General features: G+C 34.7%; 57 protein-coding genes and 1 riboswitch (1 of these 58 only partly in view). Of the genes, 25 read left to right on the top strand and 32 right to left on the bottom strand.

Translation table 11 applies throughout. The annotated features are described in order from the left end of the window. Positions 1-166: 166 nt before the first annotated feature. The 15 genes from NLM59_RS08225 to NLM59_RS08155 all read left to right on the top strand — a co-directional run bounded on the left by NLM59_RS08225 (position 167) and on the right by NLM59_RS08155 (position 15,221). Positions 167-409: a hypothetical protein gene (locus NLM59_RS08225; protein WP_304417291.1), complete on the top strand. Its 243-nt coding sequence runs from the start codon at positions 167-169 to the stop codon at positions 407-409. Positions 410-411: 2 nt separating this feature from the next. Further along, complete coding sequence (locus tag NLM59_RS08220) at positions 412-801, top strand: (deoxy)nucleoside triphosphate pyrophosphohydrolase (protein ID WP_304417290.1); 390 nt, start codon at positions 412-414, stop codon at positions 799-801. After that, positions 798-3,932: a DUF3427 domain-containing protein gene (locus NLM59_RS08215; protein WP_304417289.1), complete on the top strand. Its 3,135-nt coding sequence runs from the start codon at positions 798-800 to the stop codon at positions 3,930-3,932. The genes NLM59_RS08220 and NLM59_RS08215 overlap by 4 nt, the downstream gene beginning before the upstream one ends. A gap of 385 nt (positions 3,933-4,317) precedes the next feature. Next, entirely contained in the window at positions 4,318-4,725 is a 408-nt protein-coding gene (locus tag NLM59_RS08210; RefSeq protein WP_304417288.1) for a hypothetical protein, read from the top strand. Between the two features lie 229 nt (positions 4,726-4,954). Continuing rightward, on the top strand, positions 4,955-5,341 hold the full coding sequence (locus NLM59_RS08205; RefSeq protein ID WP_304417287.1) for a hypothetical protein: 387 nt from the start codon (positions 4,955-4,957) through the stop codon (positions 5,339-5,341). Between the two features lie 75 nt (positions 5,342-5,416). Further along, a complete protein-coding gene (locus tag NLM59_RS08200) occupies positions 5,417-5,977 on the top strand; it encodes a Crp/Fnr family transcriptional regulator (protein ID WP_304417286.1) in 561 nt (186 codons plus the stop codon). Positions 5,978-6,066: 89 nt separating this feature from the next. Then, entirely contained in the window at positions 6,067-7,440 is a 1,374-nt protein-coding gene (locus NLM59_RS08195) for a TolC family protein (RefSeq protein WP_304417285.1), read from the top strand. 30 nt (positions 7,441-7,470) lie between these two features. After that, a complete protein-coding gene (locus NLM59_RS08190) occupies positions 7,471-8,433 on the top strand; it encodes an HlyD family secretion protein (RefSeq protein WP_304417284.1) in 963 nt (320 codons plus the stop codon). Positions 8,434-8,436: 3 nt separating this feature from the next. Then, positions 8,437-9,612: an ABC transporter permease gene (locus NLM59_RS08185; protein ID WP_304417283.1), complete on the top strand. Its 1,176-nt coding sequence runs from the start codon at positions 8,437-8,439 to the stop codon at positions 9,610-9,612. Positions 9,613-9,714: 102 nt separating this feature from the next. Beyond that, on the top strand, positions 9,715-10,824 hold the full coding sequence (locus NLM59_RS08180; protein ID WP_304417282.1) for a serine hydrolase domain-containing protein: 1,110 nt from the start codon (positions 9,715-9,717) through the stop codon (positions 10,822-10,824). A gap of 70 nt (positions 10,825-10,894) precedes the next feature. Beyond that, positions 10,895-11,560: a MarR family winged helix-turn-helix transcriptional regulator gene (locus NLM59_RS08175; RefSeq protein WP_304417281.1), complete on the top strand. Its 666-nt coding sequence runs from the start codon at positions 10,895-10,897 to the stop codon at positions 11,558-11,560. Positions 11,561-11,696: 136 nt separating this feature from the next. Continuing rightward, positions 11,697-11,909 (top strand): heavy-metal-associated domain-containing protein, encoded by a 213-nt coding sequence (locus NLM59_RS08170; protein ID WP_304417280.1) that lies wholly within the window; start codon positions 11,697-11,699, stop codon positions 11,907-11,909. A 177-nt stretch (positions 11,910-12,086) separates the two neighbouring features. Next, the gene (locus tag NLM59_RS08165; RefSeq protein ID WP_304417279.1) at positions 12,087-14,684 is read left to right on the top strand and encodes a heavy metal translocating P-type ATPase; all 2,598 of its coding nucleotides are present in this window, start codon (positions 12,087-12,089) and stop codon (positions 14,682-14,684) included. Positions 14,685-14,809: 125 nt separating this feature from the next. Continuing rightward, a complete protein-coding gene (locus NLM59_RS08160; protein ID WP_304417278.1) occupies positions 14,810-14,989 on the top strand; it encodes a hypothetical protein in 180 nt (59 codons plus the stop codon). Positions 14,990-14,999: 10 nt separating this feature from the next. Beyond that, positions 15,000-15,221, top strand: coding sequence for a hypothetical protein (locus tag NLM59_RS08155; protein WP_304417277.1), 222 nt, complete (start codon positions 15,000-15,002; stop codon positions 15,219-15,221). A 63-nt stretch (positions 15,222-15,284) separates the two neighbouring features. Here NLM59_RS08155 and NLM59_RS08150 read toward each other — a convergent pair whose 3' ends face one another. From NLM59_RS08150 to NLM59_RS08140, 3 genes are all read right to left on the bottom strand, one after another. Next, a complete protein-coding gene (locus NLM59_RS08150; protein WP_304417276.1) occupies positions 15,285-15,599 on the bottom strand; it encodes an RNA recognition motif domain-containing protein in 315 nt (104 codons plus the stop codon). A gap of 298 nt (positions 15,600-15,897) precedes the next feature. Then, positions 15,898-16,539, bottom strand: a complete 642-nt coding sequence (locus tag NLM59_RS08145; protein ID WP_304417275.1) for an SOS response-associated peptidase — start codon at positions 16,537-16,539, stop codon at positions 15,898-15,900. A 13-nt stretch (positions 16,540-16,552) separates the two neighbouring features. Then, positions 16,553-17,860: an NAD(P)/FAD-dependent oxidoreductase gene (locus NLM59_RS08140; RefSeq protein WP_304417274.1), complete on the bottom strand. Its 1,308-nt coding sequence runs from the start codon at positions 17,858-17,860 to the stop codon at positions 16,553-16,555. 299 nt (positions 17,861-18,159) lie between these two features. Between NLM59_RS08140 and NLM59_RS08135 the strand changes: the two genes are divergently transcribed. The 3 genes from NLM59_RS08135 to NLM59_RS08125 all read left to right on the top strand — a co-directional run bounded on the left by NLM59_RS08135 (position 18,160) and on the right by NLM59_RS08125 (position 21,827). After that, positions 18,160-18,309: a hypothetical protein gene (locus tag NLM59_RS08135; RefSeq protein ID WP_304417273.1), complete on the top strand. Its 150-nt coding sequence runs from the start codon at positions 18,160-18,162 to the stop codon at positions 18,307-18,309. Between the two features lie 98 nt (positions 18,310-18,407). Beyond that, entirely contained in the window at positions 18,408-20,549 is a 2,142-nt protein-coding gene (locus NLM59_RS08130; RefSeq protein WP_304417272.1) for a M3 family metallopeptidase, read from the top strand. 87 nt (positions 20,550-20,636) lie between these two features. Then, positions 20,637-21,827 carry a hypothetical protein gene (locus NLM59_RS08125; protein WP_304417271.1) on the top strand — a complete coding sequence of 397 codons (1,191 nt, stop codon included), beginning with the start codon at positions 20,637-20,639 and terminating at the stop codon, positions 21,825-21,827. A 75-nt stretch (positions 21,828-21,902) separates the two neighbouring features. Here the strand turns inward: NLM59_RS08125 and NLM59_RS08120 are convergent, their stop codons facing one another. The 5 genes from NLM59_RS08120 to NLM59_RS08100 form a co-directional block, all read right to left on the bottom strand. Then, positions 21,903-23,162, bottom strand: coding sequence for an aminotransferase class I/II-fold pyridoxal phosphate-dependent enzyme (locus tag NLM59_RS08120; RefSeq protein ID WP_304417270.1), 1,260 nt, complete (start codon positions 23,160-23,162; stop codon positions 21,903-21,905). Positions 23,163-23,167: 5 nt separating this feature from the next. Beyond that, positions 23,168-24,013, bottom strand: coding sequence for an SDR family oxidoreductase (locus tag NLM59_RS08115; RefSeq protein ID WP_304417269.1), 846 nt, complete (start codon positions 24,011-24,013; stop codon positions 23,168-23,170). 114 nt (positions 24,014-24,127) lie between these two features. Then, positions 24,128-25,168 carry a PLP-dependent cysteine synthase family protein gene (locus NLM59_RS08110; protein WP_304417268.1) on the bottom strand — a complete coding sequence of 347 codons (1,041 nt, stop codon included), beginning with the start codon at positions 25,166-25,168 and terminating at the stop codon, positions 24,128-24,130. Between the two features lie 276 nt (positions 25,169-25,444). Next, positions 25,445-26,602, bottom strand: a complete 1,158-nt coding sequence (locus NLM59_RS08105; protein ID WP_304417267.1) for a GlmU family protein — start codon at positions 26,600-26,602, stop codon at positions 25,445-25,447. Positions 26,603-26,696: 94 nt separating this feature from the next. Then, positions 26,697-26,948 carry a type B 50S ribosomal protein L31 gene (locus tag NLM59_RS08100; protein WP_304417266.1) on the bottom strand — a complete coding sequence of 84 codons (252 nt, stop codon included), beginning with the start codon at positions 26,946-26,948 and terminating at the stop codon, positions 26,697-26,699. Positions 26,949-27,042: 94 nt separating this feature from the next. Between NLM59_RS08100 and NLM59_RS08095 the strand changes: the two genes are divergently transcribed. After that, positions 27,043-28,455: a hypothetical protein gene (locus NLM59_RS08095; RefSeq protein WP_304417265.1), complete on the top strand. Its 1,413-nt coding sequence runs from the start codon at positions 27,043-27,045 to the stop codon at positions 28,453-28,455. Between the two features lie 388 nt (positions 28,456-28,843). Here NLM59_RS08095 and NLM59_RS08090 read toward each other — a convergent pair whose 3' ends face one another. Both NLM59_RS08090 and NLM59_RS08085 read right to left on the bottom strand, forming a co-directional pair. Next, positions 28,844-29,887, bottom strand: a complete 1,044-nt coding sequence (locus NLM59_RS08090; RefSeq protein WP_304417264.1) for an RluA family pseudouridine synthase — start codon at positions 29,885-29,887, stop codon at positions 28,844-28,846. Continuing rightward, entirely contained in the window at positions 29,887-30,894 is a 1,008-nt protein-coding gene (locus NLM59_RS08085) for a PASTA domain-containing protein (RefSeq protein WP_304417263.1), read from the bottom strand. Before NLM59_RS08085 ends, NLM59_RS08090 begins: the two co-directional genes overlap by 1 nt. Positions 30,895-30,994: 100 nt before the next feature. Here NLM59_RS08085 and NLM59_RS08080 point away from each other — a divergent pair, with 100 nt between their 5' ends. The 4 genes from NLM59_RS08080 (at position 30,995) to NLM59_RS08065 (ending at position 34,396) form a co-directional block, all read left to right on the top strand. Next, a complete protein-coding gene (locus NLM59_RS08080) occupies positions 30,995-31,963 on the top strand; it encodes a D-alanine--D-alanine ligase (RefSeq protein ID WP_304417262.1) in 969 nt (322 codons plus the stop codon). A 120-nt stretch (positions 31,964-32,083) separates the two neighbouring features. Continuing rightward, positions 32,084-33,424: a signal recognition particle protein gene (gene ffh / locus NLM59_RS08075; protein WP_304417261.1), complete on the top strand. Its 1,341-nt coding sequence runs from the start codon at positions 32,084-32,086 to the stop codon at positions 33,422-33,424. Positions 33,425-33,434: 10 nt separating this feature from the next. Next, positions 33,435-33,917: a porin family protein gene (locus tag NLM59_RS08070; protein ID WP_304417260.1), complete on the top strand. Its 483-nt coding sequence runs from the start codon at positions 33,435-33,437 to the stop codon at positions 33,915-33,917. Positions 33,918-34,009: 92 nt separating this feature from the next. Next, a complete protein-coding gene (locus NLM59_RS08065) occupies positions 34,010-34,396 on the top strand; it encodes a DUF423 domain-containing protein (protein WP_304417259.1) in 387 nt (128 codons plus the stop codon). 23 nt (positions 34,397-34,419) lie between these two features. Here the strand turns inward: NLM59_RS08065 and NLM59_RS08060 are convergent, their stop codons facing one another. The 8 genes from NLM59_RS08060 to NLM59_RS08025 form a co-directional block, all read right to left on the bottom strand. After that, positions 34,420-35,097 carry a ZIP family metal transporter gene (locus NLM59_RS08060; RefSeq protein ID WP_304417258.1) on the bottom strand — a complete coding sequence of 226 codons (678 nt, stop codon included), beginning with the start codon at positions 35,095-35,097 and terminating at the stop codon, positions 34,420-34,422. A 234-nt stretch (positions 35,098-35,331) separates the two neighbouring features. Further along, positions 35,332-36,627, bottom strand: a complete 1,296-nt coding sequence (argH, locus tag NLM59_RS08055) for an argininosuccinate lyase (protein WP_304417257.1) — start codon at positions 36,625-36,627, stop codon at positions 35,332-35,334. A gap of 180 nt (positions 36,628-36,807) precedes the next feature. Then, positions 36,808-39,882, bottom strand: coding sequence for a UvrD-helicase domain-containing protein (locus NLM59_RS08050; protein WP_304417256.1), 3,075 nt, complete (start codon positions 39,880-39,882; stop codon positions 36,808-36,810). An 85-nt stretch (positions 39,883-39,967) separates the two neighbouring features. Continuing rightward, complete coding sequence (locus NLM59_RS08045; RefSeq protein WP_304417255.1) at positions 39,968-40,909, bottom strand: YeiH family protein; 942 nt, start codon at positions 40,907-40,909, stop codon at positions 39,968-39,970. Positions 40,910-41,017: 108 nt separating this feature from the next. Next, entirely contained in the window at positions 41,018-41,413 is a 396-nt protein-coding gene (locus NLM59_RS08040; protein WP_304417254.1) for a thiol-disulfide oxidoreductase DCC family protein, read from the bottom strand. A gap of 24 nt (positions 41,414-41,437) precedes the next feature. Next, on the bottom strand, positions 41,438-42,454 hold the full coding sequence (gene mltG / locus NLM59_RS08035; RefSeq protein ID WP_304417253.1) for an endolytic transglycosylase MltG: 1,017 nt from the start codon (positions 42,452-42,454) through the stop codon (positions 41,438-41,440). Between the two features lie 9 nt (positions 42,455-42,463). Further along, positions 42,464-43,234 carry a diaminopimelate epimerase gene (gene dapF / locus NLM59_RS08030; RefSeq protein WP_304417399.1) on the bottom strand — a complete coding sequence of 257 codons (771 nt, stop codon included), beginning with the start codon at positions 43,232-43,234 and terminating at the stop codon, positions 42,464-42,466. 18 nt (positions 43,235-43,252) lie between these two features. Further along, positions 43,253-43,750: a hypothetical protein gene (locus tag NLM59_RS08025; protein ID WP_304417252.1), complete on the bottom strand. Its 498-nt coding sequence runs from the start codon at positions 43,748-43,750 to the stop codon at positions 43,253-43,255. Between the two features lie 178 nt (positions 43,751-43,928). On the opposite strand from NLM59_RS08025, the gene NLM59_RS08020 reads away from it, so the two are divergent. Both NLM59_RS08020 and NLM59_RS08015 read left to right on the top strand, forming a co-directional pair. Then, positions 43,929-44,489, top strand: coding sequence for a TlpA family protein disulfide reductase (locus NLM59_RS08020; protein ID WP_304417251.1), 561 nt, complete (start codon positions 43,929-43,931; stop codon positions 44,487-44,489). 3 nt (positions 44,490-44,492) lie between these two features. Further along, positions 44,493-45,437: a 2-hydroxyacid dehydrogenase gene (locus NLM59_RS08015; protein WP_304417250.1), complete on the top strand. Its 945-nt coding sequence runs from the start codon at positions 44,493-44,495 to the stop codon at positions 45,435-45,437. Here the strand turns inward: NLM59_RS08015 and NLM59_RS08010 are convergent. The 14 genes from NLM59_RS08010 to dnaB all read right to left on the bottom strand — a co-directional run. Beyond that, on the bottom strand, positions 45,409-46,491 hold the full coding sequence (locus tag NLM59_RS08010; protein ID WP_304417249.1) for a ThiF family adenylyltransferase: 1,083 nt from the start codon (positions 46,489-46,491) through the stop codon (positions 45,409-45,411). The two genes, NLM59_RS08015 and NLM59_RS08010, sit on opposite strands and share 29 nt — an antisense overlap. 12 nt (positions 46,492-46,503) lie before the next feature. Beyond that, positions 46,504-47,613: a 2-iminoacetate synthase ThiH gene (gene thiH / locus NLM59_RS08005; protein ID WP_304417248.1), complete on the bottom strand. Its 1,110-nt coding sequence runs from the start codon at positions 47,611-47,613 to the stop codon at positions 46,504-46,506. Continuing rightward, positions 47,606-48,388: a thiazole synthase gene (locus tag NLM59_RS08000; RefSeq protein WP_304417247.1), complete on the bottom strand. Its 783-nt coding sequence runs from the start codon at positions 48,386-48,388 to the stop codon at positions 47,606-47,608. The genes thiH and NLM59_RS08000 overlap by 8 nt, the downstream gene beginning before the upstream one ends. Continuing rightward, positions 48,381-49,028 (bottom strand): thiamine phosphate synthase, encoded by a 648-nt coding sequence (gene thiE / locus NLM59_RS07995; protein WP_304417246.1) that lies wholly within the window; start codon positions 49,026-49,028, stop codon positions 48,381-48,383. The genes NLM59_RS08000 and thiE overlap by 8 nt, the downstream gene beginning before the upstream one ends. Continuing rightward, a complete protein-coding gene (locus NLM59_RS07990; RefSeq protein ID WP_304417245.1) occupies positions 49,018-49,788 on the bottom strand; it encodes a hydroxymethylpyrimidine/phosphomethylpyrimidine kinase in 771 nt (256 codons plus the stop codon). The genes thiE and NLM59_RS07990 overlap by 11 nt, the downstream gene beginning before the upstream one ends. Then, a complete protein-coding gene (locus NLM59_RS07985; RefSeq protein ID WP_304417244.1) occupies positions 49,781-50,368 on the bottom strand; it encodes a thiamine phosphate synthase in 588 nt (195 codons plus the stop codon). The genes NLM59_RS07990 and NLM59_RS07985 overlap by 8 nt, the downstream gene beginning before the upstream one ends. 3 nt (positions 50,369-50,371) lie before the next feature. Then, positions 50,372-52,231, bottom strand: a complete 1,860-nt coding sequence (gene thiC / locus NLM59_RS07980) for a phosphomethylpyrimidine synthase ThiC (RefSeq protein ID WP_304417243.1) — start codon at positions 52,229-52,231, stop codon at positions 50,372-50,374. 36 nt (positions 52,232-52,267) lie between these two features. Then, the gene (gene thiS / locus NLM59_RS07975) at positions 52,268-52,471 is read right to left on the bottom strand and encodes a sulfur carrier protein ThiS (protein WP_304417242.1); all 204 of its coding nucleotides are present in this window, start codon (positions 52,469-52,471) and stop codon (positions 52,268-52,270) included. Between the two features lie 107 nt (positions 52,472-52,578). Next, positions 52,579-52,677, bottom strand: a riboswitch (TPP riboswitch). Positions 52,678-52,828: 151 nt separating this feature from the next. Further along, positions 52,829-54,628, bottom strand: a complete 1,800-nt coding sequence (uvrC, locus tag NLM59_RS07970) for an excinuclease ABC subunit UvrC (protein ID WP_304417241.1) — start codon at positions 54,626-54,628, stop codon at positions 52,829-52,831. 258 nt (positions 54,629-54,886) lie between these two features. Next, a complete protein-coding gene (locus NLM59_RS07965) occupies positions 54,887-55,081 on the bottom strand; it encodes a hypothetical protein (protein ID WP_304417240.1) in 195 nt (64 codons plus the stop codon). Between the two features lie 441 nt (positions 55,082-55,522). Beyond that, positions 55,523-56,005 carry a hypothetical protein gene (locus tag NLM59_RS07960; protein ID WP_304417239.1) on the bottom strand — a complete coding sequence of 161 codons (483 nt, stop codon included), beginning with the start codon at positions 56,003-56,005 and terminating at the stop codon, positions 55,523-55,525. A gap of 296 nt (positions 56,006-56,301) precedes the next feature. Then, positions 56,302-56,724: an Mpo1 family 2-hydroxy fatty acid dioxygenase gene (locus NLM59_RS07955; RefSeq protein WP_304417238.1), complete on the bottom strand. Its 423-nt coding sequence runs from the start codon at positions 56,722-56,724 to the stop codon at positions 56,302-56,304. A gap of 25 nt (positions 56,725-56,749) precedes the next feature. Next, entirely contained in the window at positions 56,750-57,448 is a 699-nt protein-coding gene (locus NLM59_RS07950; protein WP_304417237.1) for an SIMPL domain-containing protein, read from the bottom strand. Positions 57,449-57,612: 164 nt separating this feature from the next. After that, positions 57,613-57,671 carry the 3' end of a replicative DNA helicase gene (gene dnaB / locus NLM59_RS07945; RefSeq protein WP_304417236.1) on the bottom strand. Its footprint extends 1,513 nt past the window's final position, so 59 of the gene's 1,572 nt are visible here — the last part of the coding sequence; the start codon falls outside the window, past its right edge; it ends in the stop codon at positions 57,613-57,615.

The raw sequence follows: 57,671 nt of genomic DNA, 5'->3' as shown, positions 1-57,671 counted from the left end.
ATTTTAAATACAAACAATTAATAGATTATCAACCTTATTTTATAAACCTAAAAAACTTAAGTTAAATTTTGTAACTTTCAAGTTGATCTATAAACCAAAAATTGATTGGATTTACACTCAACAATTCGAAAAACTGGTCAACCAATTTATTGCCTTAAACTACCTCATGAATATTATAAATAATTCTAGGATTAAATATCTGAGAGCTAACAGAAGCATAGAAATCATCAGTTTTAAAAATACTGATGCGCTGATGTATGTGTATAATTATCAGGGGCAACACTTTCGTGTATTTGACAATATATTAGATTTAGTTCAATTCTTTGAATTCGGCAAAGAATCTCAATATTCTTTTGAAAATGATTTAGAATTGGATAAATTCATCAAAACTTATAAATTTTCTGAATAACTATGATTCCACATTATAGAGTTGTTTGTGCGATTATTCACCAACAAGACAAGATTTTAGCTGTTCAACGAAGTGAGAACATGAAGCTACCGCTTAAGTGGGAGTTTCCAGGCGGAAAGATTGAGCCGAATGAATCTGAGCAGCAATGTATTCAACGTGAAATTAAAGAAGAATTGGATATCGATATCGAGGTGCTACAGCGACTCAACCCTGTATTGCATGATTATCCTGACTTTAGTATTGAGTTGATTCCCTACACTGCCAAATATGTTGGAGGAGAATTAAAGCTTAAAGAACACGCACAGCATCGCCTACTCGATAAACACGAATTACAAGAACTCGACTGGGCCGAGGCAGATGTGCCGATAGTTAATGAATTCATTACTTTATGAAAAATGGCATTTATGAAGAGTTAATTACTCAAATAGTTTCTCAAAAGATTGAGGAACTAGGGAAAAAGGACTTTTATATTAATAAAACTTCGATTGACAAAGCTGAGGCTTCAAAACTTCTGTCTCAACATCTACACAACACTATCAAAAGGGCTTTTGATTTGTTGAAGAAAAAGAATTTAATTGAACAGCAAATTGCTATAGCTAATAAAATAATTACTTTATTAAAGGATGAGATTGAAAGTGAGAACTTTGAAGATGACTTAGTAGTCGTAGAGGGAGAAATCCTGAATGCAGTCTTCTCAAAAGCTGATAGTCATTTTGTAAACTTTGATTTAAAGCTAAAGGAGATTATGCCATCGACACGTCTAACGCATAGTGAATTATTCACTGGTGGTAATGTCGGTATCTCACTTGAAAGTGAATTAAAGAAAGAAATTTTATCAGCTGACAGAGTTGACTTACTAGTTTCTTTTATAAAATGGAAAGCCATTGTGATTCTACGAGAAGCTTTTAAGGAATTTACTTCTCGAGGTGGCAAATTACGTGTTATTACTACCACTTATATGGGCGCAACAGATGCAAAAGCCATCGAAGAACTAAACAAACTTCCAAATACTGAAATAAAAATTTCTTACAACAATTCAAACGAGCGCTTACACGCTAAGGCTTATTTGTTTTATAGAAATTCCGGTTTTCATACAGGTTACATTGGTTCATCGAACTTTTCGAGATCTGCTCTTACAGATGGACTGGAATGGAATGTAAAAGTTACGACCAAAGAAATTCCACATATAATTGATAAGTTTAAAAAGACATTTGAGAGTTATTGGAATGATGCGGAGTTTGAATTATATGATTCTAGCAAATTTGATGATTTAGGAAAATCCCTTTTGCAAAGTAAATTTGGAAAATCAACCCAAGAGATTGTCAATTTCTTTGATTTAAAACCCTACCATTATCAATCAGAAATTCTAGAAAAACTAAAAATCGAACGAGAGGTTCATAATTCGTGGAGAAACCTAGTTGTCGCTGCTACAGGAACTGGTAAAACCATGATCTCAGCCTTTGATTTTAAAAATTATAGACAAAATAATCCTACAGCAAAGTTTTTATTTATTGCTCATCGGATTGAAATTTTACGACAATCATTACATACATTCAGAAATGTATTGAAAGATCAAAATTTCGGTGAACTTTTCGGAGATGGGTATATGCCAACTCAGAAAAATGCAATTTTCGCAACTATTCAAACGCTAACAAATCAATTAGAATCATTCTCCAGTCCAAATTATTACGATTACATTATTCTAGACGAGGTACACCATTCATCTGCAAAAACCTACCAAAAAGTAATTGATTACTTTCAACCAAAGATTTTGCTTGGATTAACAGCTACTCCAGAAAGAATGGATGGGAAAGATATTCTAAAAGATTTCAATTATAGAACGGCAGCTGAAATTCGCCTTCCGGATGCTCTTAATCATAAAATCTTGTGTCCTTTTCAATACTTTGGAATTTCAGATTCAATTGATTATTCAAAAATAAAATGGAATAACGGGAGATATGACACACAAGAGTTAACCAAAGTTTTAACTGCAAATGATATAAGAGTAGGAAACATAATTGACAATTTAAATAAATACACCAAAGACATAAGAGAAGTTAAAGCCATAGGGTTCTGCGCCAGTATAGAACATGCTAAATTCATGAAGAAAAAGTTTGAGAAGAATGGTTTAAAAGCGGAATATCTTACTTCTGAAAATAGTCAAGATCGAATGGATATCATTCATAACTTTAAAGCTGGCGAGATAAACTATTTGTTTGTTGTTGATATATTTAATGAAGGAATAGATATTCCTGAAATTGATACAGTTTTATTTTTACGACCAACTGAAAGTTTGACTATTTTTCTTCAACAACTTGGGCGTGGCTTAAGATTACAGGAAGGAAAAGATGTGCTTACAGTTTTGGATTTTGTTGGTCATGCTCGCAAAGAATATGATTATGAAAATAAATTTAGAGCACTTATTGGAAAAACGAACACCACGGTTAAGCACGAAATTGAAAAAGACTTCCCTCACCTTCCATTAGGTAGTTCAATTGTATTAGAAAAACAAGCTAAAGAACATATTCTTAACAATATTCGTCAAGCGACTGATATGAATAAGAGAAGGTTAATAAGATTAATGAATAACTTTACTAACCACACAACATTGGCTTTAACACTAGAAAACTTTTTAAAAATTTATAATCTTGAACTAAAGCATATTTATAAAAATCACACTTTCACCTTCTTAAAAAGCGAAGCTTTTGCTTTAAAGTTTGAACAAATAAACTTCGATAGATACAAATCCATGATTAGCAAAAAATGGATGGTAACAGAGTCTATCAGTTATTTCAAGTTTATTCTTAATTTAATTGAGGAAGAGTTTGATTTAAATAAACTTCCTAAAAAATCAGAAAACAATTTAATGGTCTTAATGCTTTATTACGACTTTTATCAAGATGTTGTTCCTGGCTTAACTTTAATCGATGGAATTAAACAGATTGGAGAAAACAAAGAAATGGTAGCTGAAATGCAATCTTTTCTAAATGTCAAGATAAATCAAATTGGATATGAAGAGATTCCATTCACAGAGGTAAGCGATTCTTTTCCATTAAAGATACACTCTCGTTATACTAGAGATCAAATACTTGTAGCAATAGGTTTATCTACAATTACAAAGCTAAGCACAAATCGAGAGGGTGTTGCTTTAAACAGGGAGCAGAATATTGAAGCTTTATTTATAAACTTAAAGAAATCAGAAGAGGATTTTTCTCCCACAACAATGTATGATGATTATGCCATCAATGAAACTTTATTCCATTGGCAATCCCAAAATAAGACATCACCAAATAGCTCCGTTGGACTTTCTTATATAAACCAGGAAACAAATGGTAAAACAATACTTTTATTTATTCGTGAAAGTAAAAAGGATGCTGATGGCTTTACTCAGGGATATGTATTTATTGGTCCTGCTAAGTATATAGAACATGAAGGTTCCAAACCAATGAGTATAAAATGGGAATTGAAAGAACCTATGCCACATTATCTTTGGAACGATGCTGCGAAATTAGTTGCAGGATAAGAATTCTTAACAGTTATAAATAATACAAACATAACCTGGACTAATATTACATTGTTAGCTCAGGTTATTTTTATTAAAGGAAAACAAAACTTTTCACGCTAGTTTGCAACAATTACCTCAGCGATAGAATTGGAGTTCACATCGAGCCTTATACTAAAGTCTTCGACATGAAGGAATTATTGGTCAATGCTAAAAAGGTCTTGCCGTGAGACATTAACAACAGAAAACCTCCTTCTCTGGTAGGATGAAGATTTTAAATTTTGATAGTTTGTTAGTTCTCCATTTTATTATTCAAATCCTAAGCTTGGTTTCACTAAATCCGTGTAAAATCTTTAGCTTTGGAGGTACTTAATCAGCTTAGCGCCCAGAATTAAAACCAATAAAAATGAAAAAAATTCACTTTACCAACATGACTAATTATTATTGGTTGGCGATATTGATACTTGCTTTGGCGCTAATTATATTGGCTACTTTTGAGATGATTCCTTTAGAAAACCCGAAGTATTATATCTACATGCGTGCGTTCGGTTTTGTACTCATTATGCTTTTCTGGGTAAAAGACATTGTTTTCAAGAATTATGTCCGCTGGAATAACAAAGCCATTTATATTAGGCTCAACAACTGGAAAGGGAAAAATTTTAAATTCGATAAAATTCTGTCTTGGGAGCAAACGGAGGAGGAATTACGAATTAACAATTTAGGAGGAAAAAGTATAGCTTTTGATCTTAAAGACTTCAGAAAACAAGATCAAGAGAAGTTAAATGATATTTTGACCCGGCATGCCACAAGGTGATGAATCAAGTTCAGCACGACGTGTGCCTGATTATAACCGCTAAACCTAAACCCGGAGCGTCATTCCGCACTTGATGCGGAATCTTTTTTAACTAATCCATTCATTACGCTAGATGCTGAATCAAGTTCAGAATGACATGTGGCTGACACCCTACACCCTACACCAATCACTCTCCACCAAAAACCAACATTTTTTTCCGTATTTTCGTGGTCCAAATAACAAATTGCTCATGAAAATTAAATACAAAAATCGTCGCCTTCTATCTTACCTCGTGTTTGGTGTACTTTGGTTGGTGATGGGAACTTTGTCAATGATCTACCAACCCACAGGCTGGTTTAGATATGGTTTTTTTGTATTTGGATTGATGTATCTGGGACAATTTGCATTTTTTAAAACGAAACAATACCTAAGTATTGAAAATGGTGTTCTAACCAAGAATAGCTTCTTTCCTAAATCTATTGAATTAGATAAAGTTCGTCAGTTAAAGAAGCACGCAGGTAATTATACGTTAAAGACAGAAGACAAAAAACTCATTATCAATTCTCATATTATTGAAGAAGAATCTTTAAAGGAATTAAATCAAGTTTTAGATAATTTAGGGCTAAGAGAAGTCTAAAAGCAAACTGAAATTTCTGCTAATTAAATTCTACTCAAATTGAGTATATTTGAAGGTATAATCTAAATTCACCTAATGCACATCTCCGATTTTCTGCAATTTCTTATCCCCTTTACAACAGAAGAACTAGAAGATGTAGTTTCTTATTTTGAAGAAGAGAAGGTTAAGAAAAACACCCTATTAATCCATCAAGGTGACATTAGCAACAAGCTTTATTTTTTATCAGAAGGGATTGGCAGAAGTTATTACCTGAAAGAAGATGGCAAAGAAGTTACCCAGTGGTTTTTTAATGACGGGAGATTTATGGCGAGTTTAGATAGTTTCTTTCAACAAACGCCAAGTCTCTATTTTCTTGAAACCTTAGAAGATTGTAAGATTTATTCCATCACCAAGCCAGATTTGGATATGCTGTTTGCTAAGTATCACAAAATGGAACAATTGGGGCGCTTGGTTTCGATTGAAATGTTAACGAAAGTAGTAGATAAGTTAAACGCCATTCAATTTCAAACGGCTAGAGAACGCTATGATTATATGTTGGCCGAATTCCCTGATATTGTACATCAAGTAGCTTTAGGGCATATTGCCTCCTACCTTGGGATGTCTCAAGAAACACTTAGTAGAATAAGAAAAGGATAATTTTTCGTATTTTTTAGTCGATTTTGATTTAAGTCAAAGGAATGCATTTAACATTTCACGACCTTTGTATCAGATTTAAAACTAAAAAAATGCGATTGAATATAAAGTTATTACATTTTTTCATGGCTTTAGGCTTTGGGATGCTGACTTCAGTCAGTAGTGCTCAACAGCTAGATCCTGCGTTACAAGAACTTATATCTAAAGGCGTTGAGAAGAGTCAAACAATTAACATCAAGAAAATTGAAGCCGATCAAGCGAGAATCGATCAAAGATTGGCTAAATCTGTATTCCTACCCAAAGTTACACTTACAGGTAGTTATACACGTTTAGACGATGACATCACTTTTGATGATGATACCCAGAATTTATTGATTTCAACGCAAAAGCTTTTGATCAAAGAAGCCATTGGGATTCCGTTTAATTCTCCATTGCCAGAAGGTGTTCCATTGCAGCCGGTTCCTGCACTACAGGAAAAAGATATTTTCAAAACAGCTGTGGATGTTGATTGGGTTTTATTCAGTGGATTGGAGGCTAGCAACGCGATTAAAGCAAGTGAACACAAAGCAGAGTCGCTTACTTATTTAGGTTTGGCTGAAAAAGATAAGGTCGCATTAAAAATTATTGAAGCTTATGATAAATTAGCTTTGGTGTACGCTTCTGAACATGTCCTAAAAACCACCGAGGAATATCTAGAAGAGCAATCTTTCTATGTTAAAAAAGCCATTGAAAATGGTTTAGCTACGCCCATCAGTCGCAAAAAAGTGGAATTAGCTCAACAACAATTAGAGGGAAAAAAATTAGAGTTCAGCCAGAATAAAACTTTATTAATAGAGCTTTTGCACCAACTTACCGGCGAAGACAAAGCTAAGTTAGCGATGTTAGAACCTAAGTTAGAAGATTTTGGAGCTGTGACTTCAGCAGAACAAGTTAAGAGAAATGAAATCAAAGCTTTAGAAGAAGCCGAAAAAGCTACTTTCTACAAAGCTAAAATGGAGAAAAGTAACTTTATCCCAAAGGTTGCTATGAAAGGTCATTATGAATTTATTGAGGATGATTTATCTTTATTAGATCCAAAATGGTATGTAGGTCTTGGCGTACAGTGGAATATTTTTGATGGAAATCAATCTAGATTAAAAGCAGAAAAGACTTCTCTAGAGAGCCTTAAGTACCAAGAGCAAATGCAAGAGGCTGAAGAAATGATTGCGCTAAGTATTGTTCAGGCGGAGTTAAATTATGAGTCGACGCTACAAAACACCAAAATCATTGAAAAAGAAATTGAGCTGGCAGAAGAGACTTATGATATGACCAACAAACAATATCGTAATGATTTAGCCACCATCAACGATGTATTGGATACGCTAACGGATTTAGAAAAAGCTAAATTCAAAATGCAAGAATCATTGTTTAACCAAAGAAGAGCCGTAACAGCCTTGTTACACGCCAAAGGAATCTTAAACTATTAATTTAATCTAAGCTTAAAAACATTCAAGAAAATGAAATTCATTCAAAATATATCTTTTTTAATCGTGTTGAGCATCGCCTTAGGTGCTTGTAAAAGTGAACCAAAAATAACACAACACAGAGGGAAAGTTAAATTCGAAACCTTATCGATCAGCAGTAAATTAGCAGGTCGCGTGGCGCACATTTATGTAGAAGAAGGTCAGGATGTGAAAAAAGGTGACACCCTTGCTTTTATTGATATTCCAGAAGTATCTGCTAAGATTATGCAAGCCGAAGGAGCTATCACATCTGCAAGAGGTCAGTTAGATATGGCTGCTAACGGTGCTACGGTGGATCAATTAAACCAAATCAACGAGCAGTATAACTCGAGTGTGGCGCAATTAGAATTTGCAGAAGAATCTTATAAGAGAATGTCTAATATGTTGAAAGACTCTTTAATCAGTCAACAACAATTCGACGAAGTGAAAATGAAGCGTGATATGGCGAAAGCTCAAGTGGAAGCCATTGGAGCAAAACGTCAGGAGATTAGAAAAGGTGCTAGATCTGAGCAGTTGACACAAGCTAAAGGTCAGCTAGACCGAGCTAAAGGTGCTAAAGAAGAAGCTTTAACCGCCGAGAGTGAGAAATATATTATTGCGCCTGCGGATATGTCGATTGAAACCATCAGCTTAAAAGAAGGTGAATTGCTAACGCCAGGATATGCCCTATTTAATGGTTATATCACAAATTCATTATTCTTTAGATTTACCATTCCAGAGTCGGAAATTTATAATTTCAAAAAAGGTGATGAAATAATCGTGGTTAATCCTTACACCAAAGATGAAATTAAGGCAGAGATTAAAACCATCAACCAGTTGGCTCAATATGCTGATATTACGAGTACATCGCCAATATATCATTTAGATGAATCTATTTATGAATTAAAGATTGAGCCTAAGTCTAATGTAGGTGAAACTCCATTTTATTTGAATTCAACGGTAATTCTTAAGGACTAAGTCATGAAAAAATTCTTGAAATTAGTTCAGATAGAATTCAAGCGCATCTTTTCTAATGATGTGTTGCTCGCCATATTTTTTGGTGCGCCTATCTTGTATGGATTTTTATTTGGATATGTTTACCAGCAAGCCAAAGTAGTTGACTTACCCATTCTGATTATCGATCAAGACCAAAGCCCGATGACCGATAAAATTATTGATGCTTTCCAGGACAATGAAACTTTGTGGGTGACCGATGTTCGTTCTACGGCAGGAAACTTAGTAGACGAAATGCCTTTTCAGGAATATACAGCTGTGATTACTTTCCCAAGTGATTTTGAAGCTAAAGCCTTACAAAAGAGACGACCAGAAGTTCGTGTGGATTTGAATATGGTCAATATTTTAAATGCTAATACTGCGAGTAAAAGTATTCAAGAGGTTTTAATGACCATGAACGCAGGTATCGAAATCGAAGGCTTAAAAAAGCAAGGAATGCATCCTGATCAAGCGATGACGTCTTATGAAAGTTTTAAAATTAACTTTAATAAACTCTACAACTCCACAGGAAACTATGTAACATTTATGTTGCCAGGTCTGTTAGGTGGGATTATGCAACAGATTATTTTCTTGGCGATGGCATTGGTTTTCTCGAGAGATTTTGAAGATGGATATTTCAAGACTTTGGTAGGGCAAACCAACTCATCTTTGTATTTGATTATCGTTAAAGCTATTCCATTCTTACTTATGCTTCCTATCCTTTGGTTAGGTGTAAGTTTATTCTTCAATTACTTCCAAATCGATGGTGATATTTACAATCAACCGATGTTTGTATTGGTAGCGCTTCTCACTTTGGCAAGTATGTTCATTGGAATGTTATTTTCGATCGCCATACCAAGTCAGTTGAAGGCAACCGAATTATTGATGGTGATTTCTACACCCGCCTTTATCTTGAGTGGATTTACATGGCCGAGTATTGCCTTCCCTCCTTTAATTACAAAACTAGCGCAGTTTATTCCATTGACTCAGTTCTTAGAAGGATTTAGAAAAGTGGCTTTCTATGGCGGAGACATGTCCTCTATTAGCAAAGAAGTCAATATGTTAGTCATTATTTGCGTGGTTTGTTTTGTTTTAATGCTGTTGTTATTACAACTTAAAATCTATTTAACCCGAAAGAAGCTTAAGAAACAACAAGCGCAATAATTATTTAAAATTATTCAGAAGCGTTTTTAAGATTAATTATGCAAATCCTTGCGTTTAGCGTAAATTCATAGCATAAAACTTAATCTTGAAAACGCTTTTTTTATGCAGTTACGTTCCCTCTCCTACTTTATCGTCTTCATCATTTTAGTTTCATGTTTGAGTTCTTGTAAACTATCACGCTTTGTCTATCACAATTTTGCTGACATAAATGATCACAAAATATTTCCTGCACGCGTTATAGCCAAAGGAGAAACTAGTTTTATGTTTCCTTATGCCGATCTAGAAAGAAAGCCAAAAAGCATTAAGATTGACAACAAATCCTATGATTTTGAAAGCTTTTTGAGAGAGCATAAAAGCGTAGCTTTTGTGATGATAGAAAATGACAGCATTGTCTTTGAACGATATTTTAATAAATATAATGATGAATCGATTGTGCCGAGTTTTTCCATGGCCAAGTCGATTACATCAATTTTAATTGGAATCGCTATAGACGAAGGTTTAATTCAATCGGTTGATGAACCCATTACGAATTACATTCCCGAATTAAAGAAAAATGGATTTGAAAAAGTTAAGATTGAGCATTTACTTCAAATGACTTCTGGATTAGATTTTAATGAAGGTTATTTTAATCCTTTTGGCGAGGTGGCGACTTTTTATTACGGTACTAACTTGAGAAAATCCATTGCTAAGCTAAAATTAAAAAGAGAACCCGGTCTCGAAATGGAGTACGTGAGTGGCAACACTCAACTTCTAGGCTTGGTGTTAGAAAGAGCTCTAAAAGGAAGAACAGTTTCATCTTATTTAGAAGAAAAACTATGGCAACCATTAGAGATGGAATTTGATGCTAGCTGGAGTATAGACCGTAGAAAAGATGGTTTAGAAAAAACCTTTTGCTGTGTAAATGCTAGCGCAAGAGATTATGCTAAAATCGGAAGACTCTTTCTCCACCAAGGAAACTGGAATGGAAAACAAATCGTATCCAAATCTTGGGTAGAACAATCCACCAAAATAGATTCTACACAAGGAAGTTCCAAAAACTATCAATATCAATGGTGGTTACCCACGGAAAATGGTGACTATATGGCCAAAGGGATTTTAGGTCAATATATTTATGTGCACCCTACAAAAGACCTCATCATTGTAAGATTAGGAAAAGACAAAGACGATCAAGATTGGGAAACTATTTTATCTAAAATTGGCGAAGCTTGGTAGGTTAATTTTTGTTGTTCAAAGATTTGAAGCCTATCAATATAAAGGCTTATATTTAACTAATTAAACCTGTATGAAATACGAAACCTTACATGCTGTTATCTCTGAGCTAGAGGAGTTTGAGAAGCATAAAAGTGACTCCCAAATTTCTTTAGACTCCTTTAGAAGATGGTTGAATGAGCGCTTTTATCAGCAGGAATCTCCTTTGAATTTAATGGAGAAAGTTGAAGTTGATTCACCTTTAGGTCTTAACTATGAAATCGTTAAGCAGTTGATGCTCTTGAATCGTTATAATAAAATCATCATCAAAAAAGGAATGGAGAAATATCCAGAATTGGTGAATGAAGACTTTACTTATTTATATCGTTTATTGGATTATGAGTCTTTGACTAAAATTCAACTGATTGAGAAGAATGCCCATGAAAAGCAAAGCGGCTTAGAGGTTATTAAACGTTTAATTAAATACGGCTTAGTAACAGAGTTCCCTGATCCAAATGATGGAAGAAGCAAACGCATCATGGTGACCGAAAAAGGGAAAGAATTGTTTAAAGAAACGACACAGGAAGTTAATCTTATTTCTAATATCATCACTGCAAGATTGAGCATAGAAGAAAAAGAAATGCTTTTCAAGATTGTTAAAAAGATGAATGTCCTACAACACAATATTTATTTAAAATATAGAGAAGACGATATCTCTATGATTGAAAACTTTATTTCGGGGTCTAATCATAAAGATTAATTTTAAGACGTCCACATTTTATATAGCTTAAAATTACCTAATTTTGTTAGTCATTTTTTAAATTACATTATTTAGATAAGGATTGGCAGTGGCATAAGTCTTGCAGCCTTAAGATAGAACTAAAAAGAAATATATTATGAAAAAATCATTTAAAATAGATGGAATGACGTGTGAAGGCTGTGTACAAAAAGTACAAGATACCTTTTCAGAAATAGAAGGCGTTCAAACAGTAAAAGTAAGTTTGAAAGATGCAACAGCTGATATTGAAGCAAACAACGATATTACGATGCAACAATTACAAGATGCTATTGACGCCAAAGGTGGAAACTACGAAGTAAGTGAAGGCTAGTTTTTAGCTTAACAATTATATTACGAGAATCGCCTGTGTGAACTAAATTGACATAGGCGATTTTTTATTAGATTTAACTTAAGTCAAACTCGAAGACTATAACATTAAAGTATGCTCTTATCCTTTTATTCAATAGGATTTGATTATCTTTAGTACAGATATTGATAGATTATACATATGTCACAAAATACTTATTATATACAGGGAATGACCTGCGATGGTTGTGTGAAAAGCGTTCAGGAGGAGCTATCTAAACTGAAGGGAGTTGACCATGTTGAGGTTGATTTAGATACGCAGACTGCTGTTTTAAATTCGGAGCAAGAAATTCCATTTGAACAAGTGGAAAAGCAACTTGCGTCTACCGATTACGACGTATTCAAGACTTTAGAAGAAGCACAAACCTATACCTACTACATTCAGGGGATGACTTGCGCTGGATGTGGAGAAACTGTGACAGATAGTTTAAAATCTGTGGATGGTGTAGATAAAGTAACAGTTGATCTGAATCAACAGACTGCTGTTATTAGAACTAACAAGTACATTCCATTTTTCAGACTTAAAAAAGCCTTATCGAGCACACATTATACTTTGCATAAATCCAAAGAAGATTTAGAAAAAGCTGAATCTGGCGAGCCTGTAATAGATGAAAGCAAAGTGCAAGAATGGTACTGCCCAATGATGTGTGAGGGCGACAAAACCTATCCAGAAAATGTGGGCTGTCCAGTTTGTGGAATGGATTTAGTTCCTGTGCAAAGCGCCGATTCTAGCGGTGATGACAGTACCTACAAGAAGTTATTAAATAAACTTTGGTGGTCGATAGCATTCACCTTGCCGATTTTCATTATCGCCATGAGTGAAATGATTCCTAACAATCCATTGTTTGATATACTAGATCAAAAATATTGGAATTGGGTTCAATTTGCATTGTCCATACCTGTTGTGTTCTATTTCTGTTGGATGTTTTTTGAAAGGGCCTACAACAGTATCAAAACTTGGAATCTAAACATGTTTACCTTGATTGGTATTGGTGCTGGAATGGCTTGGATATTTAGTACGATCGCGATTATTTTTCCAGATTTGATGCCAGATGAGTTCAAAACCCATGGCAGTGTTCACGTTTATTTTGAAGCTGCTACGGTGATTCTGACCTTGGTGCTGCTTGGGCAAGTGCTAGAAGCCAGAGCGCATGGAAAGACACAATCAGCAATTCAAGATTTATTAAAATTAGCCCCGAATGAAGCTACTAAGGTGGTGGACGGTCAAGAGGTAGTAGTATCTATCAATGAAATTGAGGTAGGTGATACACTGCGCGTAAAACCAGGTGAGAAAGTTCCGGTAGATGGTGTAATAATAGAAGGAAGCAGTTCTGTAGACGAATCTATGATTACCGGAGAACCTATTCCTGTGGACAAGCAAGTTGAAGATCAAGTCTCTTCGGGAACCATCAATGGTAATCAGAGCTTCTTGATGAAAGCCGAAAAAGTGGGTACAGATACTTTGCTATCTCAAATTATTGAAATGGTGAATGGAGCGACAAGAAGTAGAGCTCCGATTCAAAATTTGGCGGATAAGATTTCTGCTTATTTTGTACCCATTGTGGTTGCAGTATCGGTAATTACTTTTATAGTTTGGGCTATTTTTGGTCCTGGAATAGAGTATGCGTTTATTAATGCCATTGCTGTTCTTATTATTGCCTGCCCTTGTGCGCTTGGTTTGGCCACGCCTATGAGTGTTATGGTAGGAATTGGAAAAGGAGCACAAAATGGCGTATTGGTGAGAAATGCAGAAGCTATTGAAATTTTAGATAAAGTAGATACGCTCATCATCGACAAAACGGGAACCATTACTGAGGGTAAACCATCGGTAGAGCGAATTATTAATTTCGATCCCGAAATGGAGCATGATTATTTAACGAGCATGATTGCCTCATTGAATCAACAGAGTGAACATCCATTAGCTTCAGCCACGGTTAAATATGCCAAGGAAAAGAAAATTGAATTAAAACCAGCCACAAATTTCGATGCCATCACTGGAAAAGGTGTAATTGGTAAAGTAAACCAAGTGAACGTGATTTTGGGTAATGAGGCCTTATTAAAAGATCATTCAGTGGTAATTCCAACTGATTTAAGAAAGCAGGCAACGCATTACCAGTCAGAAGGAAAGACCGTGTCTTATGTTGCCTTAGATCAGCAAATAGCCGGAATTATGGTGATTGCTGATAAGATTAAAAAGACCAGTGTTGAGGCCATAAAATCACTTCAAGATAAAGGGATTGAAGTTATCATGATGACAGGCGATAATGAGAAAACAGCACAGGCAGTGGCTTCTCAAACAGGTCTTAGTAAATTTAAAGCGAGTATGCTACCTCAAGATAAATTGAGTGAAGTTGAAAAATTACAAGCACAAGGTAAAATCGTTGCAATGGCCGGCGATGGGATTAACGATGCTCCAGCTTTGGCTCAATCCAATGTTGGAATTGCTATGGGTACCGGAACAGACGTTGCCATTAATTCTTCGGAAATCACTTTAGTGAAAGGAGATTTAAAGGGAATCGTAAAAGCTAAAAAGTTAAGTCATTCAGTGATGAAGAATATTAAACAAAACTTATTCTTTGCTTTAATTTATAACACCTTGGGCGTTCCTGTTGCAGCCGGAATTTTATATCCATTCTTTGGATTATTGTTATCTCCAATGATTGCTGCCTTGATCATGAGCTTTAGTTCGGTGAGTGTGATTGCGAATGCATTGAGGTTGCGAGGACTTTCCTTAGATTAAAAATATATTTTACATTTTTAAACCTCTCTTTCTTCAACTAATAAATTCTTAATATGTTTTTATGGTATGCACTTTCATGATTTATATAGTACAAATATATTATTCATAGTATAAAAATATTATTCATGGATAACAATTACAAAGGAAAAATTCCTAAAGCATCTGATGTAGGTTCTGTTGCCGGAAATCTAATTAGATCTGCCTTGATTGCGGGAATTAGTGGGCCTGGTGCGCCTATTACTTACGCAATTTCATTTGGATTAGGGACAGCTATGGCCTCGGGTACAACATATTTATTGAATTAAATTTATTTATATGCAATTATTTAAAAACATCCTCATCACTTTATTGAATGTTGCCTTGCAGTCAGGACTGTTTTATGGAATACTTTATTTGATTACGGGAGACGGAGAAACACATGGAGATTGCACAATTATATTTTCTTTAATGAGTGGAACTTTTTGCACTTTGATGACGGTTGTGACAGGAATTTTACCACTCAGAGGAATTAACAAAAATGATAATCCTTCTTCATAGTTATATAAAAATAAAAAGACCAGCTCACAGGCTGGTCTTTCAATTTCAATAAGAGATTAATTCTTAATATCTTCTACGATCGTTATTATCATTTCTTCTAAAACCGCCGCCTCCGCCGCGATTGTTATCTCTTCTTTCTCTTGGTTCTGCTTGTTTTACAACAATAGTAAAACCATCTAGTTCAGTACCGTCTAATTGAGCGATTGCTTCTTTAGCTTCCTCGTCATTTGCCATTTCAACGAAACCAAAACATTTTGAACGTCCGGATTCTCTATCCATAATGACCTTAGATGAAGTTACTTCACCATAGTTTTCAAAAGCTTCTTTTAAGCCGTAATCGTCTGTTTCTCTGTTGAGTTTTGTTACAAAAATATTCATATAAAAATTTAAAATAATATGAAATGAAACATAGCAAATTCTGTTCTGACTACTATTTCATTCCTTATGCGAATCTATAACAACTTATTGAATTAGAATAATTTATTTTTAAATTCGACTAAATTATTTTTAAAGTTTTATAATTTTTAAATATAAATTTTTAAAAAGCCTTAATCCATAGGAGGTTCAGACGTTTAGAGAATAAATCTATGTTTGTGTTAAACTTTATGTGAAGGAAACTATTCTACAGATTTATTGCCAATTCTTAAACTTTTAAGTTGATAAACTGTTTTATTTTCTAAAATAACCTTAGTTGAGATTCTTGACTTTCAGCCACCAAATCAATATCATAGTTGGGAAAAGAGAAATATTCCAAATCTTTACCCTCCAAAAACAAGTGTTCATCTTCAGGTTTTAATATGATGGGCATTCGTTTTTTAATATTATGAATATCACTCATCAATTCATTCGCCTCGGTGGTGAGCATCGTAAAAGTAGATAGAGAGCTTCCATCTACTGGGCTTTGCCATTCAGAGAACAAACCAGCAAAAGCAAATAATTCATCCTTCCCTACTCCAATTTCAAATTTCTCCTTGTTTTTTCCCTTGGTGTCATGCCATTTCCATTCATAGAAACCATTGGCAATAATCAAACATCTTTGGGAAGTATAATCCTTAAATGATTTTTTATCGTGGATGCTTTCAATTCTTGCATTCAGCGTAAACTTCTTAATATCATCATCTTCACTCCATGCCGGAATCAATCCCCAATTCCAATGTTTAATAAGTTCTGGTTCATCATTACAAATAATGGGCATTTTCGGAAAATCAAAGGCATTAAAATGCGAAGTAGGATGAAACAGTTCTATATTTTCAATACTTGCATTAAAGCGCTTTTGCACTTCGGTTGCTTTCTTGGTCTGTTTCGTGTGATAACACATGTAAGATTAAATTTTAACTTTCTGGTTCTACGTCCTTCATCACAGGCTGCTCTTTTGCCTTACCATGATATGGACGAATAATAAGTCTAACACTTTTGTTGTAGGAGAAATATTGCGTCACCCAATTCACGAGTGCTACCATTTTATTTCTGAATCCTACCAAAGAAACCAAGTGAACAAAAATCCAAATCATCCAAGCAAACCATCCGCTAAAGCTATATTTCCCTAAATCTGCTACAGCTTTATTTCTACCAATTGTTGCCATAGCTCCTTTGTCTGAATACTTAAATTCTTTCATGGGTTTTGAACGCGAAAGATTGTTTAAGTTTTTTGCTAGTCGCAAACCTTGTTGAATCGCTGGCTGTGCCACCATAGGGTGACCATGAGGATATTCCTCTGAAACCATACAAGCCACATCGCCAATCGCAAAAATATGTTCAAAGCCCTCAACTTGATTAAATTGATTTACTTTTAATCTATTGTCTACTATCGCATCCTTGGGAAAACCGTAAATTAAATCTCCTTTTACACCCGCTGCCCAAATCAGGGTATTGGCATATAAATCTTTGACATTGGTATCCACAAACTGACCATCGTAGTTGAGAACTCTTGTATTCAACCAAAGGTGAACATCCATATCGCGCAGATATTTCTCAGCTTTTGCAGAAGCTTTATCAGAAAAGCCAGGTAATAATCGATCGCCAGATTGCACTAAGTGAACATTCATGATTCTGATATCTAAATCTGGATAATCATTATGCAAAACATGATTTTTCAACTCCCCTAAAGCACCGGCTAACTCTACACCAGTAGGTCCACCACCTACAATCACAAAGTTCATCAACTCCTTCCTCTCCTTTAAATCATCGGTTAGTAAGGCCTTTTCTAAATTCTGCAAAATCAATGAACGTAAATCCAAAGCTTCTGGAATCGTTTTCATTGACATAGCATTGCGCTCAATTTCCTCATTACCATAGAAATTGGTCGTTGAACCCGTAGCAACAATTAATTTATCAAAGCTAAGATCGCCGATATTAGTATGAATGGTATTTTTAGCCGTATCTATAGTTTCAACATCAGCAATTCGAAAGTGGAAGTTTTTCTCATTTTTGAATAATGTTCGAATCGCATGTGCAATGGAATCAGGTTCTAAACCGGCCGTAGCAACTTGGTATAGCAAAGGCTGAAAAGTGTGGTAATTGTTTTTATCAATTAACACCACTTGATTATCCTTTTTATTGAGATAACGCGCCAATTTTAAACCACCAAAACCAGCTCCGATGATTACAATTCGTGTTAAACTACTATCTGGTATATTCATTTCTTTGAAATCTTAAACAAAAATAAGCTAAATCATTTGGCTTATATAATTTGAGGTCAATAATTAGGTATTAAAGCTATAAATAACTTATTTCCATTCTTTTAAGCCACTTTTCTAGCAAAAAAATTAGCAATTATATGAGATTGTTAATTATAGCAAAAAAACCCAATAGTTTTCAACATTCTGTTAATAAGCATCACTTTAACGCTTTATGGTGATAAAAACAATCGAAATCCTAAAAATATTTACATATATTTATCACATAGTTAGTTTATTAGTTTTAAATAGTTAGTTAGTTTATGATAACAAAAATTCAAAATGTTTTGAATAGTTTATCGCAGGGTGAGACTGAGCATGAAGCTTTTATGATGCTAGGCCTGATATTTAGCTTTTTGTTTTTTATCATTGTTGGTTTAGCCGTAGGTCAAACCATGGCGTTAATTCTTTAATCAGAAGTTTAACCTCTAAATTTTATAACCGGAATTGTTGATACAGTTCCGGTTTTTGTTTTAAATATTTCGTATTTTCAATTTTTATTTAAAATCATATGAAAAATCGTGTTTTAAGCTTAGGTTTATTGGCCGCACTTATGGCTTGTAACCCTACGCAAGTAGCAGAAAATCAGCAACAAGAAATGACAGAAGCAACAGAAACAAATGTCGAAACCAGCAATCCTTTGCTAAAAGCAAGTACGTTGCCTTATGGTGCACCAGATTTTACTCAAATTAAAGATGAGCATTATCTTCCAGCTATGAAAGAAGCTATGCGCCTACAAATGGAAAGAGTTAACAAAATTGCATCTAGCAAAGAAGCACCTACGTTTGACAATACCATTTTAGCTCTAGAGAAGTCAGGAAAAGAACGAGATCAGGTTGGTAGCGTTTTCTATGCTATGACAAGCGCGCACACCAATGATGAGATAAAGAAAACTCAAGAAATTCTTTCTCCTTTAATGGCTCAACATTCAGATGAAATCTATTTGAATACAGCTTTATTCAACAGAGTGAAAGCTATTCATGATCAATTAGATCAACTGAACTTAGACCATGAAAGCAAAAAATTAACCGAGGAGTATTATAAGTCTTTTATTCAGGCAGGTGCAAATTTAACAGACGCTCAGAAGGCAGAACTTAAAAACATCAACTCTGAGATTGCAACTTTACAAACTCAGTTTAACCAAACTCTTCTAAAAGCTAATAACGATGCTATAATTGAAGTTAAGGACAAAGCTATGTTAGAAGGCCTTTCGGAGTCTGAAATGAAAGCGCTAGAAAATGCAGACGGTAGTGGTTGGACGATTAAAATTCAAAATACGACCCAACAACCATTAATGGCTTCGTTGAAGAATAGAAAATTAAGAGAAAAAATATTCAGTGCTTCTTGGAATCGTGCTAATGGAGGATATTTCGATACCAATGCAACGATTGTTAAGATTGCACAATTAAGAGCAGAGAAAGCTGAATTATTAGGTTTCAAAAATTTCGCAGAGTGGAGCTTGGTGAATACCATGGCACAAAATACAGATGCAGTAAATGATTTCTTCGCAGGAATGATTCCAGCCGTAAGAAAGAAAGGTGCTGAAGAGGCTGCGGATATTCAAGCTATGATGAAGCAAGACGGAATCGAAGGTGAACTTAAACCTTGGGATTGGAGCTACTACGCAGAAAAAGTTAGAAAAGCTAAATATGACTTAGACGAAAGTCAACTTAAACCATATTTCTTATTAGATAAAGTTTTAGAAGACGGTGTTTTCTATTCGGCAACTAAATTATATGGTATTACTTTTAAGAAAAGAACAGATATTCCTACGTATCATCCAGATGTGGTAGTTTATGAAGTTTTTGAAGAAGACGGAACTCCATTAGCTTTATTCTACGGAGATTTCTTTGCAAGAGAAAGCAAACGTGGTGGAGCTTGGATGAGCAACTTTGTAGGACAATCTAAATTATACGATACCAAGCCAGTTATTTACAATGTATGTAACTACCAAAAACCAGCGGCAGGAGAGCCAGCTTTATTAACATTTGATAATGTTATTACCATGTTCCATGAGTTTGGACATGCATTGCATGGTTTATTTGCAGATCAAATGTATCCAACACTTTCTGGTACTTCGGTAGCAAGAGACTTTGTTGAATTCCCTTCTCAGGCAAATGAGCATTGGGCACTGCATCCAGAAGTTTTGAAAAACTATGCTAAACATTATAAAACAGGCGAAGTAATTCCACAAGAGTTGATTACAAAAATTAAAAATGCAGCTACCTTCAACCAAGGATTCAGCATGACAGAAGTAATGAGTGCAGCGGATTTAGATTTCAATTGGCATTCTATGAGTTTAGCTGAAGCAAACCAAGTTGTTGACCCTAATAAATTCGAAAAGAAAGTATTGATGGAAGACAAATTATGGGATGAAAATGTTCCACCAAGATATCGTTCATCTTATTTTTCACACATATTTGGAGGTGGATATGGTGCTGGATATTATTCATATTTATGGACTGAAATGTTAGCTTTAGATACAGGGAATTGGTTTGATGAAAATGGAGGTTTAAAGCGTGAATTAGGTCAGAGATATAGAGATATGATTTTATCTCAAGGAAATACGCAGGAGTACAAAGAAATGTATAAAGCGTTTAGAGGAAGTGATCCAAAACCAGATGCCATGATTAAGGCGCGTGGTTTGAATTAATTTTCTGAACCCTAAAACAATTTTAAACAAAACCTTTTCGATGAATTTCGGAAAGGTTTTTGTTTTTATAGGTATCTTTATACAACTATGAGACTATTATTATTACTTTCAGCATTTCTGATAACTTCTTGCAGCCTACAGACTTCTCCTCTATTGAGTCAGAATATGAATTCTTTTGAGAATCAAGAATATCAGTTAACCGGAAATGAAAATCCTTTAAAAGTTCGTGTTACAGCCGTATTACTTCAACGCGAAGATGGCTCGGGGAATTATTCTAAAAGCCGCCCTAATGAGTTCGGAATATTCCAAACCTATTGGCAAAATGCTTTAAATAATTTTCAAGATTTAAAAAAGCCAAGCGATTTAGAAGGTTGTTATGATGGATTAGACTTTTGGCCTAAAGCTATGCTAGTATTCGAGGATAAAATTATAGAAGTTAAAAACACTTATGCTTGGAACCATCGAAACACGGGTTCTATTTATGAGAAAAATATTTTAAAAGGTTTCTCTCCCAACGAGCGATGGTATATGAAGTCGGTGGATGATTCATTGACCATAACAGAAAAAGACCAACCTAGTATTCATGTATATTTCACGAATGATGGAGACACTTATGATGAATACATGAGAACCAATGGTGCTAACCAAATAAAGAATCATGGTATTGCTGCTGGACAGTTTCCTACGCCGTCTAATTTAAAAAGATCTTCTCAGATTCATTATCCAGGCGTTTATCCTAAATATTTTTATATGAAAAATAGAGCTCCACAAGAATTTGGGAAATCATGGGATAAGGAAATTAAAGATTGGTATTTGATTGGTGATCCTAAAGGATTAACACATGAGTTAGGACATAATTTTGGACTTGGCCATGCTAATAAATACCACGGAGCTAACAAATGCAAATGGACTATTATGTCCCAAAAGCATTCAGATCCAAGAAACTATCTACAGCCGACCGAGATTCAGAAAATGCATTCAAATCTCTCTAAAACGAACATGATGCAGTTTGTAACCGAAGACTCACACTATGGTACAACCCAAGTGTTGAATAAAGATCAAACTTGGATTCAATTAAGAAGATATTATAATGACTTTGTTTTGCAAAATGGATTAAGCTTACGCATTGCGAATAAAATCATCATGCCTACGAATGCTAAAATTACATTGAATCCAGGCGCTAGAATTATATTTGAAGAAGGAGGAGAAATCGTTTATTTAGACGGAACAGAATTCAATGGCTATGAGTTAAAAGCTGATGCTAAAATCATTCGATAAGAATTAAAATTAAAGCATAAAAAAATGTCACTCTGAAAATTCGGAGTGACATTTTTAATTTTATAAAAACTTAAATTATAATGGTGTATAATCCATGTTTAAAGCTTCAGCTTGCTTCTTATAAACACCGTTCACTAATTTATCGTGAATTGCATCGAATGCATCTAAAGTCTCCTCAATTTCAGCATCTGTGTGTGCTGCAGTAGGAATTAAACGTAATAAAATCATTCCTTTTGGAATTACAGGATAAACCACAATCGATGTAAAGATTCCGTAGTTTTCACGAAGATCTTTAACCATAATAGTTCCCTCTAAAACCTCACCTGGCAAGAATACTGGAGTAACACAAGTGTTGGTATCACCTAAGTTAAATCCTCTTTCTTTAAGTCCAGTTTGAAGTTTATTTACATTTTCCCAAAGTTTAGCTTTAATCTCTGGACGAGTTCTCAATAATTCAAGACGCTTTAAACCTCCGATTACCATTGGCATCGTTAGAGATTTAGCGAAGATCTGAGAACGCATGTTGTATTTCAAGAAACGAATATACTCATTATCAGCTGCTACGAAAGCACCGAAACCAGCCATTGATTTAGCAAAAGTAGAGAAATAAACATCGATTTTATCTTGAACTCCTTGTGCCTCACCTGCACCAGCACCTGTTTCACCTAAAGTACCAAAACCGTGTGCATCGTCTACTAATAAAGTAAAGTCATACTGCTCTTTGAATGCAGCAATTTCTTTTAATTTACCTTGTTGTCCACGCATTCCGAAAACACCTTCGGTAATAACTAAAATACCTCCTCCGTTTTCTTTAGCGATTCGATCAGCACGTTTCATCATTTTAGCGAAACTCTCGATATCATTGTGTTGGAACGTAAAACGTTTACCCATGTGTAATCTTACACCATCCACAATACAAGCGTGGCTATCGATGTCATATACAATAACATCATCTTTACCTGCCAAAGCATCGATAATAGAAACCATACCTTGGTAACCGAAGTTTAATAAGTAAGCGTTTTCTTTACCAACAAATTCAGCTAAGTTTTTTTCAAGCTCTTTGTGTTTATCAGTCTCACCAGACATAGCTCTTGCACCCATTGGGTAGAACATACCATACTCAGCAGCTGCCTCAGCATCAGCTTTCTTAACTTCTGGGTGATTACATAATCCTAAATAGTCATTAGCACTCCAAAAGATAACATCCTTACCTTGGAATTTCATTCTAGGACCGATTGGACCTTCTAATTCTGGGAAAACAAAATAACCTTCACCATAATCAGCGAATTGTCCCAAAGGACCAGGCTGTTTTTTTATTCTTTCTTTTATATTCATTCTATTTACTTGTTTAATTTATTTAAATCTTTAAAAAATATCTTATCTAAAAGCTTTGGAGGCACTATATACATGGCGAGAATAAACATCCATTTTTTGGGTGTGATGATATAACGAGATTTAGGTTTGCTAGAAGAATAAGCTTTAAAAATTCTATCAGCCACCTCTTTCACATCTAATCCGATTTCTTCAATCTGATTAACTGCTTCATCTAATTTATCAAAAATTTTCTCATAATCAGTATTCGCATACGGATTAACACCTGTTTTGGCTTTACCCCAAATATCTGTTTTAATTGGACCTGGTTGAATAATAATCACATCCAATCCATACAACATCATTTCTCTACGTAGTGCATCATAAATTGCTTCTATAGCATGTTTAGATGCTGAATATGGTCCTAACATGGGTCTTGTCATCACGCCACCAGTTGAACTAATCACGATAACTTTTCCTTTTTTCTTAGTTGTATAATTTGCTCCTAAAAGCGGTAAAGCTTTTTGAGTTATATAAACATTAGAAAAAACATTGATCTCGAATTGTTGTCTTAACTCTTCTATAGCTACATGCTGAATCGGGCCATACTTGGCTACCCCGGCATTATTGACAAGCACATCTAGTCCATGATCACCAACCACTTGTTCTATTTCTGCAAAAGCTTTATCTACAGCTTCGTGATCGGCAATATCAAAAACTAATAGATGAAAATTATCTGCAAATTCTTGTTGTAATGCTTCTCCGTCTTGTGGTTTTCTAACGCTTCCGAAAACGTAAAAACCTTCTTGTAGAAATTTTTTGGCGGTTGCCTTTCCGATACCAGATGAAACACCTGTTACTAACGCATATTTCATGTAAAGCGATTAAAAAACAAAGATAAGAAAAAAACTGAGCTATTTTGGGATGTAGGGCATAAACAAAAACATCCCGAATTCAAATTGAATTCGGGATGTTTTTAATTTTTTATTTTATTCTGCTTCTATTCGGTGAACAGTTGCTCTAGACTCGAGTCCGTTGAGCTTGCTTTGAACAAATCCTTGTTCTTGCATCCACTCGTCGCTGAATACTTTGGTGATATATCTTGAACCGTGATCTGGGAAAACAACTACAACAACTGCATCCTCAGGAAGTGATTCCTTGATTTGTTTTACTGCTTGGAAAGCAGCTCCACTTGTATATCCACCCATGATACCTTCTTTTAAGGCAATCTCTCTGGTTGTGTAAGCACTCTCCTCGTCTGTAACTTTCACAAACTCGTCGATGATATCAAAATCAGTCGCTTTTGGTACTAAGTTCTTACCTAAACCTTCGATTCTGTATGGATAAATTTCGTTTTTATCTAACTCTCCTGTTTCATGATATTTCTTAAGGATAGACCCATAAGCATCAACACCAATAACTTTGATATCAGGGTTTTGCTCTTTCAAATATCTAGCAGAACCAGAAATAGTTCCACCCGTACCACAGCATCCAACAAGGTGAGTAATCTTACCTTTTGTTTGTTCCCAAATCTCTGGACCTGTCGTTAAATAATGGGCATCAATATTCTTTTGATTGAAATATTGATTGATATATATAGAGTTAGGTGTTTCCTTATGAATCCTTTTTGCGACCTCGTAATAAGATCTAGGATCATCTGCAGGAACATTCGCTGGACAAACAAAAACTTTTGCCCCTAAAGCCTTAAGATAGGCTATTTTCTCTCCTTTGGTTTTATCGCTAACTGCCAAAATACACTTATAACCTTTGACAATACTTACCATAGCAATTGAAAAACCTGTGTTTCCTGAGGTTGTTTCTACGATGGTTGCTCCAGGTTTTAAAAGACCATCTTTTTCAGCCTCTTCTATAATATGTAATGCAATTCTATCTTTAGTGGAATGACCAGGATTCCAACTTTCAAGTTTAGCATAAATATCACCTGGAATATTCTCAGCTATTTTATTTAGTTTTACTAAAGGCGTATTCGCAATTAATTCTAAAATATTATTGTAGCTTTCCGTATTCACAATTTTAACTTTACTTAACAATCGCCAAATTTACAATTATTTATTGAGTTTCTGAGGATTTTTTGGAATTCATATCCGTTATCCTTAGTTTAAAAGTCAATTGTATTCAAGCTGAATTGTCCTATTCAAGCATAGTATAGCAAAGCATATACCATGTTTATAACATTCTTAAAAAAGACACCGAATTAGCTCGAATATTTCTATACAAAGGCCTTTTAGAGCTTTTAAATTATGACCTTTCTACAAAAAATGCTTTATTTTTCCTTAATGCTAATTTTATTCTTGATGTGTTTCGAATAAGTATTTTATGATATTTTTCATATCATTTGTTAAATCAACTTTTCGTCGACTCATCATTCTTTCTGCAACTTCATAGGCTGCATCTAATCTAAATTTGTCATCTTCGTTTCCTCCACCCCAACTAAACATCTTAACTCGATTAGGCGGAAAACCTGATTTGAATACATTGGCAAATGGCCCGACCACGGTACCAGTATTAAATTGGGTATTAATAGCAGATTTAGCATGATCACCCATGATTAAACCACAGAATTGTAAGCCAGTTTTCTCGAATTTATTTTCTGCATAATTCCAAAGTTTAACTTCTCCGTAGTTATTCTTAAGATTAGAATTATTGGTGTCAGCTCCTAAATTACACCACTCTCCAATCACACTATTACCTAAGAAACCATCGTGACCTTTGTTGGAATAACCTGTTAAAATAGAATTATTCACCTCTCCACCTACTTTACAGTGTGGACCAATAGTTGTTGCTCCGTAGATTTTAGTTCCTAAGTTTAATTTTGCATGATCGCATAAAGCCAATCCACCACGCACCATACTACCTTCGCAAATTTCAGCATCCTTACCTATATATATAGGTCCATCGGTTGCATTTAAAATCGCAAACTCTACTTTTGCTCCTTCTTCTAAGAAGATATTATATTCATTGATAACGCCGTTGGTTTCAGAAATAGGTTGAGAAATTCTATTCTTTGTCAATAACTCGAAGTCAAAAGCTAGAACTTTATCATTGTACGAAAACAAATCATAAGGTCTTTGAATATGAATTAATTCAGAATCCCAAGATTGAACTTCCCATTTTTTAGCTTCAAAGTCTTCATTCGAACCTTTAAATGCTAGAATAGCATCTTTATATTGAATTGCTTTTCCTTGTTTTAAGTTCAATAAAGTATCAAAAAGTTCAGCGGTTGGGAGATAGGTTGGATTTAGGAATAAATTGACTTCCTCTTCCTTCATAGGAAAGGCCTCTGCCAAATAAGGCAAAGTCTTATAAGAAATCTTTTTACCGAGGAACCTCTCCCATCTATCTTTAAAGCTTAGAATTCCCATGCGCAGTTCGCCACATGGTTTTAGGAAAGTAAGTGGAAGTAACTGTTCTTGTTCTTTTTCACAAAATAGGATAACGTTCATAAAGCTGTTGTTTATTAATTGTTATGCAAAATACTAAAATAAAAAAGTCCCGACATAATCGGGACTTAAAAAATATACTATTATGAAAATGATTTTATTTCTTGTATTTCTTGTACTTGTTCATGAATTTATCAACACGTCCAGCAGTATCAATCAATTTCTGCTTACCTGTATAGAAAGGGTGTGACGTAGATGAAATCTCCATTTTTACTAATGGATACTCAACACCATCGATTTCGATAGTTTCTTTCGTTTCAGCTGTAGATCTTGTAATGAAAGTCTCCTCATTACTCATGTCTCTGAACGCTACTAGTCTATAATTGCTTGGATGAATATCTTTTCTCATGACCTTTTATTCTTATTTCGGGCTGCAAATATAAGTATAATTTCTAATCCTACAAATCTTAAAATTAATTTATCTTTGTAAAAACTAATAATTTATGCCCAAATTTGGTTATACAAACCCTTTAGTATTTTTAATTACGATTTTAATATTAACTTCTGCTATGTCTTGTCGCAAAGACTTAGACTTCGAAAGCAATCCAAATATTGCCTTACAATTCAGCAAAGATACAATCTTTTTAGATACTATTTTCACTCAATCTAATTCTGAAACTTATTTATTAAAGGTTTATAACCCGTCTAATGATGATATTTCACTTTCTAATATCTATTTGAATCAGCGCGAAAATTCAAATTTCCGTATTAATGTAGATGGTATGCCTGGGTTTGAATTTTCTGAAGTTCCATTAAGAGCCAAAGATAGTTTGATGGTATTTGTAGAAGTAGCCATGCACCAAGCAAACAATAGAATGATTGAGGAGGATGAGTTAATTTTCTCTGATAGTCAACAAGAAGTTAAGTTATTAGCCATGATTGAAGATGCGATCTACCACTACCCTAACGAAGGTGAGGATTTTATTCAGATAAATCAAGATACTGAATGGGATAACAATAAATCTCATGTGGTTTATGGCACACTGAAAGTGGATAATGCAGCATTAAACATTGCGGCAGGGGCAAAATTATATTTTCACAACAATAGTGGAATGTTGGTAGAAAACGGTGGAAGTTTAAACCTCAACGGAACTATTGATAATCCTGTTCTGATGAGAGGAGATCGCCACGATGCCCGATATGATTCGCTTCCGAAGCAATGGCATGAGGTTAAATTAAAGAATGCCAACTTAAATGCTAATTACACCATCATTAAAGGAGGTAAGAATGGTTTTAACTTAGAAAACTCTTCAGCAAACATCGAAAATACTCAAATCTATAATATGTCTTCGAGTGGTATTTTTGCTAAAGATGCTAATATTATAGGAAAGAATCTTGTGATTGCAGATGCTGGAGATGCTAGTCTTAATATTGAAAAAGGTGGGAATTATGAGTTTTATTTCTCAACTTTTGCGAATGTTTGGAAAACAGGTTTAGTGGGCATCAATGGACCTAATGTTCCTGCTTATTTAAGTAATTACACCGAAGATGAGGATGGAAATGAAAGCTATGCAGCGCTCAATGCTATTTTCGGGAACTGTATATTCTATGGTCGTTATCCTAATGGGGTTTATTTAGACGAGAAAGAAGATGCTGGATTCAACACTAGTTTTGACCATTGCTTTATTAAAAACGAAAACACGGATGAGATAGATTATGCAACTCATCCTAGCTTTATTAATCCATTGACTGGAAATCCAATGTTTGTTTCGAGTATTTTTAGTCAGCAAGATTTAAGACTTCAAGAAGAATCACCTGCTAAAAATGTTGGAAATAGCGCTTTCAATAGTCAAGCACCTAAAGACATCAAGGGAGTTTTGAGAGGTCAAAATCCTAATATTGGAGCTTACGAATAGGGATTTCGGTTATCAGTTCTCGGTTCGCTGTTCTCAGTTCGCTACTATCTCTTCATAGTTAATTGTGCTCAGATTTATTTATTCCATAGAAGTGAATAATAAATTTTAAATATTCAAAGACATATAATATTGGCATCACGATGTACATAGCTAAAACACAAACAAAAACCTGTCATTGAATTGAATCCTTAAATATTAATATTTAAAGTTATTTGTTTTTTTATCTAAGCAAAAAAATTCTTCAAGGCCTCAACAATGTATAGGAGCAATAATTACTAAGAAAGTTTACTTTAGATAAAATAATAAATGAATAAAAATAGCTAGAAAAGAGGCGGAATTATCTTTCCTCATTTCTAGCTATATATTTTTTAAATAAATCTTTATCGAATTACTCTTCGCGCGTTGCGTTGGCGTACACACGCCATTTTTCTAAAAGCGCTGTAATATCATCAGGAATAGGACACTCAAAATGCATCATTTCCCCTGTTGTTGGATGCTCAAATCCTAAAGTTTTAGCATGTAAAGCCTGACGTGGACAAATTGCAAAACAGTTATCTACAAACTGTTTGTATTTTGTGAAAGATGTTCCTTTTAAAATTTTATCGCCACCATATCGCTCATCATTAAATAATGTATGACCAATATGTTTCATGTGTACACGAATTTGGTGCGTTCTACCAGTTTCTAACTTACACTCCACCACGCTCACATAACCCAATCTTTCTAAAACCTTGTAATGTGTTACGGCGTGTTTACCTTGGCTCCCATCCGGAAATACAGCCATCTGCAAGCGGTTACTTACGTGTCTAGCAATGTTTCCTTCTATCCTACCTTGGTCTTCTTCTACATCTCCCCAAACAACAGCTTGATAAAGTCTTTGGGTGCTACGATCGAAGAATTGTTTTGCCAGATGATTCATGGCAAATTCGGTTTTAGCCACAACTAAAAGTCCACTTGTGTCTTTATCGATTCTATGCACTAGACCTGGGCGATCTAATTCAGCATTTAAATTCGGTAAGTTATCGAAATGATATTTTAAAGCATTCACCAACGTACCACTATAATTCCCATGCCCTGGATGAACTACCATGCCTGAAGGTTTATTTACCACAACAACCTGATCGTCTTCATAGACAATATCTAAAGGTATATCTTCGGCAAGGATTTCATTGGTTCGTGGCGGAAAAGCTAAAACTACTTTTACCTCATCATTAGGTTTAACCTTGTGATTTGACTTTACCTTTTCACCATTTACAAAAATGTTACCTGCGTCTGCCGCCTTTTGAATTTTACTTCGAGACGAATTTTCTATAAAATTAGATAAGAATTTATCTGCTCTTAAAGGCTTTTGACCTTTGTTTGCGGTGAAACTATAATGTTCGTATAACTCCTCTTCTTCGTTTACTTCGGGTGATTCTTGATCGTTTCTCATTAGTCTATCGAAATACCTGTCGTGTCAATTTTCTTCGGTCCTGTTGCCGCTGGAGCTTTTGGCTCTTCTTTAGGACGCATTTGCTCATTGGTATTTTGGTCGTATTTAATAGCGTTTCTAATTTCCTCTGGCAAGTCTTTGATATCTATCGTTCGCGAACTCTCAATAGAATTATAGAATAAAGAATCTTTTTCGTCTAACTTTCTTCTATATACCAAGTTCAGTGAGTCTAATTCTTTTCTCAACTGCGATGTTGGCTTTTTAGATAACCATAAAGAAACAGGTAATCCTTCATCATAATTATCGTTTGGAGGTGGATCTTGATAAACCACTTTAGTGCCTATGGTATCACGTGTTCCTCCTAAATAATAAATCTGACCTATATCGAAAAATTTATCTTTAAGAATTGCCTTAGCCTCTTGTAATGTTAGACCTTCAACTTGTGGTACAGGCATGTCCATTTTGAATCCTCTTCCTAAAACCAAATCCACTCTGGCCCCTTTAGGTAATAGTTTTCCTGCTTGTATGGTGTCACCATTAAACATAACGCCTAAAACTGCATCTCTAGCAGGGTCTTCAACGTAGATGGTATCTCCTAAAACGAATCCTCTTAAATGCAACTGCGTAATCGCCAAACGACTACTTTTATCGATTAAATCAGGTAATTCAACCGGACGCCATGTACTTGGATTGGACTTAATAAAAATACGTCTACCCGGCTTAACTTTTGAACCTTGTAATGGATAAAAATCTAAAATAGCATACGGAGGATAATCCTCGGTGAACTTAACACTATCGACTTCATACCTTAAATCTAGCTCTTCTAATTTTTGAATAGCTTCATTAATATTTAATGTAGATAAATCGGGTACTTCTACCGAAACACCATGCTTTGTATAATTATCTAAAAACTTGAAAGCATAGAACCAAAGACCAATTAGAAGTGCTCCTCCTAATATAATACTTAGCCATAATTTCCAACTAATTAGTGCTTTGAAAAAATTCATAGGTTATTATAATATTGGACAAAGATAAAAATTAATGTAATATGTATGAGTTTGAACGTAAATCTCCTAGAATTATTTAATTTTATCAAAATTTTGAAGAATGAAAAAAGTAGCCGTTGTGATGGGTGGATACTCCGATGAATACAAGGTTTCATTGAAATCTGGCCAATTAATTTATGATAGTATCGATAGAGATTTATACGAACCATATAAAGTTATTATTCTAGAAAACAATTGGTATGCAGAGGTTGAGGGTCAGACCTATGAACTGCACAAAGGTGATTTCTCATTTGATATGAATGAGCAAAAGATAACGTTTGATGTTATTTTTAATATTATTCATGGTACACCAGGTGAAGACGGTTTTTTACAAGCTTATTGGGATATTTTAGGAATTCCATATACGGGTTGTGGGCACTATCTTTCTGCTTTAACCTTTAACAAAAAAGACACCTTAGCCGTATTACATAAATACGATATCCCTATGGCCAAGTCTTTTTACTTGACTAAAGGAGATGATATAAATCTAGACAAGATTGTTGAAAAAGTAGGCTTACCTTGTTTCGTAAAACCTAATCAATCGGGTTCGAGTTTGGGGATTTCTAAAGTTAAAACCAAAGAAGATTTCGCTAAGGCTTTCGAATTAGCATTTGCAGAGGATAATGACATTTTGATTGAGGAATTTCTCGACGGAACCGAAGTTTCAGTTGGAGTGATTCAATATGGTGGAAAAACATTTGTAAGTGGTGTTACCGAAATCGTTTCTCATAATGAGTTTTTTGATTATGAGGCTAAATACCACGGAGCTTCAGAGGAAATTACACCTGCTCGGATTTCAGATGAAATGATGCAAAAGGTTCATGAGGTTGCTAGCAAGGTTTATGATACTTTAAAAATGTCGGGCATGTCTAGAAGTGAATATATCATTGTAGATGGCGTTCCACATTTTATAGAAATGAATACGTTGCCAGGCTTCTCTCCCGCTAGTATTTTACCTCAACAACTGACACATGCTGGAATAAGTATTAAGGATTTTGTGAGTTCGGAGCTGGAAGCGAAAGTGGTTTAGTCGTAGATATTGATAACAAAGTATATTTCCAGGCGAGTTGCATTAATAAGAAATATTAAAAACTTTACATACATTATAATTTTTGTACTTTTGCCTTTCTACAAATTAAAATTAAGATAGATGTTTCAAAGTCTTCAGGATAAATTAGATAAAGCATTACATACGCTTAAAGGTCATGGTCAGATTTCTGAAATTAACGTGGCAGAAACGGTTAAGGAAATCCGTCGTGCCTTGGTAGATGCGGATGTTAGCTATAAAGTTGCTAAAGAATTCACCAACGACGTTAGAGAAAAAGCGCTGGGTCAAGATGTATTAACTACATTGAATCCAGGACAGTTAATGACTAAGATTGTTCATGATGAAATGGCCAACTTAATGGGTGGAACAACTTCAGAATTGAACATCTCTGAAAATCCAACCAAAATTCTAATTGCGGGACTACAAGGTTCGGGTAAAACTACCTTTTCTGGAAAATTAGCGAACTATCTTAAAACTAAAAAAAGTAAAAAACCTTTATTAGTTGCAGGTGACGTTTATCGTCCAGCTGCGATTGATCAGCTAAAAGTATTAGGAGAGCAAGTTGGTGTTCCGGTATTTACGGAGGAAGGAAATCAAAAACCAGCTGATATTGCTAAAAATGCATTGGCTTATGCTAAAGCAAATGGACACAACGTAATTATATTCGATACGGCGGGTCGTTTGGCGGTAGATAACTTTATGATGCGCGAAATTAGAGAAGTGCATGATGCTGTAGAGCCTACTGAAACATTATTTGTAGTTGACTCTATGACGGGTCAGGATGCTGTAAATACAGCTAAAGCCTTCAACGATGTTTTAGATTACGACGGTGTTGTTCTTACCAAATTAGATGGTGATACACGAGGTGGTGCTGCGCTTACGATTAGAACCGTAGTTGATAAACCAATTAAGTTTATTTCTACCGGTGAGAAAATGGAAGCATTAGATGTTTTCCACCCGAATCGTATGGCGGACAGAATCTTGGGAATGGGTGACGTTATCTCTTTAGTAGAACGTGCTCAAGAACAATTCGATGAGGAAGAAGCTAAACGTTTACAAAAGAAAATTGCCAAAAATAAGTTTGATTTTAATGATTTCTTGAAACAAATCAACCAAATCAAACGTATGGGTAACATGAAAGATTTGTTGGGTATGATTCCTGGTGCGGGTAAAGCATTAAAGGATATCGACATTGACGATGATGCGTTCAAACACGTAGAAGCTATCATCTACTCTATGTCTCCTATTGAAAGAGAGAACCCAGATATTATTGACGCTAGTCGTAAGAGAAGAATTGCAAAAGGTTCGGGACGTTCTGTACAAGACGTAAACAACTTATTAAAACAATTCTCTCAGATGGGTAAAATGATGAAATTCATGCAGACGAGTCAAGGTAAAAATATGATGAAAATGATGGGCAGTAAAATGCCTGGAATGAAATAAATTATAATTAATGAGAAAATTATTTTTAACATTTGCTTGCATCATTGGGCTTAGCTCTTTTGCATTAGCACAGAAAGGCCAAACTCAGTTGAATGCTGGAGTTGGTTTTGATAGTTGGAAAGGAGTTCCAATTTATGTAGGTTTCGATCACTATGTATCGAATGACTTTACCTTAGGGGCAGAAGTTTCGCATGTTTCTTTGGATAAATACAAAAAACATAAACACGATTATTCTATTTGGGGAATTGGTGGTAATGCAAACTATCATTTTGATCGCGTTTTATCTTTACCAAGCGACTGGAATATCTATGCTGGGTTGAACTTAACCTATTATAGCTGGGATCACAATGATCATCATGATAATGATGGATTGAATTTAGGAGCTCAAATTGGAGCTAGATACTTCTTTAGCAAAAACTTTGGCTTGAACTTACAAGCAGGGGGAGGAAGCAATGTATCTGGAGGTAAATTTGGAATCACCTATAGATTTTAATCTGATTTAAAATAACATATTTATAATAAAGGACTATTTTTATGGTCCTTTATTTATTTAAATAAGTTTCTAAAAACTAAATTTTACAAATTATGAAACAACTTGTTTTAATTGTTGGTGCTTTCTACGGGATGCTTTCTATTATTTTAGGAGCATTTGGAGCACATGCATTCAAAGATATGATCTCTGTGGAGAAGTTGGCTAGCTTTGAAGTTGGCGTACGCTATATGATGTATAGCGCCCTAACTTTATTGATTTTAGGGTTCTTTTTAGATTTCACCACTGGCATAGAGAAAAACGCTGCTCGATTGATTATGGTGGGTAGTTTTATGTTCTCTGCAAGTATTTATTTCTTAGCTTTTTCTGAGAAAATCAATGTTCCGTCTAAAGTATTAGGTCCTATCACACCTGTGGGAGGAACGCTTATGTTAGTTGGTTGGGGAATGCTTTTATACTACTTCATTAGAATGTATAAATAAACACAACAAATTACATTTACAGCTTAATGCTGGTGCAACGTAAGGTAAGCAAGTAAAAAGCCTAGTGCTAAACTTATTACTTTACGTTGTTTTAGTTTATGATTATCCGAACTCTCGAAGATAATAACCGTAGAAATATGTAAAAATATACCCGAAACTATGGCCATCGTTGGCATCATCCACTCGGTTGGGATAAAATCACCTACCAAATATCCAATGGGACTAGCTAAAGCAAAAACCAGCATAAATAAGGCTTGCTTGTGCCATTTATCTGTGATGCTCGCAATAAATGTAAATAAAATTAAGGCTACCGGGATTTTATGAATTACAATTGCTGTCAACAAATGATTGTCGGTGTCGGAATGCAATGGAACACCTTCTATAAATGCATGTAAAAATAACCCAACAAAAATGGCTAAAGGAAATTCATTGTCCTTGGTTTTATGAATATGACCATGCTCTGCTCCTTTGGTAATTGTCTCTAATATGATTTGAATAAATACACCTAAAAGAATAAATAGTCCGTTGGAGACTAAAAAATCTGATGCATAAATTTTAGGAAATATCTCTAAAACGGTGATCGTTAATAAAAACGCACCGCTAAAGGTTAATAACAAACTTGGTATTAACTTAGTTTTACTAAAATACCATCCTAACAACGAACCTATGAGAACGCTTGCGATGAGTGCAATAAAGATCATTCGGCAAAGATAAAAATTTAGTGATTAGTAGACGGTAATTAGTACATGGTATTTGGAAATTAGTAAATAGAAAATGATGTTCTCAGCTCACGGTTTTCTTTTCACCACTCGCACACGAAAGGTCGTTTCTATGGAGCTTCGGCTGAGCTAAATTTAAGAACCATGTATGTTCATTAAATAATGCTTTCCCAGTTGCTAACCCAGTACCAACTACCGTCTACTTAAAATCTATCACTATTTATCTTCTACTAATTTAAATCTCTTTACTTTATCTTGAATTAAGTCGATACCTAAATTATGGATTGACCCAACGTGACTTGTTTTAAATTCCTTGTGAGGAACATAAGATCCATCTTCTACAGATAATCCTACTTCTTTGTAAGCATCACGGAATGCAGTTCCATTTTGGATTAAGTAGTTGATGTTTTCTACCGTATAGATTCCATCATATTTTTCTTGATCCATGTATCCTGATTTAATCTCTAATTGAGGTAAAGCAAAAATCAAGATATCTAAGATGTCTACGAATTGCATCATTGGCTCAAATAAAACTTCTTTCAAGATTTGGAAATCTCTATGATAACCACTTGGCAAGTTATTGATGATTAAAGCGATATCATTAGGAACCCCTTGAATTCGGTTACAATGTGCTCTTGTTAACTCAAATACATCTGGATTCTTTTTGTGTGGCATAATACTAGAACCCGTTGTCATTTCATTAGGTAATTTCACAAATCCTAAATCCTGACTATTGTACATTACTAAATCATAAGATAATTTAGATAAAGTTCCAGAAATCATGGCTAATGCTGAAGCTACTGCCTTCTCGGTTTTACCTCTCAACATTTGCGCACCTACCGAAGAAACAGCTAATTCAGAGAATCCTAATTCTTTGGTGGTTTGTAATCTATCGATAGGAAAGCTTGTTCCGAATCCTGCACCAGAGCCTAGTGGATTCTGATCAGCAACATGGTAAGCTGCTTTAAAGAATGCCAAGTCTGATAATAAATTTTCAGCATAAGCTGTAAACCACATTCCAAAGCTATTTGGCATTGCCGCTTGAAAGTGTGTATAACCTGGTAAAAGGTCATTTTTGTGTTCTTCTGCTTTTTTAAGCATAATGTTTACCAACTCAAGAACCTTGTTGGTAACATCTTCTAAATATTCCTTTTGGAATAACTGTAGCGCTACTAAAACTTGATCATTACGTGAACGTGCTACGTGGATTTTCTTTCCAGCGTCACCTGTTAATTTGATCAATTCGCTTTCGATTTTACTGTGAACATCTTCAAAATGTTCATCAATCTCGAAGTTTCCGTTTTCTAAATCAAGTAAAAGCTGATCTAGACCTTTTTGTAATTGTTCATTTTCTTCGTCAGATAAAAGACCCACTTTTGCCAACATATTAGCTTGAGCTTTAGAAGCTAGCATGTCGTGTTTTGCAATGTAAATGTCTAAAATTCTGTCTTTCCCAATCGTGAAGTTTTCGATTTTTTTGTCGACTGTAAAGCCTTTGTCCCAGAGTTTCATTTAAAATTTTTTGAAGTTTCACAAAGTTATGAAAAAGCTATAGATTATGGCAAAGTGTAACTTGTATTTAGAGAAAAGATTAAATTCTACTCACCACTCCTAACACAAAAATTTGTGACAAATAATTTTAAAACCCGCATACACTTTAAGCTTTCTACACTTTTCATTCTTCATTCTTCATTAATCAACTTCCACTACTGTTTCTTTTTGATCCAGGAAAATCAATAACTTCCTTTTGACAGGCATACCTAAATCCGTAAGAAATTGAGCATAATCATTCACCTGTTTTTCATATTTCTTTTTAGGCTCACCCGTTTTATAATCCATTAAAATCCAATCCTCATTTAATTTCACCAATCTATCTGGCCTAAATAAATTTCCATCAGGGGCGACAAAATCTCTTTCGTTATAAAACTCTTCTGCATTAAACAGTGCAGACAAATCTTGATGTTCAAATAATTTTTTAAGTTCTACCGAAAGTTGAGTTTTTTCTTCTGCTGTAATAAAACCTTGTAATTCAAATTGATCCAACACATCATCTGTTTCGGAAATATGATTAATTTTCTCTAAAACTGAGTGCATTTTTCGTCCATATTCTAAGGCCTCTGCACGACTATCATCCCACAGCATGGCATGTTCCTCACTGATCTTAACTTTCTGTGTCCAATCACTGCTCACAAACGGAACTACCATTTGATTTTGGTTATTTCTCTCCTTAAGTGTTGAAACTCTTTCAGGCGAACCAAAACTGATACAATTATCTTCAAAACCTTCTTGTCTTCCAGCAAAATGGAATAAATAAGAAGCTACTGGTAAATCACTTTTGCCAGGCACATCAGCTACCATATATAACTGTTCTACCGCTCGTGTTGTTGCCACATAGAGCATGTTCAGCGCATCTAATTCCGCCTGAATTTCTTCCTCTATAATTCGCTCTTGCACCTCAGCAGGCATTTGCTCCATATCATTTAAATCTTCAATATAGATTTGTTTTACCTTCTCATCCTCCACCGGAATCCAAATTCCTGAAGACTTTGGTTCCCAAGTAATATAAGGCAAGAAAACAACCGGGAATTGCAATCCTTTAGACTTATGGAGTGTCAATAATTGAATTGCTTTTTGTCCCTCTGGAATCACAATACTTAATTTATGTGCTTTTTGCTCCCAAAACACCAAAAATGCTTGTGGCGTAGGATCTGGCTGATATTGAAACTTCAATATTTCATCCATAAAAAAGGAAACATAAGCATTCGCGTTTTCCTGTAATCTAAAGGCTCGTACCGCTGCCGAAACTTGGTCATAAAAAGATTGAAATGGTAATTTTAAAAATTCTAAATCAACATCTCTTTTTTTTAAAACTTGAATAAAATCATTCTCGTTAAGACCTATATGATTGGCAATAAATTCGGTTTTATCCTCTACATTTAAAATATGATTTTGATACAATCTTAAAATTAGATTAATCCTATATTCGCTATTTGTCGGCTTGGTTAAGAATTGAATAAACGCCAATAATAACTGAACATGATCTGAATTTTGAAGCAATAAAGATTCATTTGAAATAATCTGATAACCTTTCTCAGATAAGAACTCAGCAATTAATTGCCCTTGTGAATTCGTGCGAACCAAAATCGCCATTTCTTCCCAAGCAAAACCATTCTCCTCAGCTTTTTGAATATCTTCCAAAAGTCTATACATGCAGTTTTCTAAATGACTTTCGCCTGAACCCTTCTGAGGTTTAGGTTCAAATCTTAACTGTACATATCCACCCTTTTTATGATTCTCTTCTTGACCAGCACTTTCATATAAAGCCTTAAAACCAGGATGATTTAATCCTCCTCCAATGAATTCATATAAAGCATTATTGAAATTAATTACCTCGTGATAACTTCGCCAGTTTGTTGGAAGACTCTCTACTTCAATTCGCTCATCTGTATCTTCCATATCTGCCAACCCAATCATCAAATTAGGGTTTCCACCACGGAAACGATAAATAGATTGCTTAGGATCTCCTACAATCATTACCGTCATATCATCCGACAAAGCATTTAAAACTAAAGGAAGCAAGTTTTGCCATTGCAAATCAGATGTATCTTGAAACTCATCAATAAAATAATGATGATATCTATTTCCTATTTTTTCATAAATAAATGGCGTAGGTTGATCTTTAATATTATCACTGATAATCTTATTAAAATCACCAATCAATAAAATATTATTTTCTTCTTTAACCTTGTTAAGGCGCTTGTCCACCTCGTTGAGAAGTGTAATCGGATTAATTTTCTTTTTAATTTTAGACCAGAAATTATAATCACGTAAATTTTCTTGAATTACTGCATAAGCATCAGCAATAACTGAAGTTAAAGCATCAATATCTGCACTTTTATTAGAAAGATAAGCACCGCTTTCAAATAATTTCTCAGCTCTTGGTCCAAACAAAAGATACTTTCCATCTTCTATATCTAAAAAATATTTAAGAACACTTCCACTATTTTTATACTTAAAATCCTCTATGCTTAAACCTTGATTTTTAGTGTAATCTAAAACATCTTTAGCCGCTTTGTCAATATTAAGTTTCGCCGCAAAATATTTACGATTCACCATATTCCTAAAAGCATTAAACTCCTCTAGGCTCAACTTCTGAAGCTGTTGTAATGGTTCTAGAAATTTATCTTGTAACAAATCATTAGACTGCTGAATCATGTCATCAGAAATATCCCAACGCTGATCGTTAGATAGATTCTCTAAGGCAATATCCGTCATGATATCCGACAACAATTTTTCATCTTGGAGTTCAGAAAAAAGTAAGTCAACCGACTCCGAAAGCATTTGTCTGGTATCCATTTCCACATCAAAATTCACCGAAATTCCAAGATCTTGAGAGAAAGCTCGCATTAATCTTAAGTTGAATTTATCGATGGTACTTACAGCAAACAAACCATAATTATGTAAGATAGAAGTTAGGATATTTCTAGATTTAAGGCGGATAGCATCTGGCGACAAACCTGTTTCTTTCATCATTGTTTTCATCTCTGAATCCTCATCAGGCAAATCAGTAAGCTCTTGTAATTTTTCTACAATTCTCACTTTCATTTCATTAGCTGCTTTGTTGGTAAAAGTAATGGCCAACAACTTTTTGAAAGCGTCTGTCTCCGGCTTTAAGAATAAAAGAGAAAGAAATTCCTTAACTAAAGTATAGGTTTTACCTGCTCCCGCCGAAGCATTATAAATCTTGATTTTGTTAGGTTTTAGCATAAAAGTAATTCTGCTCCTAATTTAATAAATTAGTGCTGATTTAGCCCTTATAACTTATAAATAATTGGTAGTGGGTCGCTACTTTCTAACTTAAAAATAATATTATCCCAAGTGAAGAAAGCGAGATTATCAACCATAGCGAAACACCTAAACTAATTGGCTTAGACCCTGCTTCTCGAATCATTTTCACATCGATTCCAGCACCTACTAAAAAGATAGTTAGAACCAAAATTGATTTAGATAAAAAGTCGATTGAATCTCCTATAAAGCTAGGAATCGCTAAGAAAGTATTAATTAAAATCGCAACAATAAACAAGATAATAAACCTTGGCACTTTTGCTTTGCTATCTCCACCTTTGAACATCCACATCGACAAAAACGATACTGGAATAATCCATAAAGCTCTTGATAACTTAACCGTGGTGGCAACCTCTAACGCTCTTTCACCATATTCCATAGCAGCGCCCACTACAGAGCTCGTATCATGTATAGCAATCGCTGACCACAATCCGAATTGATCTTGGGTTAAATTTAACCATCCGCCAATCGGTGGAAAAATAATCAGCGCAATTGAATTTAATAAAAATACGACACCCAAAGCCACCGAGATTTGATTTGGGTTTGCCTTAATAACGGGTGCAACTGCAGCAATAGCGCTTCCTCCACAAATGGAAGTACCGGAAGACACTAAATGTGTGATTTTTCTATCTAAACCGAGTGCTTTTCCAATTATAATTCCCGCAATTAAAGTGAGGCTTATACTAAAAATGGTCAGACCAAGTCCGTCTTTACCCACTTCTAGAACATTGTGTAAATTCATTCCGAAACCTAAACCTACCACAGCGATTTGTAATAATAGTTTTACATATTTAGCCTGTAGTTTTTTGTCAAAAGGATTCCCGAAGATTTGTGTAATTAAAAAACCTGAAATTAAGGCAACAGGAGTAGAAACCCATTGCAGCAATGCTGCTATCGCAAAGGCTGCAAAGACTAAATGCGGAATTGGTTTATGTCTTAAAAATTGCATTCACTCGATTAAGCATACAAAAATATAATTTAAGAAATTGAATTGTGTAACCTAGGTGCTACTAAATCAACTAAAATTTTCTTAAATCATAGAATGCTATCTGAAGTATCAATCTAAAAATCTGGATTTCAATTCAGGAGTTGGAATCCAACATGCTTCCTTTTTGCCGAACCATTTATAGCGATTAGAGGAAACAAAATCATACACCGCATTTCTAATAAATTTTGGAACGATATAAAATATCCTAACGAGTTTCCATGCACCTCCGAAGTCCGAAAAAACCTGGATTGCCGCTGTAGATCGTGTATAAACTTGTTTATTACTTAAGTAAATAAAGGTCTTAAAATTATCTTGTTCGATATTTAAATCACTCAATAATTCCTGACCAAAATTGGATTGTAGCGAGGCAAATTTTAAACTTTTCTTTTTATCAAGTTTAATCAATGTTTGCACCGACGCCTGACATAAATTACAAACTCCATCAAACAAAACCACCTTATCCATATGCAAAGATAAGCTTAAATAGTCTTATTTAATGTTATTCTCCTTCAACCACTTTCTATACTTAGCCGCATTTTTTAAATGCTCCGCATAACTGCTGGTAAAGCTATGATATCCTGGTCGGTCTGGATCAGCACAGAAGAAAATATAATCATGTTTCTCAGGTTTTAACACCGCATCGATCGCTGTTCCATTGGGTAATGTAATCGGCGCTGGCGGTAAACCTGTCACCTGATACGTATTATAAGCCGAAGCTGTTTTTAGGTGCTTGTGATAAACTCGCTGAATTTTCTCATCAAAACCATGCTCTAACTTATAAGCATACACCGAAGTTGGGTCTGCTTCTAGTTTCCTACCTTGCTTTAAACGATTCAAATAAGCCTGTGCCACCTTAGGTTGCTCATCAGCCTTAGAAGCTTCCATTTGAACAATCGATGCTAGAGTATAAACCTCTAATTCGGTCATCCCCGAATTCGCCAACAGCTGTTTTCTCTCATCATTCCAGAATTTACCATGTTCGGTAATCATTCTTTCCACAAAACCTTCACCTGTGGTTATCCATTTAAAAAAGTAGGTATTTGGAATAAAATACATCTTACTCGTTTCTAAATCTAAACCTTTTTCTTTGAAAGTTGGATTCTCTAAAATAGCTTCAACAATATCAGCCGAGTCTGCATAAATATGCTTACTAGCTCCTCTTGCTAAGTGAAAAATTGTAGGTGAATTTTGAACCATAACTTTCACCTGCTCCTCATCACCATTTTTAAGTTTAAGAGCAATTTCTTCGTTGGTTTCACCTTCCTTTATGAAATATTTACCTGGTTTCACATAGCGATCATATTCCTCTGCTTGAGCTACAGCATCAAATTGCTCAATATCCTTAAGAAAAGGTTTTAAAGAATCTAGAACTTGCTGATAAGTAGCATTAGGATAGATATATAAATGACCTTCTTTCGCGACATTTTGTTTGTCCCCATAAAAATAAGAACATGACGCAATGCTAAGAAATAATAGGCTAATTATGGTATAGGTAAATAATCTCATAAATAATTTTTAAATTTTAATTTTCCCTTTGAAAACAAAGTCAGCAGGTCCAATTAATTCAATATCGGTGTAGCTATCTCCTTGCTGTAGGAAATTCACTTTTAAGTTTCCACCTTTAGTTTTAACGTTGATGTCGGTCATTTGAGACTTTTCTAGTGCTACCAACGAAATAGCTGCTGCTGTAACACCAGTTCCACAGCTTAATGTCTCATCCTCTACGCCTCTTTCGTAGGTTCTCACCTCGATGCGATTGGGAGAAAGTTGTTGAACAAAATTCACATTCGTTCCTTCTGGATAAAGCTCTGAATAACGGATTTTTGCTCCTTCTTTCTTTACATCCAAATCATATAGACTATCTAAATAAACAATATGATGAGGAGAACCAGTATCCATGAAAGTATAAGAATCCTCAAATTTAACCTCATCTACATCTTGCATTTGAAGTTTAACAAAGGGATCTAGAATTTCGCCACTATGCAGACCATCTACCGCTTGAAAAGTCACTTTATCCTTTATTAACTTAAGATCAGACATAAACCTAATAAAGCATCTACCTCCGTTGCCACACATAGTACTGCGATTTCCGTCGGAGTTGAAATAAACCATTTGGTAAATTCCGTCTTTTTCTTGAAGTAAAATCAGTCCATCAGCTCCAATTCCAAATCTACGATCACATAATTTCTCAATAATTTCCTGATCTATAGGGAATTTCTGTTTGCGGTCATCGATCATAATAAAATCGTTGCCCGTGCCTTGGTACTTATAAAATGTCTGCAAAATTTTTATTTTAAATTGAAATTAGTCTGCTACAATAATTTTTTTATTGACGAAACTACAATCAATTTCGAAGCCAAGATTATCATCTGAATAATCTGTGAAATCAATCACCTCTCCCGTCCAATGAACTTTTAAAGTTCCGTTTTTGTCTTGAGAAAACTTTAGAACGTTGTTATTAATTTCTAAATCATCTTCATTCACCATAAGATTGGTGTAAAAAACTTCATCAAGTTCTCCTTCTTCATCCGTAATTTCAACTGTTCCCTCTGGTATTTCGACAGTTTCCCCTACCAAATGCTTTCTATCTTGAGCATTAATTGGGAAGTCGTCAATATTTAAAATCACTTTTGGAAACTCATTCTGCAAAGAATCTTCTTCTAAATGCTCAATGTCTTCTGTTGATTCAATTTCTAAGATTAAACAATGTTGTCCTTTTAGATAAACTACCTTACAAAATGACTTTTCGATAGTATAAGTGAAAGTTTCTTCCGGATGGAAGAATTTAATTGTACCGCTCATGGTATTAATGAGTTAATAATTTTTGGTTTAAGTTGCGAATATATATAAAATCATTGAAGTAATATCCAGATTAAGATGGTGTTTTTAAACATTTAAGTATTTTTTAATCATTCCATGATATCACTTGAGAACGATAATTGCTTTAAAAGTTTATTAACTTTGTATTTAACTTAGATAGATGAAAAATTTCCTACGAAAACGTTGGTCGGACATCCTAATTGGATTGTTCTTGCTTTTAATGTTATTACCACAAACAAGACAGCCCATTCAAGTGTTTATTCAACGAATGATTTCATTTTCTCCCACCACTATTGATGAGGATAAACAGCAAACTTTAGAGAATTACAATCTCCGAATTGAAAATGCTAAGGGTGAACAAATCAATATGATTGATTACGAAAATGAAGTGATTATTTTAAACTTTTGGGCGACCTGGTGTCCGCCATGTATTGCAGAAATGCCAGATTTTGGAGAATTACACGCTGATTATAAGGATAAAGTTAATTTCTTTTTCATTACACAAGATGAGTGGGATTTAGTTAATAAATTTGAAGAGAAAAGAAATTTCAACCTACCTTATTATAGATTAGTAGAACCTAACGAATCTTTGAATTACAGACAATTACCGACCACTTATGTTATTGACAAAAAAGGTAAAATTGTAATCGATAAAGTTGGTGTTGCCAAATGGAATGCTGACAGCTTTAGAGAAAAATTAGATGAATTAATTGCAGAATAAATCATGAAAGTCCTTTTAATAGATAAAAATCACGATATCCTTAATAATAAGCTGAAAGATACTGGGTTTGAAATCAGCGAAGATTACACCTCCACCAAAGATGAAATTGAAACTAAAATTCACGAATTCGATGGAATGGTGATCAGAAGTCGCTTTCCGATTGACAAACAATTTTTGGATAAAGCCACTAATTTAAAATTCATTGGTCGTGTCGGCGCTGGACTGGAAAATATAGACACAGAATATGCTGATTCTTTAGGCATTGAATTATACAATGCCCCTGAAGGAAACCGTGATGCTGTGGGAGAACATGCTTTGGGAATGTTGCTTTCTATCATGAATAGATTTGGTATTGCTGACCAAGAAGTGCGCGATGGTTTTTGGTATAGAGAAGAAAATCGTGGCGAAGAAATCAAAGGCAGAACGGTTGCTTTAATTGGCTATGGAAACATGGGAAAAGCATTTGCGCTAAGATTAAAAGGCTTTGGTGCTAATGTAATTTGTTATGACATTAAAGACGGTGTGGGTGATGAGAATTGTCGACAAACAACCATGGGTGAAGTTTTTGAAAAAGCTGATGTTTTAAGTCTTCATATTCCACAAACTGAGGATACGATTGGACTGATTAACAAAGATTATATTTCTAAATTCAAAAAGCCTTTCTATTTTGTAAATACGGCTCGGGGAAAATCTGTGGTGACCGTGGATTTAGTAGATGCCTTAAAATCAGGTAAAATCAAAGCTGCTGGATTAGATGTTTTAGAATTCGAAAAAGCTTCTTTCGAGAATTTGCATAAAGAAAATATGCCCGATGAAATGCAGTATTTAATCGAGTCTAAAAATGTTATATTAACACCGCATATCGCCGGCTGGACACACGAAAGCAAGGTAAAATTAGCCGAGGTGATTGCCGATAAAATTATAGCGGGATTTGGTTATAAGATTTAATTGAGTCTAATCCACCTTTTAAATTATACAACTGAAAATCAAATGAGGACTTCTTTAGAAGCTGAATAGCCTTCCTACTCCTCATCCCGGATTTACAAACTACTAGGAGTTTTTTATCCGTTGGGATTTCTGAAAGTCTTTCCGTTAATTCATCTAATGGAATATTCAAACCGGCGATAGAAAACTCTTGGTATTCCTTAGCCGTTCTTACGTCTAAAACCTGATAAGCTGAAGCATTAGCTTTGAATTCATTAAAATTCACCTCAGCTATTTCTACTAAACCACAAAATCCTTGATAGTCTTCACTTAAGTCTGTAATCTGAATGCTTGGATTTTTCTTAAAAGTCAACATGCTTTGTCTCATGGAAAGCGCATCAAACTGAAGTAATTTACCAGAAAGCACCTCACCTATTCCAAGAATTATTTTAAGAACTTCATTGGCTTGAAAACTGCCAATAATTCCTGGAAGAATACCTAAAACTCCTACATCCGAACAGTTCGGAACAGCGTTGGGACTCGGAGGTGTTGGATAAATACAGCGATAGGTTGGTCCATTTTTATAATTAAAAACAGACACTTGTCCATCAAACTTAAAAATTGAACCAAAAACTACGATTTTATCGAGCAAAACTGCAGCGTCATTGATTAAATAGCGTGTCGGGAAATTATCGGTTCCATCTACTATAATCCCATAAAGCTCAAAAACATTGAAAACATTTTCTTTTGATAAACGCTCCTTATACACATCAAATCCGACAAACGGATTCAGTTGTTTTAATTTCTGTACAGCTGATTCCACTTTTGATTTCCCTTTATCTTGCTGTGTAAATAAAACCTGCCGTTGCAAATTGGTTTCATCCACCACATCGTCATCAATCACACCTATTCTTCCCACGCCAGCAGCAGTTAGATATTGCAAAACCGGTGTGCTCAAACCACCAGCTCCAATCACTAAAACTTTCGCTTTTTTAAGTTTTATTTGACCTTCTTCACCCACTTCATTTAGAAGTAAATGTCGGCTGTATTGTTTTCTCTCCTCCGCAGTTAAATTCATTTTAAATCGATTTTAAAAACATTTCTCCCAATCTTTCCAAACCACTTCATAGCCTTGAGATTGAATCATTTTTTTAATTTCTTCTGTGCTTCTTTCATCTGAAATCTCAAACTGCTCTAATGATTGTTCATCCACGGAATAACCACCAGGATTGGTTTTAGAGGCGGCACTCATAGACGTAATCCCGAGATTGATGATGTTATTTCTGAACTTTTCAGATTCGCGGGTAGAAATTGATAGCTCCACATCCTCGTCTAATAAACGATAAGCACAAATCAATTGCACTAAATCAGAATCGGTCATTTCTACTTTGGGTTGCACATCACCTTCATGTGGTCGCAGGCGCGGAAAGGAGATAGAATACTTGGTTTTCCAATAGGTTTTTTGAAGATATTTTAAATGAAGTGCTGTGTAAAAACTATCCACTCGCCAATCTTCCAAACCAAATAAAGCACCTAAACCAATTTTATGAATTCCGGCTTTCCCCAATCGATCGGGCGTATCTAGTCTATAATTGAAATTCGACTTTTTCCCTTTAGGATGATGCATTTTATAGGCCGCTTCGTGATAAGTTTCCTGATACACCAACACCGCATACAATCCTTCTTTAATCAAGACTTCATATTCCTCCTGATTCAAAGGTTGAACTTCAATACTAATATTAGAAAAATGCTCACGAATTAGCTTAATCGCATTCTTTAAATATTCCACACCGACGGTTTTATTAGCTTCACCCGTTACCAATAAAATATGATCATAGCCTTGTTTTTTGATGTAAGCCACCTCATCCAAAATTTCTTGATCTGACAGCGTTTTTCTAGTGATTAAATTCGTCAAACTAAAGCCACAATAGGTGCAAATATTCTGACATTCATTCGATAAATACATCGGAATATACATTTGAATTGTATTTCCAAAACGCTTCTTGGTGATTGCATAACTACGCTTTGCCATTTCTTCCAAAAACGGCTTAGCAGCAGGAGAAATTAAGATTTTAAAATCCTCTAAATCGATTTTATCCTTAGCTAAAACTCTTTCAACATCCTGTTCGGTCACTTGGTAAATCTCAGTTTGGATGTCGTCCCAATTGTACAACTCAAATGTTTTGCGAAAACTACTCATGAAGAAAGGCGGTTAAAGGACTACTAGCTTCGGCATATTTTCTTACAGGAGCTAATTTAGACTGAAAAGCCATTCGCCCTGCTTCTACAGCGAGTTTAAAGGCCAATCCCATTTGCACAGGATTCTGAGAAACAGCAATGGCGGTATTCACCAAAACGGCATCAGCACCTAACTCCATGGCATAAGCCGCATGCGAAGGCGCTCCAATTCCTGCGTCTACAATCACCGGAACATTAGATTGCTCTATGATTATTTCTAAAAACTCCTTGGTTTTAATTCCTTTATTACTCCCGATCGGTGCTCCCAAAGGCATCACACATTGCGTTCCGACATCTTCCAATCGTTTACACAAAACTGGATCGGCGTGAATGTATGGCATCACAACAAAGCCTAATTTCACTAGCTCTTCAGCAGCTTTCAAAGTTTCAATAGGATCGGGTAATAAGTATTTAGGATCCGGATGAATTTCTAATTTAATCCAATTCGTTCCTAAAGCTTCACGGGCTAATTGAGCGGCAAAAATAGCTTCTTTCGCGGTTCTAACACCAGAAGTATTCGGTAATAAATGAATATGATTCTGTTTTAAATGAACCAAAATATCGTCTGACTCATTTTCAAGTTCTACTCTTTTTAACGCGACGGTCACTAATTCACTTTCAGAAGCCAAAATTGCCTCTTCCATTAATTTAGAACTACTGAATTTTCCAGTTCCCGTAAAAAGTCGTGAATTAAACGTTTTATCAGCAATGGTTAGATTATCATTTTCTTTATACATGTTGGTTCTGTTTTAAAAGGTTAGCCAGTTTAGAAGTTTTTAATTGCTCTTGAAATGCTGAAATTGTATTAAAGTCCGAAGTAATTTCACCTGAAACAGCGACGCCATACACTTTGGTTTTCAAAATATCTACAACATCGGTTAAGGTTATTCCACCGATGGCAATCACAGGAATATTAGAGTTTAAGTTGTCTAAGATTTGAGTGTAACCTTCCAATCCTAAAATGGGACTTAAATTGTCCTTCGTCGTGGTAAATCGAAACGGTCCTAACCCGATGTAATCGACTTGCTTTTCCACCAATGCTTTGCAATCTTCAAGTGTGTTTGCTGTTCCACCGATGATTTGCCAATCAAGTAATTCTTTACGAGCCATCGCAGGACAAGTGTCCGTTTTTCCTAGGTGAACTCCATCCGCTTCTACTTGTTTCGCCACTTTGCAATAGTCATTGATTATTAACTTCACTTGATGAGCTGATGTGATTTCACGAGCTTTTTTTGCTGTGCTTAAAATACTTTCTTCATCCAAATTCTTCAATCTAAGTTGAATCCAATCTGCTCCGTGAAGACAGGCTTTTTCTATATTTTCTAAGTGCTCTAGAGGAGTTTTCCCCTGAGATATATAATGTAATTTACTGATCATGTTTTTTTATGTTTAAATGAACTCCCAACAACGATGGATGAGAGTTTAAAAACTGTTCTGTGTAATATTTGGCGTTTCTGCATGCTGATTCTAAATCAAAGCCTAAAGCTAAATTGCTCGCTAAAGCTGAGGAAAAAACACATCCGCTACCGTGTTTTTGGTAAACTGAATTTACTTTAGGAGCGATAGAAATTTGTTCTCCAGATTTTAAGTAAACCTCATCCCAGCCTAACTTGTCGTTTCTGTGCCCACCTTTTAAATACACATGAGTGAATTGATTTATTTCCTTCAAATTTGACTTCCAATCTGCCTTTGAGTTCAATTGTTGAATCTCATCGAAGTTGGGCGTAACAATAAAACACTGTTTCCAAATATCCATCCATGCCTTTTGAACTTCATTGCTATGAAAATCAAAACCAGCACTAGCTTTTAAAATGGGATCTAGAACAACTTTTATGTTTGGATTTAACTCTTTTAACTTAAGCAGAATGAGCTTTAAGTTTTCCAATGATTCTACGATTCCGATTTTAACAACAGAAATATCAAAACGCTTGAACTCAATTTCTATCTGTTCCAAAATCTGCTCGATGGGAATCCAATGACATTTCACAAAATCCACATCATTTTGAATCGTTAGAGCCGTGCAAACTGAAAGACCATAAACGCCATGATTTCCCATGGTTTTAAGATCTGAAGTCAGTCCTGCTCCCGCACTAGGATCGTGGCCAGCAATACTTAATACATAGGTTAGCTTATCCAAAATTGGTTTTTAAAATTTTAAAATATTCCACTGGATTTTCAGCGTTCCAAAGGCTTCCTAAAACTGCTGCTCCTTTAAATCCTAAATCTTTTATTTGGTTTATACTTTCTGATGTCATTCCGCCTAAGGCTATAATATCCTTATCAACTTTATTTACATCAAAATGTCTCCCTTGATAATTCTCCTTAGAAATTGAATTGAAAACAGGACTTAAAAAGTGATAATCGAACTCAAAATAACAGTTTTCTATGTCTTTAATTTCATGAAAAGAAGAACTAATAGACTTTCCAAACATGTTTAAATCCATAAAATACTTACTTGGATGATCGATATACTGAACTCTCAAACTTTCAGAAAAATGAATGCCTCTAACATTAAACGTATTGACTAATTCATGAAAAGAATGAAGCACGATTCTGTTATGAAACTTAGCATCTATTTGTTGTAAATAAGCCACCATTTCCTCTTTGCTATAAGTCGGTTTTCTCAAATGAAAGCACTCTAAACCAGCCTCAAACAGCTGATTTAGAATACTTATTTCATTTTTTAAGTCTTTCTCTGGAGAAATTAGGATAAGCATGTATTATAGATAAACTTCTGAACCTTTTTCTCTAAACTCTTCCGATTTTTCTTCCATTCCTTTCTGAATGACTTCATTGTCGACAATGTCATTGACAGCGGCAAAGTCACGAACTTCTTGCGAAATTTTCATTGAACAGAACTTTGGACCACACATAGAACAGAAGTGAGCTAATTTAGCACCAGCTGCAGGTAAAGTTTCATCGTGATACTCCCTTGCACGCTCTGGATCTAGACCAAGATTGAACTGATCTTCCCATCTGAATTCAAATCGAGCCATACTCAAGGCATTGTCTCTATGTTGAGCTCCCGGATGACCTTTAGCTAAATCTGCCGCATGAGCTGCTAGTTTATAAGTAATTACTCCAACTCGAACGTCCTCTTTATTCGGTAAACCAAGATGCTCTTTCGGTGTTACATAACATAACATGGCACAACCATACCAGCCAATCATAGCCGCTCCAATTCCTGAAGTAATGTGATCATAACCTGGCGCAATATCCGTTGTTAAAGGCCCTAAGGTATAGAAAGGCGCTTCATCACACACCTCAATTTGTTTGTCCATATTTTCCTTAATCATGTGCATAGGAACGTGGCCTGGACCTTCGATAAAGCACTGAACATCATGTCTTCTAGCGATTTTAACCAATTCTCCTAAGGTTTCTAATTCCGCAAATTGAGCTTCATCATTGGCATCAGCAATAGACCCTGGACGCAAACCATCTCCTAAAGAAAATGCCACGTCGTATTGTTTCATGATTTCACAAATATCTTCGAAATGCGTGTATAAGAAACTTTCCTTGTGATGCGCCAAACACCATTTTGCCATGATAGAACCACCGCGAGAAACAATTCCCGTTACACGATTGGCCGTCATTGGAATGTATCTCAACAATACACCTGCATGAATGGTGAAATAATCAACCCCTTGCTCTGCTTGTTCGATTAAAGTATCTCTAAAAATCTCCCAAGTTAAGTCTTCGGCAACACCGTTTACTTTCTCCAAAGCCTGGTAAATTGGAACGGTCCCAACCGGAACTGGCGAATTACGAATAATCCATTCGCGTGTTTCGTGGATATTTTCTCCAGTAGATAAATCCATGATGTTATCCGCACCCCATCTACACGCCCATACAGCTTTTTCAACCTCCTCTTCAATAGAAGAAGTAACGGCTGAATTTCCAATATTCGCATTGATTTTCACTAAGAAATTACGGCCTAAAATCATAGGTTCCGCCTCTGGATGATTGATATTCGATGGAATTACCGCTCTACCTTTTGCCACCTCATCACGTACGAATTCAGGCGTAATTTTAGCAGGAATAGAAGCCCCAAAATCATGACCTTTATGTTGTTTTCTAATTTCGGTCATCTCATCAATACGCTGATTCTCACGAATAGCAATATATTCCATCTCAGGCGTGATAATACCTTGTTTCGCATAATGCAATTGGGTAACATTCTTCCCTTTTTTAGCTCTTAATGGTTTATTCAAAAGAGAAAAACGCATGTGATCTAAACTCTTGTCGTTTAATCTCTGATTACAATATTCAGAAGAGAAACTGTCTAATCGCTCTACGTCATTTCTATCTAAAATCCATTGTTCACGAATCTTCTCAATTCCTTTGTGGATGTTAATTTCCTTAGTTGGATCGGTATATGGACCCGAGGTATCATACACAGTTACCGGCTCGTTCGGTGTTAATTTTCCGGTTAAAGAGTCCTTGGTGTCGCTTAAAGAAATTTCTCGCATCGCCACTTGAATCTGTGGATGCAGCTTACCCTGAACATAAATTTTCTTAGAATTTGGGAATGGATCTCTTGTAATTGTCTCCTTTTTTGGAGCCGTATCTTTAATTTTCATAAAATGATTTTTCTTTATTGTTTTTAAAGTTTGTTATTATCCTCCTTGGGTTGCTTGAATGATTAAGATTTTATCATTTTCAACCAAAGTCTGACTGCTCCACAAATGTTTAAAAACAATGGAATCATTGATGGCCACAGCAATACCGTCTTGCGGAGAGCCAATTTTTGAAAGAAGTTGTTGAATGGTGAAATCCTTTTCGATTTCGAGTGATTTGTCGTTAACCTTAATTTTAATCATTGTACAGCAATATTTTTAAATATTCTGTAAACTCTAAAAAGGCTATTGAGGGAAATACAATTTTTGAAGTGTGTTGGCAACCGCCATACACAAATGAAAAGAATGCGCAAACGCATTTCACTTTTCCCTTCGCTGGTACTAACCAGATCAGGTTCAAAGGGTATTTCTCAGTTCTAATTACATTTAGAACACCCCTAAAGTTTACGAGACAAACATATAAAATATTCTGCGAGAAATAAATTAAGCTAATTAAGCATAACACTTTTAAGCCTAAAATTCATCATAGAATTAAAGTCAATAAATTGATTATCAATCTATCTAAAGAAATATGATTTAAACTAAAAAATCTTGAAGTAATTATGGATTCGCTTTAAAATAAGAAACCAATTTCTCCGCCCTACTCTTACCAATCACCTCTTGAATTTCGTCGTAAGAAGCCTCCTTAATTCGTTTAATAGAACGGAATTTCTTCAATAAATCTTGAATGGTTTTCGGTCCAATTCCTGGAATTCCATCTAACTCTGAAGTTAAACCTAATTTACTTCTTCGGTTTCGGTGATGTTCTAAACCAAATCTGTGAGATTCGTCTCTCACTTGCTGAATTACTTTTAAAGTTTCAGAAGTTTTATCTAAATACAACGGAATCGGATCGCCTGGAAAGAATAATTCTTCTAAGTTTTTAGCAATTCCAAGAATTGAAATTTTTCCTCTTAATCCTAATGCATCTAAACTTTTAACCGCAGAGCTCAACTGACCTTTTCCACCATCAATCACAATTAACTGTGGTAAGTCTTCGCCTTCTTCTATCAATCTTTTATAGCGTCTAAAAACGACCTCCTCCATACTTGCAAAGTCATTCGGACCTTCAACAGTTTTGATATTATAGTGTCGATAATCTTTCTTGCTTGGCTTTCCATCTTTAAAAACCACACAAGCCGAAACTGGATTTGTCCCCTGAATATTTGAGTTATCAAAGCCTTCTATATGACGAGGTTCCTTTGGCAAGCGCAAATCAGCTTTCATTTGTGCCATAATTCTTTTCACATGGCGATCTGGGTCCACAATCTTGGTTTGCTTTAACTTTTCAAGGCGATTGTACTTGGCATTTCGTTCAGATAATTCAACGATGCGCTTTTTGTCACCAATCAATGGAACAGTCAATTTCACATTAGGAATTTCCATGCTCAGCTCAAAAGGAAGATAAATCTCTCTTGCATCCGATGGGAATCTTTCTCTAAGCTCAATAATAGCTTCCTCCAGAATTTCTTCGTTCGTTTCGTCTAGTTTTTTCTTAATCTCTGTCGTATGACTACGGATGATTGCTCCATTGACAATATTGAAGAAATTGACATAAGCATAGCTTTCATCAGATACAATCGAATACACATCTACTTGTGTAATAGAAGGATGAACAACCGTGGATTTGGAATGATAATTCTCTAAGAGTTTCATCTTTTCCTTCATCTTATGCGCTAATTCAAACTCTAAGTTTTCGGCATAGTGATGCATTTTTTGGGTTAAATACTGTTTAGTTTCTTTAAAATTACCTTTCAGAATATTTCTAGCATTTTCTACCATCTCCATGTAATCCTCCTCGGATTGCAGGCCTTCACATGGTCCCAAACAGTTCCCTAAATGATACTCTAAGCACACTCTGTATTTTCCAGCATCAATTTTCTCTGGAGATAAATCATAATTACAAGTTCGTAGGGTATAAATCTCTCTAAAAAGACTCAACAATCCTTTTGCAATCTTAGGACTTGCAAAAGGTCCAAAATATTCGGAACCATCTTTTTTAAGTTGTCGGGTATAGATAATTCTAGGAAAACGCTCTTTTTTAATACAAATCCATGGATAGGTTTTATCATCCTTGAGCATGATATTATAACGTGGCTGATATTTTTTAATCAAATTATTCTCAAGCAATAAAGCTTCGAATTCATTATCAACAACAATGGTTTTTATATCCTCAATTCGCTTTACCAAAACACGAGTTTTTCCATCATGCACCTTATGAAAGTATTGAGAAACTCTCTTTTTAAGATTTTTAGCCTTACCTACATAAATCACCTTTCCGTCCTTGTCCAGATGCTGATAAACACCCGGCTTACGCGGTAAAGTCTTTAAAATTAATTGAATGTGTTCTGAAATCTTCATGTAGTAAAACAAAGATAAGATTTTTTTGCATTGATTTAACTGCAAGTTAAATTTGGGCGACACACAGGCTTTCCATTTCAATCTTTCTCCGCAAAAAAGACAAATATGCTTGCCAGAGGAGCTTCCTGCGGTCACTCTCTTTCGATGTTATTTTTAACTTTTCGGCAAAAAAAAGTATTTTTATACCAATCCTTGTCGCGCTTCGAGTTTAATAAAAATTCTAAAATTTTAAACCGTGGTTTATCTTTCAATTTTATATTATTTTCTCATCCAAGTATCAATACCAATCATGAAGTTACTATGAATACGCGAATTTGGATAAATTCCAAATGTACTCCATTCACCATTCGATCTAATCTGCTTGAAAGTACGTACTTCGTCCGAAATTTTTAATCTTAAAGTAGGTCTAACCTTTTTATCACCAAACTTATTGGGTAAAAATCTAACGCTCATATTGACCTTTTGCAATGACAGGTGCTAACTCGAGGGGGGGGGGGCTTGAATAGCATTATCCTGTGCTTTTTTGGGCAAAGAAAAGAGTTCCCAGAAATAATAAGCTGATAAGAATTGTAAATTTCATTTAATATGCTTTTTATAAACTATCTACCTCAACGTCCTAGTTTTCAATATTATTGCTTAAAATCTTAATTTTCAAATTTGAAAAAAAACTTAAAAAAACCCTAGACAATTGATTCGTTATGGGAAACCAGAATAACTATTTTTTTACTTTACTCTCAATTAAGAATAAAAGTTTTCAACAAATAAAATAAGCGGGTAATCCGTTTTAGGAATCCCGCTTAATTTGTACTTAAGAATATAAATTAAAAGAGTTAATAAACAAACCATCTATTTAAAAGCTAATTCTCAAAGTTTCTTAAAATGACCAGCAATTGTTTATGGACAAGGCTTGGTGAATACATGCATAGTACATTCATTACATGTGCATTCGAATGTAGGACTTCCACCATCTTCAGGCACCGTCATCTTTACTCTACAACAACCCGAACCGCTACAGGAGACTTGATAACAATCACATCCTACTTCACATCCTTTGGTTGTATTCATTTTCAAATTATAATCTGTATAAATAATATTACTTTCTTTTCCATTTTTAGTTTTATAACTTATATCTGCAAAAGAAAATTTCTTAAAATAGCTATATTCTATTTTAGTGATTTCTAAATGTTCATCTTCATTAAGATCTTTAAGAATGTAGATTTCAGATCTCAAATCATTTACGGAATTTGCTACTTTAAATCCATTTTTAGATATTAATTCTACTTTTTCTTTACTTAATACTTCATCGTCTTCATTACATGAATTAAAAGTAATTGCGAAAGGAATTAGTATTAATAATATTATAATTATTTTTTTCATAATAAATAATGTTAAAAAATATGCCTACTCATTTTTTTTAGCTCGCTTTTCGGCTTATACGAGTCAGACTTTCATTTTTTAAAATTAATGCTAACAAACAATTCTTCTACTTTCCTTATTATAAAATAAAGTTCCAATAAATGATTTTCCGATTAAATTGTACAAAAATAATCATCTCTTCATAAATTTATTAATTAAATTTTTTATATACAAATTTCTAACATGATTTTTTTATTAAATTTTAAGAATCTGAATAAATTTTTCTTATTTCCATTTTTTTACAGTTTGAGTAACAATCAAGCTGGTCCAATCATCAGAAATTGTTTATCCTTAATAAACGAAGGCTTCTTTCCTTCAACTTTATGCCCATAAAACTGACCGACCCAAGCTAAAAAGAATACTATTATTGCTGTATATACTAAGGTTTCAGTTCCGAATTGATTTTCAATAAAATAGCTTAAACCAAAGCATAAGAAGATGAAAATCAACATTCCAAAAGCTAAATTAATGGATAGTCGGATGTAATAAATCCAAACCAAGAGCATGGCGATAATAGCTAAATTGAGCTGGATTCCCATTACTTCAGAAAATTTAACCGACCACAAAAGTGCTGTAATACTCCAAAAAATAATAGGCACACAAATCCAATGAATGAGTTTATTGGTATGATTTTGATGACTTTCACCATATTCGTCTAATAATGAAGTAATTGTTCTCATAATTTATTTAGAAATAAAATTTAACTTAATCTATTTCAAATTTGACATTCACTGCAACTACAAACTTTTTGGGCTTAAACTCAATTTCTGGTGGCGTATAAGTATTTTTGCCTGTAGAACTATATCCTAGAACAACAATCTGATTTACATCTACAGAATCCCATCCTTCATCGTAGCTATCAGCAATAAATATAGCTTTGACAAGATTTTGACCGAGCGGTTCTAAAAGAGATTCAGCCTGTGCTTTAGCTTTTTTAATAGCTTCAGATCTTAATGCCAAAAGAAGCTCCTCTTTTTTTGAATATTCTGTTTTTCCCAGTTCAACATTAGCAATCCCGAATTCTTCTAAAGCAACAATCGCACGTCCTGCTGTTTGTGAATCAAAAACTTTGAGCTCATAAGCCTTAGACTTCATGATATCTTTTTGCTTTAAGAAATATTTCTTGTAATTACTCCCTAAGTCTGTTAGCCTAAGTTGCTTTTCAGTATTAATTCCCAATGATTTAAGTTTGGCAATCATCCTTGCTTCTAATTCTTCTACAGAAATCTTGTTTCTACTATCAGATTCTTTGATTAGAATATCTAAGTAAATAAGATCAGGAACCACAAGAGAATCTGCATATGCAGAAGTCTCCAAATATGGTTTATCTATAAAATTCTTTGTCTGCCCAAAGGTTAATTGCAATAAGAATAGTAAAATTCCAGCGAGTAATAATTTTTTCATGATGACAAGGTTAAGAATTACATTAAATCTAGAAATAATTACGCAGACCTCGATATAATTTATGTAGAATATTTTATAAACTTAAATTTTAAACATAAAAAAAGGTCTAACAAATATTTCAATTGTTAAACCTTTCTATTTTTTTCTATTAAATATATAATCCCTTAAAAAGGCATTACGTCATCATCATCGGTGTTAAAATCCTCTGGCGTTCCGAATTGTT

Source organism: Profundicola chukchiensis (genome assembly GCF_029664245.1).
Classification (GTDB): Bacteria; Bacteroidota; Bacteroidia; order Flavobacteriales; family Weeksellaceae; genus Profundicola; species Profundicola chukchiensis.
The sequence above is the reverse complement of the archived record's forward strand: the minus strand, read 5'-3'. Positions and strand labels throughout refer to the sequence as shown.

Excerpts from the sequence above, each read along its gene's own strand:
- NLM59_RS08010 (WP_304417249.1), bottom strand. The coding sequence starts at position 46,491 with ATGAATTTAACTGCGGAGGAGAGAAAACAATACAGCCGACATTTACTT.
- NLM59_RS08205 (WP_304417287.1), top strand. The coding sequence starts at position 4,955 with ATGAAAATTAAATACAAAAATCGTCGCCTTCTATCTTACCTCGTGTTT.
- NLM59_RS08100 (WP_304417266.1), bottom strand. The coding sequence starts at position 26,948 with ATGAGAAAAGATATTCATCCAAGCAATTATAGACTAGTAGCGTTCAGA.
- thiE (WP_304417246.1), bottom strand. The coding sequence starts at position 49,028 with ATGATCAGTAAATTACATTATATATCTCAGGGGAAAACTCCTCTAGAG.
- NLM59_RS08175 (WP_304417281.1), top strand. The coding sequence starts at position 10,895 with ATGAAATACGAAACCTTACATGCTGTTATCTCTGAGCTAGAGGAGTTT.
- NLM59_RS08095 (WP_304417265.1), top strand. The coding sequence starts at position 27,043 with ATGCCCAAATTTGGTTATACAAACCCTTTAGTATTTTTAATTACGATT.
- NLM59_RS08190 (WP_304417284.1), top strand. The coding sequence starts at position 7,471 with ATGAAATTCATTCAAAATATATCTTTTTTAATCGTGTTGAGCATCGCC.
- NLM59_RS08225 (WP_304417291.1), top strand. The coding sequence starts at position 167 with ATGAATATTATAAATAATTCTAGGATTAAATATCTGAGAGCTAACAGA.
- NLM59_RS07955 (WP_304417238.1), bottom strand. The coding sequence starts at position 56,724 with ATGAGAACAATTACTTCATTATTAGACGAATATGGTGAAAGTCATCAA.
- argH (WP_304417257.1), bottom strand. The coding sequence starts at position 36,627 with ATGAAACTCTGGGACAAAGGCTTTACAGTCGACAAAAAAATCGAAAAC.
- NLM59_RS08115 (WP_304417269.1), bottom strand. The coding sequence starts at position 24,013 with ATGAAATATGCGTTAGTAACAGGTGTTTCATCTGGTATCGGAAAGGCA.
- NLM59_RS08200 (WP_304417286.1), top strand. The coding sequence starts at position 5,417 with ATGCACATCTCCGATTTTCTGCAATTTCTTATCCCCTTTACAACAGAA.
- NLM59_RS08130 (WP_304417272.1), top strand. The coding sequence starts at position 18,408 with ATGAAAAATCGTGTTTTAAGCTTAGGTTTATTGGCCGCACTTATGGCT.
- NLM59_RS08195 (WP_304417285.1), top strand. The coding sequence starts at position 6,067 with ATGCGATTGAATATAAAGTTATTACATTTTTTCATGGCTTTAGGCTTT.
- thiH (WP_304417248.1), bottom strand. The coding sequence starts at position 47,613 with ATGAGTAGTTTTCGCAAAACATTTGAGTTGTACAATTGGGACGACATC.
- NLM59_RS08165 (WP_304417279.1), top strand. The coding sequence starts at position 12,087 with ATGTCACAAAATACTTATTATATACAGGGAATGACCTGCGATGGTTGT.
- NLM59_RS07960 (WP_304417239.1), bottom strand. The coding sequence starts at position 56,005 with ATGAAAAAAATAATTATAATATTATTAATACTAATTCCTTTCGCAATT.
- NLM59_RS08045 (WP_304417255.1), bottom strand. The coding sequence starts at position 40,909 with ATGCAATTTTTAAGACATAAACCAATTCCGCATTTAGTCTTTGCAGCC.
- NLM59_RS08160 (WP_304417278.1), top strand. The coding sequence starts at position 14,810 with ATGGATAACAATTACAAAGGAAAAATTCCTAAAGCATCTGATGTAGGT.
- uvrC (WP_304417241.1), bottom strand. The coding sequence starts at position 54,628 with ATGAAGATTTCAGAACACATTCAATTAATTTTAAAGACTTTACCGCGT.
- NLM59_RS08170 (WP_304417280.1), top strand. The coding sequence starts at position 11,697 with ATGAAAAAATCATTTAAAATAGATGGAATGACGTGTGAAGGCTGTGTA.
- NLM59_RS08050 (WP_304417256.1), bottom strand. The coding sequence starts at position 39,882 with ATGCTAAAACCTAACAAAATCAAGATTTATAATGCTTCGGCGGGAGCA.
- NLM59_RS08015 (WP_304417250.1), top strand. The coding sequence starts at position 44,493 with ATGAAAGTCCTTTTAATAGATAAAAATCACGATATCCTTAATAATAAG.
- NLM59_RS08080 (WP_304417262.1), top strand. The coding sequence starts at position 30,995 with ATGAAAAAAGTAGCCGTTGTGATGGGTGGATACTCCGATGAATACAAG.
- NLM59_RS08125 (WP_304417271.1), top strand. The coding sequence starts at position 20,637 with ATGAGACTATTATTATTACTTTCAGCATTTCTGATAACTTCTTGCAGC.
- NLM59_RS08020 (WP_304417251.1), top strand. The coding sequence starts at position 43,929 with ATGAAAAATTTCCTACGAAAACGTTGGTCGGACATCCTAATTGGATTG.
- NLM59_RS08070 (WP_304417260.1), top strand. The coding sequence starts at position 33,435 with ATGAGAAAATTATTTTTAACATTTGCTTGCATCATTGGGCTTAGCTCT.
- NLM59_RS07985 (WP_304417244.1), bottom strand. The coding sequence starts at position 50,368 with ATGCTTATCCTAATTTCTCCAGAGAAAGACTTAAAAAATGAAATAAGT.
- NLM59_RS08215 (WP_304417289.1), top strand. The coding sequence starts at position 798 with ATGAAAAATGGCATTTATGAAGAGTTAATTACTCAAATAGTTTCTCAA.
- NLM59_RS08180 (WP_304417282.1), top strand. The coding sequence starts at position 9,715 with ATGCAGTTACGTTCCCTCTCCTACTTTATCGTCTTCATCATTTTAGTT.
- NLM59_RS08120 (WP_304417270.1), bottom strand. The coding sequence starts at position 23,162 with ATGAATATAAAAGAAAGAATAAAAAAACAGCCTGGTCCTTTGGGACAA.
- mltG (WP_304417253.1), bottom strand. The coding sequence starts at position 42,454 with ATGAGATTATTTACCTATACCATAATTAGCCTATTATTTCTTAGCATT.
- NLM59_RS08145 (WP_304417275.1), bottom strand. The coding sequence starts at position 16,539 with ATGTGTTATCACACGAAACAGACCAAGAAAGCAACCGAAGTGCAAAAG.
- NLM59_RS07965 (WP_304417240.1), bottom strand. The coding sequence starts at position 55,081 with ATGAGCGTTAGATTTTTACCCAATAAGTTTGGTGATAAAAAGGTTAGA.
- NLM59_RS08060 (WP_304417258.1), bottom strand. The coding sequence starts at position 35,097 with ATGATCTTTATTGCACTCATCGCAAGCGTTCTCATAGGTTCGTTGTTA.
- NLM59_RS07950 (WP_304417237.1), bottom strand. The coding sequence starts at position 57,448 with ATGAAAAAATTATTACTCGCTGGAATTTTACTATTCTTATTGCAATTA.
- NLM59_RS08135 (WP_304417273.1), top strand. The coding sequence starts at position 18,160 with ATGATAACAAAAATTCAAAATGTTTTGAATAGTTTATCGCAGGGTGAG.
- NLM59_RS08220 (WP_304417290.1), top strand. The coding sequence starts at position 412 with ATGATTCCACATTATAGAGTTGTTTGTGCGATTATTCACCAACAAGAC.
- ffh (WP_304417261.1), top strand. The coding sequence starts at position 32,084 with ATGTTTCAAAGTCTTCAGGATAAATTAGATAAAGCATTACATACGCTT.
- NLM59_RS08155 (WP_304417277.1), top strand. The coding sequence starts at position 15,000 with ATGCAATTATTTAAAAACATCCTCATCACTTTATTGAATGTTGCCTTG.
- NLM59_RS08085 (WP_304417263.1), bottom strand. The coding sequence starts at position 30,894 with ATGAATTTTTTCAAAGCACTAATTAGTTGGAAATTATGGCTAAGTATT.
- NLM59_RS08000 (WP_304417247.1), bottom strand. The coding sequence starts at position 48,388 with ATGTATAAAGAAAATGATAATCTAACCATTGCTGATAAAACGTTTAAT.
- NLM59_RS08105 (WP_304417267.1), bottom strand. The coding sequence starts at position 26,602 with ATGAACGTTATCCTATTTTGTGAAAAAGAACAAGAACAGTTACTTCCA.
- NLM59_RS08140 (WP_304417274.1), bottom strand. The coding sequence starts at position 17,860 with ATGAATATACCAGATAGTAGTTTAACACGAATTGTAATCATCGGAGCT.
- NLM59_RS08065 (WP_304417259.1), top strand. The coding sequence starts at position 34,010 with ATGAAACAACTTGTTTTAATTGTTGGTGCTTTCTACGGGATGCTTTCT.
- NLM59_RS08185 (WP_304417283.1), top strand. The coding sequence starts at position 8,437 with ATGAAAAAATTCTTGAAATTAGTTCAGATAGAATTCAAGCGCATCTTT.
- thiS (WP_304417242.1), bottom strand. The coding sequence starts at position 52,471 with ATGATTAAAATTAAGGTTAACGACAAATCACTCGAAATCGAAAAGGAT.
- NLM59_RS08040 (WP_304417254.1), bottom strand. The coding sequence starts at position 41,413 with ATGGATAAGGTGGTTTTGTTTGATGGAGTTTGTAATTTATGTCAGGCG.
- NLM59_RS08210 (WP_304417288.1), top strand. The coding sequence starts at position 4,318 with ATGAAAAAAATTCACTTTACCAACATGACTAATTATTATTGGTTGGCG.
- NLM59_RS08025 (WP_304417252.1), bottom strand. The coding sequence starts at position 43,750 with ATGAGCGGTACAATTAAATTCTTCCATCCGGAAGAAACTTTCACTTAT.
- NLM59_RS08090 (WP_304417264.1), bottom strand. The coding sequence starts at position 29,887 with ATGAGAAACGATCAAGAATCACCCGAAGTAAACGAAGAAGAGGAGTTA.
- NLM59_RS08150 (WP_304417276.1), bottom strand. The coding sequence starts at position 15,599 with ATGAATATTTTTGTAACAAAACTCAACAGAGAAACAGACGATTACGGC.
- thiC (WP_304417243.1), bottom strand. The coding sequence starts at position 52,231 with ATGAAAATTAAAGATACGGCTCCAAAAAAGGAGACAATTACAAGAGAT.